The 53,837-nt window shown below is 65.2% G+C and carries 63 protein-coding genes (1 of these 63 running past the window's edge); 43 read left to right on the top strand and 20 right to left on the bottom strand.

Annotated elements, in window-relative coordinates:
• Together GVM20_RS03280 and GVM20_RS03275 are read left to right on the top strand one after the other, a co-directional pair.
• Nucleotides 1-737, top strand: the 3' portion of a protein-coding gene (locus GVM20_RS03280) for a cytochrome P450 (RefSeq protein ID WP_166545881.1). It extends 529 nt beyond the left edge of the window; 737 of the gene's 1,266 nt are visible here — the last part of the coding sequence; its start codon lies beyond the left edge, outside the window; it ends in the stop codon at nt 735-737.
• A 1-nt stretch (nt 738) separates the two neighbouring features.
• Nucleotides 739-2,076 (top strand): aromatic ring-hydroxylating oxygenase subunit alpha, encoded by a 1,338-nt coding sequence (locus GVM20_RS03275; protein ID WP_166545880.1) that lies wholly within the window; start codon nt 739-741, stop codon nt 2,074-2,076.
• 130 nt (nt 2,077-2,206) lie between these two features.
• On the opposite strand, the gene GVM20_RS03270 is transcribed toward GVM20_RS03275, so the two are convergent.
• Entirely contained in the window at nt 2,207-3,826 is a 1,620-nt protein-coding gene (locus GVM20_RS03270) for an FAD-dependent oxidoreductase (RefSeq protein WP_166545879.1), read from the bottom strand.
• A gap of 199 nt (nt 3,827-4,025) precedes the next feature.
• Here GVM20_RS03270 and GVM20_RS03265 point away from each other — a divergent pair, with 199 nt between their 5' ends.
• Nucleotides 4,026-4,802, top strand: a complete 777-nt coding sequence (locus tag GVM20_RS03265; RefSeq protein WP_166545878.1) for an SDR family NAD(P)-dependent oxidoreductase — start codon at nt 4,026-4,028, stop codon at nt 4,800-4,802.
• A gap of 118 nt (nt 4,803-4,920) precedes the next feature.
• Here the strand turns inward: GVM20_RS03265 and GVM20_RS03260 are convergent, their stop codons facing one another.
• Complete coding sequence (locus GVM20_RS03260; RefSeq protein WP_166545877.1) at nt 4,921-5,730, bottom strand: SDR family NAD(P)-dependent oxidoreductase; 810 nt, start codon at nt 5,728-5,730, stop codon at nt 4,921-4,923.
• A gap of 124 nt (nt 5,731-5,854) precedes the next feature.
• Here GVM20_RS03260 and GVM20_RS03255 point away from each other — a divergent pair, with 124 nt between their 5' ends.
• From GVM20_RS03255 to mobA, 3 genes are read left to right on the top strand one after another with little or no spacing between them, the layout of a single operon-like run.
• The gene (locus tag GVM20_RS03255) at nt 5,855-6,265 is read left to right on the top strand and encodes a nuclear transport factor 2 family protein (protein WP_166545876.1); all 411 of its coding nucleotides are present in this window, start codon (nt 5,855-5,857) and stop codon (nt 6,263-6,265) included.
• Between the two features lie 8 nt (nt 6,266-6,273).
• Complete coding sequence (locus GVM20_RS03250) at nt 6,274-6,615, top strand: putative quinol monooxygenase (RefSeq protein ID WP_166545875.1); 342 nt, start codon at nt 6,274-6,276, stop codon at nt 6,613-6,615.
• Between the two features lie 9 nt (nt 6,616-6,624).
• Nucleotides 6,625-7,134, top strand: a complete 510-nt coding sequence (mobA, locus tag GVM20_RS03245) for a molybdenum cofactor guanylyltransferase (protein ID WP_166545874.1) — start codon at nt 6,625-6,627, stop codon at nt 7,132-7,134.
• A 118-nt stretch (nt 7,135-7,252) separates the two neighbouring features.
• Here mobA and GVM20_RS03240 read toward each other — a convergent pair whose 3' ends face one another.
• Nucleotides 7,253-8,257: an NADP-dependent oxidoreductase gene (locus GVM20_RS03240; RefSeq protein WP_166545873.1), complete on the bottom strand. Its 1,005-nt coding sequence runs from the start codon at nt 8,255-8,257 to the stop codon at nt 7,253-7,255.
• A gap of 121 nt (nt 8,258-8,378) precedes the next feature.
• On the opposite strand from GVM20_RS03240, the gene GVM20_RS03235 reads away from it, so the two are divergent.
• The 12 genes from GVM20_RS03235 to GVM20_RS03180 all read left to right on the top strand — a co-directional run bounded on the left by GVM20_RS03235 (nt 8,379) and on the right by GVM20_RS03180 (nt 20,617).
• A complete protein-coding gene (locus GVM20_RS03235) occupies nt 8,379-10,517 on the top strand; it encodes a molybdopterin-containing oxidoreductase family protein (RefSeq protein WP_166545872.1) in 2,139 nt (712 codons plus the stop codon).
• Between the two features lie 115 nt (nt 10,518-10,632).
• Complete coding sequence (locus tag GVM20_RS03230) at nt 10,633-11,643, top strand: NADP-dependent oxidoreductase (RefSeq protein ID WP_166545871.1); 1,011 nt, start codon at nt 10,633-10,635, stop codon at nt 11,641-11,643.
• Entirely contained in the window at nt 11,643-12,419 is a 777-nt protein-coding gene (locus tag GVM20_RS03225; protein ID WP_166545870.1) for a ThuA domain-containing protein, read from the top strand. Before GVM20_RS03230 ends, GVM20_RS03225 begins: the two co-directional genes overlap by 1 nt.
• Nucleotides 12,416-12,793 carry a limonene-1,2-epoxide hydrolase family protein gene (locus GVM20_RS03220; RefSeq protein ID WP_166545869.1) on the top strand — a complete coding sequence of 126 codons (378 nt, stop codon included), beginning with the start codon at nt 12,416-12,418 and terminating at the stop codon, nt 12,791-12,793. The genes GVM20_RS03225 and GVM20_RS03220 overlap by 4 nt, the downstream gene beginning before the upstream one ends.
• Nucleotides 12,794-12,891: 98 nt before the next feature.
• Entirely contained in the window at nt 12,892-14,133 is a 1,242-nt protein-coding gene (locus GVM20_RS03215; RefSeq protein WP_166545868.1) for a cytochrome P450, read from the top strand.
• A 5-nt stretch (nt 14,134-14,138) separates the two neighbouring features.
• Nucleotides 14,139-15,221 carry an acyl-CoA dehydrogenase family protein gene (locus tag GVM20_RS03210; RefSeq protein WP_166545867.1) on the top strand — a complete coding sequence of 361 codons (1,083 nt, stop codon included), beginning with the start codon at nt 14,139-14,141 and terminating at the stop codon, nt 15,219-15,221.
• Between the two features lie 12 nt (nt 15,222-15,233).
• A complete protein-coding gene (locus GVM20_RS03205) occupies nt 15,234-15,659 on the top strand; it encodes a Zn-ribbon domain-containing OB-fold protein (protein WP_166545866.1) in 426 nt (141 codons plus the stop codon).
• Nucleotides 15,656-16,807, top strand: a complete 1,152-nt coding sequence (locus GVM20_RS03200) for a thiolase family protein (protein ID WP_166545865.1) — start codon at nt 15,656-15,658, stop codon at nt 16,805-16,807. The genes GVM20_RS03205 and GVM20_RS03200 overlap by 4 nt, the downstream gene beginning before the upstream one ends.
• The gene (locus GVM20_RS03195) at nt 16,804-17,574 is read left to right on the top strand and encodes an SDR family NAD(P)-dependent oxidoreductase (protein WP_166545864.1); all 771 of its coding nucleotides are present in this window, start codon (nt 16,804-16,806) and stop codon (nt 17,572-17,574) included. Before GVM20_RS03200 ends, GVM20_RS03195 begins: the two co-directional genes overlap by 4 nt.
• 2 nt (nt 17,575-17,576) lie before the next feature.
• Nucleotides 17,577-18,332: a ThuA domain-containing protein gene (locus GVM20_RS03190; protein ID WP_199799438.1), complete on the top strand. Its 756-nt coding sequence runs from the start codon at nt 17,577-17,579 to the stop codon at nt 18,330-18,332.
• A gap of 38 nt (nt 18,333-18,370) precedes the next feature.
• A complete protein-coding gene (locus GVM20_RS03185; RefSeq protein ID WP_166545863.1) occupies nt 18,371-19,579 on the top strand; it encodes an acyl-CoA dehydrogenase family protein in 1,209 nt (402 codons plus the stop codon).
• A 138-nt stretch (nt 19,580-19,717) separates the two neighbouring features.
• Nucleotides 19,718-20,617, top strand: a complete 900-nt coding sequence (locus GVM20_RS03180) for an SDR family oxidoreductase (protein WP_166545862.1) — start codon at nt 19,718-19,720, stop codon at nt 20,615-20,617.
• Between the two features lie 114 nt (nt 20,618-20,731).
• Here GVM20_RS03180 and kynU read toward each other — a convergent pair whose 3' ends face one another.
• From kynU to dksA, 6 genes are all read right to left on the bottom strand, one after another.
• Complete coding sequence (gene kynU, locus GVM20_RS03175; protein ID WP_166545861.1) at nt 20,732-21,955, bottom strand: kynureninase; 1,224 nt, start codon at nt 21,953-21,955, stop codon at nt 20,732-20,734.
• Nucleotides 21,952-22,743, bottom strand: coding sequence for a tryptophan 2,3-dioxygenase (locus tag GVM20_RS03170; protein WP_166545860.1), 792 nt, complete (start codon nt 22,741-22,743; stop codon nt 21,952-21,954). Before GVM20_RS03170 ends, kynU begins: the two co-directional genes overlap by 4 nt.
• 42 nt (nt 22,744-22,785) lie before the next feature.
• Nucleotides 22,786-23,214 (bottom strand): DUF4112 domain-containing protein, encoded by a 429-nt coding sequence (locus GVM20_RS03165; protein WP_234031823.1) that lies wholly within the window; start codon nt 23,212-23,214, stop codon nt 22,786-22,788.
• Nucleotides 23,215-23,219: 5 nt separating this feature from the next.
• Complete coding sequence (locus GVM20_RS03160) at nt 23,220-24,683, bottom strand: ABC transporter substrate-binding protein (protein ID WP_234031822.1); 1,464 nt, start codon at nt 24,681-24,683, stop codon at nt 23,220-23,222.
• Nucleotides 24,684-24,760: 77 nt separating this feature from the next.
• Nucleotides 24,761-25,138: a PilZ domain-containing protein gene (locus tag GVM20_RS03155; RefSeq protein WP_166545859.1), complete on the bottom strand. Its 378-nt coding sequence runs from the start codon at nt 25,136-25,138 to the stop codon at nt 24,761-24,763.
• 189 nt (nt 25,139-25,327) lie between these two features.
• A complete protein-coding gene (gene dksA, locus GVM20_RS03150) occupies nt 25,328-25,786 on the bottom strand; it encodes an RNA polymerase-binding protein DksA (protein WP_166545858.1) in 459 nt (152 codons plus the stop codon).
• A 275-nt stretch (nt 25,787-26,061) separates the two neighbouring features.
• Between dksA and GVM20_RS03145 the strand changes: the two genes are divergently transcribed.
• Entirely contained in the window at nt 26,062-26,406 is a 345-nt protein-coding gene (locus GVM20_RS03145; RefSeq protein ID WP_166545857.1) for an SEL1-like repeat protein, read from the top strand.
• A 6-nt stretch (nt 26,407-26,412) separates the two neighbouring features.
• Here GVM20_RS03145 and GVM20_RS03140 read toward each other — a convergent pair whose 3' ends face one another.
• Genes GVM20_RS03140 through GVM20_RS03120 form a run of 5 tightly spaced genes read right to left on the bottom strand, consistent with a single transcriptional unit; the run spans nt 26,413 to nt 29,591 of the window.
• Nucleotides 26,413-27,552: a GNAT family N-acetyltransferase gene (locus GVM20_RS03140; RefSeq protein WP_166545856.1), complete on the bottom strand. Its 1,140-nt coding sequence runs from the start codon at nt 27,550-27,552 to the stop codon at nt 26,413-26,415.
• Nucleotides 27,549-28,277: a glycerophosphodiester phosphodiesterase family protein gene (locus GVM20_RS03135; protein WP_166545855.1), complete on the bottom strand. Its 729-nt coding sequence runs from the start codon at nt 28,275-28,277 to the stop codon at nt 27,549-27,551. The genes GVM20_RS03140 and GVM20_RS03135 overlap by 4 nt, the downstream gene beginning before the upstream one ends.
• Nucleotides 28,274-28,732, bottom strand: a complete 459-nt coding sequence (locus GVM20_RS03130) for a RidA family protein (RefSeq protein WP_166545854.1) — start codon at nt 28,730-28,732, stop codon at nt 28,274-28,276. The genes GVM20_RS03135 and GVM20_RS03130 overlap by 4 nt, the downstream gene beginning before the upstream one ends.
• A complete protein-coding gene (locus GVM20_RS03125; protein ID WP_166545853.1) occupies nt 28,729-29,358 on the bottom strand; it encodes an HAD family hydrolase in 630 nt (209 codons plus the stop codon). The genes GVM20_RS03130 and GVM20_RS03125 overlap by 4 nt, the downstream gene beginning before the upstream one ends.
• Nucleotides 29,355-29,591, bottom strand: a complete 237-nt coding sequence (locus GVM20_RS03120; RefSeq protein ID WP_166545852.1) for a DUF3572 family protein — start codon at nt 29,589-29,591, stop codon at nt 29,355-29,357. The genes GVM20_RS03125 and GVM20_RS03120 overlap by 4 nt, the downstream gene beginning before the upstream one ends.
• Before the next feature lie 93 nt (nt 29,592-29,684).
• Between GVM20_RS03120 and GVM20_RS03115 the strand changes: the two genes are divergently transcribed.
• Entirely contained in the window at nt 29,685-30,047 is a 363-nt protein-coding gene (locus GVM20_RS03115; protein WP_166545851.1) for a response regulator, read from the top strand.
• A 3-nt stretch (nt 30,048-30,050) separates the two neighbouring features.
• Here the strand turns inward: GVM20_RS03115 and GVM20_RS03110 are convergent, their stop codons facing one another.
• The 3 genes from GVM20_RS03110 to GVM20_RS03100 are packed head-to-tail and all read right to left on the bottom strand — an operon-like array spanning nt 30,051 to nt 33,031.
• Nucleotides 30,051-30,848, bottom strand: coding sequence for a sugar phosphate isomerase/epimerase family protein (locus GVM20_RS03110; RefSeq protein WP_166545850.1), 798 nt, complete (start codon nt 30,846-30,848; stop codon nt 30,051-30,053).
• The gene (locus GVM20_RS03105; protein WP_166545849.1) at nt 30,845-31,597 is read right to left on the bottom strand and encodes an SDR family NAD(P)-dependent oxidoreductase; all 753 of its coding nucleotides are present in this window, start codon (nt 31,595-31,597) and stop codon (nt 30,845-30,847) included. The genes GVM20_RS03110 and GVM20_RS03105 overlap by 4 nt, the downstream gene beginning before the upstream one ends.
• Before the next feature lie 6 nt (nt 31,598-31,603).
• Nucleotides 31,604-33,031, bottom strand: a complete 1,428-nt coding sequence (locus tag GVM20_RS03100; RefSeq protein ID WP_166545848.1) for an aromatic ring-hydroxylating oxygenase subunit alpha — start codon at nt 33,029-33,031, stop codon at nt 31,604-31,606.
• Nucleotides 33,032-33,152: 121 nt separating this feature from the next.
• On the opposite strand from GVM20_RS03100, the gene GVM20_RS03095 reads away from it, so the two are divergent.
• Nucleotides 33,153-33,689 carry a VOC family protein gene (locus GVM20_RS03095; protein WP_166545847.1) on the top strand — a complete coding sequence of 179 codons (537 nt, stop codon included), beginning with the start codon at nt 33,153-33,155 and terminating at the stop codon, nt 33,687-33,689.
• Nucleotides 33,690-33,760: 71 nt separating this feature from the next.
• Here GVM20_RS03095 and GVM20_RS03090 read toward each other — a convergent pair whose 3' ends face one another.
• Nucleotides 33,761-34,570 (bottom strand): helix-turn-helix transcriptional regulator, encoded by an 810-nt coding sequence (locus tag GVM20_RS03090; protein WP_166545846.1) that lies wholly within the window; start codon nt 34,568-34,570, stop codon nt 33,761-33,763.
• Nucleotides 34,571-34,703: 133 nt separating this feature from the next.
• Here GVM20_RS03090 and GVM20_RS03085 point away from each other — a divergent pair, with 133 nt between their 5' ends.
• The gene (locus GVM20_RS03085; protein ID WP_166545845.1) at nt 34,704-36,323 is read left to right on the top strand and encodes an AMP-binding protein; all 1,620 of its coding nucleotides are present in this window, start codon (nt 34,704-34,706) and stop codon (nt 36,321-36,323) included.
• Between the two features lie 21 nt (nt 36,324-36,344).
• Here the strand turns inward: GVM20_RS03085 and GVM20_RS03080 are convergent, their stop codons facing one another.
• Complete coding sequence (locus GVM20_RS03080) at nt 36,345-36,623, bottom strand: hypothetical protein (RefSeq protein ID WP_166545844.1); 279 nt, start codon at nt 36,621-36,623, stop codon at nt 36,345-36,347.
• 74 nt (nt 36,624-36,697) lie between these two features.
• Complete coding sequence (locus GVM20_RS03075) at nt 36,698-37,225, bottom strand: Pycsar system effector family protein (RefSeq protein ID WP_166545843.1); 528 nt, start codon at nt 37,223-37,225, stop codon at nt 36,698-36,700.
• A 184-nt stretch (nt 37,226-37,409) separates the two neighbouring features.
• Between GVM20_RS03075 and GVM20_RS03070 the strand changes: the two genes are divergently transcribed.
• From GVM20_RS03070 to GVM20_RS02970, 21 genes are all read left to right on the top strand, one after another.
• Nucleotides 37,410-37,652, top strand: coding sequence for an acyl carrier protein (locus tag GVM20_RS03070; protein WP_166545842.1), 243 nt, complete (start codon nt 37,410-37,412; stop codon nt 37,650-37,652).
• Between the two features lie 2 nt (nt 37,653-37,654).
• Nucleotides 37,655-38,893 carry a serine palmitoyltransferase gene (spt, locus tag GVM20_RS03065; RefSeq protein ID WP_199799436.1) on the top strand — a complete coding sequence of 413 codons (1,239 nt, stop codon included), beginning with the start codon at nt 37,655-37,657 and terminating at the stop codon, nt 38,891-38,893.
• A gap of 150 nt (nt 38,894-39,043) precedes the next feature.
• The gene (locus GVM20_RS03060) at nt 39,044-39,520 is read left to right on the top strand and encodes a hypothetical protein (protein WP_166545841.1); all 477 of its coding nucleotides are present in this window, start codon (nt 39,044-39,046) and stop codon (nt 39,518-39,520) included.
• A complete protein-coding gene (locus tag GVM20_RS03055; RefSeq protein ID WP_166545840.1) occupies nt 39,517-40,857 on the top strand; it encodes a DNA-packaging protein in 1,341 nt (446 codons plus the stop codon). The genes GVM20_RS03060 and GVM20_RS03055 overlap by 4 nt, the downstream gene beginning before the upstream one ends.
• Before the next feature lie 14 nt (nt 40,858-40,871).
• Nucleotides 40,872-42,029 carry a phage portal protein gene (locus tag GVM20_RS03050; RefSeq protein WP_166545839.1) on the top strand — a complete coding sequence of 386 codons (1,158 nt, stop codon included), beginning with the start codon at nt 40,872-40,874 and terminating at the stop codon, nt 42,027-42,029.
• Nucleotides 42,026-42,331 carry a DUF6127 family protein gene (locus GVM20_RS03045; RefSeq protein ID WP_166545838.1) on the top strand — a complete coding sequence of 102 codons (306 nt, stop codon included), beginning with the start codon at nt 42,026-42,028 and terminating at the stop codon, nt 42,329-42,331. Before GVM20_RS03050 ends, GVM20_RS03045 begins: the two co-directional genes overlap by 4 nt.
• Entirely contained in the window at nt 42,328-42,735 is a 408-nt protein-coding gene (locus GVM20_RS03040) for an HK97 family phage prohead protease (RefSeq protein ID WP_353653095.1), read from the top strand. The genes GVM20_RS03045 and GVM20_RS03040 overlap by 4 nt, the downstream gene beginning before the upstream one ends.
• A gap of 79 nt (nt 42,736-42,814) precedes the next feature.
• Nucleotides 42,815-43,969, top strand: a complete 1,155-nt coding sequence (locus GVM20_RS03035) for a phage major capsid protein (protein WP_166545837.1) — start codon at nt 42,815-42,817, stop codon at nt 43,967-43,969.
• A gap of 149 nt (nt 43,970-44,118) precedes the next feature.
• Nucleotides 44,119-44,676, top strand: a complete 558-nt coding sequence (locus tag GVM20_RS03030; RefSeq protein WP_166545836.1) for a head-tail connector protein — start codon at nt 44,119-44,121, stop codon at nt 44,674-44,676.
• A complete protein-coding gene (locus GVM20_RS03025; RefSeq protein WP_166545835.1) occupies nt 44,673-44,843 on the top strand; it encodes a hypothetical protein in 171 nt (56 codons plus the stop codon). Before GVM20_RS03030 ends, GVM20_RS03025 begins: the two co-directional genes overlap by 4 nt.
• Nucleotides 44,833-45,222, top strand: coding sequence for a DUF3168 domain-containing protein (locus tag GVM20_RS03020; RefSeq protein ID WP_166545834.1), 390 nt, complete (start codon nt 44,833-44,835; stop codon nt 45,220-45,222). The genes GVM20_RS03025 and GVM20_RS03020 overlap by 11 nt, the downstream gene beginning before the upstream one ends.
• Nucleotides 45,223-45,234: 12 nt before the next feature.
• Entirely contained in the window at nt 45,235-45,642 is a 408-nt protein-coding gene (locus GVM20_RS03015) for a phage major tail protein, TP901-1 family (protein ID WP_166545833.1), read from the top strand.
• Nucleotides 45,639-45,953 (top strand): GTA-gp10 family protein, encoded by a 315-nt coding sequence (locus tag GVM20_RS03010; protein ID WP_166545832.1) that lies wholly within the window; start codon nt 45,639-45,641, stop codon nt 45,951-45,953. Before GVM20_RS03015 ends, GVM20_RS03010 begins: the two co-directional genes overlap by 4 nt.
• Nucleotides 45,950-46,150, top strand: a complete 201-nt coding sequence (locus tag GVM20_RS03005) for a phage tail assembly chaperone (RefSeq protein WP_166545831.1) — start codon at nt 45,950-45,952, stop codon at nt 46,148-46,150. The genes GVM20_RS03010 and GVM20_RS03005 overlap by 4 nt, the downstream gene beginning before the upstream one ends.
• A complete protein-coding gene (locus GVM20_RS03000) occupies nt 46,143-46,718 on the top strand; it encodes a tail tape measure protein (protein WP_166545830.1) in 576 nt (191 codons plus the stop codon). Before GVM20_RS03005 ends, GVM20_RS03000 begins: the two co-directional genes overlap by 8 nt.
• A gap of 15 nt (nt 46,719-46,733) precedes the next feature.
• Nucleotides 46,734-49,055, top strand: a complete 2,322-nt coding sequence (locus GVM20_RS02995; RefSeq protein ID WP_166545829.1) for a DUF2460 domain-containing protein — start codon at nt 46,734-46,736, stop codon at nt 49,053-49,055.
• Nucleotides 49,055-49,864 carry a phage/gene transfer agent baseplate hub protein gene (locus tag GVM20_RS02990; protein ID WP_166545828.1) on the top strand — a complete coding sequence of 270 codons (810 nt, stop codon included), beginning with the start codon at nt 49,055-49,057 and terminating at the stop codon, nt 49,862-49,864. Before GVM20_RS02995 ends, GVM20_RS02990 begins: the two co-directional genes overlap by 1 nt.
• A complete protein-coding gene (locus GVM20_RS02985; RefSeq protein WP_166545827.1) occupies nt 49,861-50,280 on the top strand; it encodes an NlpC/P60 family protein in 420 nt (139 codons plus the stop codon). The genes GVM20_RS02990 and GVM20_RS02985 overlap by 4 nt, the downstream gene beginning before the upstream one ends.
• A gap of 3 nt (nt 50,281-50,283) precedes the next feature.
• Nucleotides 50,284-52,467, top strand: a complete 2,184-nt coding sequence (locus GVM20_RS02980; RefSeq protein WP_166545826.1) for a GTA baseplate fiber-binding domain-containing protein — start codon at nt 50,284-50,286, stop codon at nt 52,465-52,467.
• A gap of 16 nt (nt 52,468-52,483) precedes the next feature.
• The gene (locus GVM20_RS02975) at nt 52,484-52,948 is read left to right on the top strand and encodes a DUF2793 domain-containing protein (protein ID WP_166545825.1); all 465 of its coding nucleotides are present in this window, start codon (nt 52,484-52,486) and stop codon (nt 52,946-52,948) included.
• A gap of 168 nt (nt 52,949-53,116) precedes the next feature.
• Nucleotides 53,117-53,837: outer membrane protein (locus GVM20_RS02970; RefSeq protein ID WP_166545824.1), on the top strand; the 721-nt coding region annotated here is incomplete at its 3' end.

Genomic DNA, 53,837 nt, shown 5'->3' with positions numbered 1-53,837 from the left:
ATGCCTTCTTCCACCGCATCTCGCTGATGCTGCCCGAGGACAAGCACCTCGAAATGGTCGACCGCGAGATCGAGGCGCAGCATTACTTCCAACCGATCTTCGAGCGCCTGCGCGAACACCCGGATGGCTCGCTCATCAGCGTGCTGGTTAACACCGTGATCGAAGGCTGGGGCCGCCCGCTGAACAACGAGGAGCTTCACGCCGAAATGATGGCGGACACCTTCGTCGGCGGCTCGGAAACCACCACCAATGCGCTCGCGGCAGGGATGAAGCTGCTAATCGAGAACAAGGATGTGTGGCACACACTCAAGTCCGATCCCGACAAATACATGCGCAATTTCGTCGAGGAGGTGCTGCGGCTGGAAAGTCCGGTGCAAAGCCTGATGCGCTTCACTCACAAGGACGTGGAACTGGACGGGGTAACGATCCCCGCAGGCTCGGTCGTCAACGTCCGCTACGGCGCGGCCAACCGGGACGAGCGCTTCTTCGAATGTCCCGAAAAGCTCGATCTCGACCGGCCCAAAGCCGGCGCACACATGGCCTTTGGCTCGGGCACGCACCACTGCCTCGGCGCCCCGCTCGCCCGGCGCGAACTCACCTGGGGGTTCCAGGCCGTGGTCGACCGGTTCGAGGACATGCACTTTGCCGAAGGGCTGAACGACTTCAGCTACCACCCGCACTTCCTGCTGCGTTCCCTCAAGCAGCTCCACATCACTTTTGAAGCGAAGGCACGCTGATATGGCCACTCTACTCCGCCCCGACACCGCGCCCCAACGGATCGACACCACCCCCCAGCCGATGCCCGCACTGTCGGCCAAGCCGATCGAGGGCAGCCGCTACTGGTCGCATGACTTCATGGCGCGGGAATGGGAGGGGATCTGGACCAAGACCTGGCTGATCGGCGGGCTTGCTGCCCAGGTCGCCAAGCCCGGCGACTTTTTCACCTATGACATCGGCCGCGAAAGCATCCTCGTCACCCACGGCGATGACGGGCAGATCCGCGCATTCTACAACGTCTGCCCGCACCGCGGGAAACGCCTCGTCATGGAGGAGGAGGGCCATTCCAAGCGGATCGCCTGCTCCTATCACGGCTGGCGCTTCACCCATGAAGGCGAGCTCAATTTCGTCCCCTGCCCGGAAGATTTCGCCGGCGGCACCCCATGCGGCAAGGTCAAGCTGGAGGAAGTGCGGTGCGAGATCTTCGCCAGCTTCGTCTGGGTCAATCTCGATCCCCACGCCAAACCGCTGGCTGACCACCTCGGCCCCGTGGCGCACCAGATCGAGGGCTACCGGATGGAGCAGATGCACCGCACCCACTGGGTCACGCTAGAAGGCGACTGGAACTGGAAGTGCGTGCAGGACAATTTCAACGAGAGCTACCACTTGCCCTTCGTCCACCCGCAGACCCGCTTCGTGATGGAGCAGAGCTACAAGGACTGCCAGTTCGATCTCTACGCGCCGGAGGGCCATGCGCGGATGTTCATGCCCGGATCACGCCCGGCGCGGAGCCTGCGTGGGCATACCGACACCGTGCTGGAAATGATGGCGCAGGAGCTGACCTATTGGGGCCTCGACCCTGAAGATTTCCGCGATGATCCGCTACGCACCCGCGAGGCGCTCCAGCAGGCCAAGCGTGAGCGCGGCGCGGACAAGGGTTATGACTTCAGCCACTTCCACGATGCGCAGCTGACCGATCATTTCCACTACACGATCTTCCCCAACATCAGCTTCAGCCTGAAACCCGACGGCTGCATCTGGCTGCGCGCCGACCCGCACCCGACCGATCCCGAGCGGTGCTATTTCGACATGTGGTATTTCACTTGGTTCCCCGAAGGCGCGGACCGGTATTATTCCTACTCGATGGGTGAGGAGGTCGACCGCACCATCCCTGTCCCGCACAAGCGCGGCAAGGTCGGCGAACTGAGCTGCGGTCCGGGCATCGATCAGGACGTGAGCATCTGGAGCGAGCAGCAGAAGGGCCTGCGCTCACGCGGCTACAAGGGCGGGCATCTGGCAGGACAGGAAGCGCGGGTGCGGTTCTTCCACGATACGATTGATCGCTGGCTGGGGGAGTAGGGCGCAACCTCGTCATTGCGAGCGTAGCGAAGCAATCCATGCCCTGACGATTGCGACACCGCACGTCTGCCGGATTTCTGGCTCACATCGGGCCATGGATTGCTTCGCCTTTGGCTCGCAATGACGAGATTTAGATATTCGCCAAAGCTGCCGTCCGCCCGGCGATATAGCCATAGGTCAGCGCCGGGCCGAGCGTCCCACCCGCGCCCGCATAAATCCCCCCCGTGGGGCACGCGATAGCATTGCCCGCGCCGAGCAGGCCGGGGATCGGCGCGCCGTCATGCCCGAGAATCCGCGCCTGCCCGTCCGTGCGCGGCCCGCCATTGGTGCCGAGCAACCCTGAGGCGATCTCCACCGCATAGAAGGGCGCTTCCCGGATCGCGCCCAAGGTGACAGCCGTGCCCTCGCGTGAGCGGTCGCCATAGAAGTGGTCATAGGCACTGGTGCCGCGCCCGAAATCGGGATCGTGGCCTTCATCGGCATGGACGTTGAAGCGCGCGACGGTTTCGGTCAGCGCCGCACCATCGACGCCAATCTGCGCCGCCAGCCCTTCGAGCGTATCGGCGCGCATCACCCAGTCGGGAATCGGCTGTCCCGGCTGGCGCGTGCCCAGCGGATAGCGCGCGGCATATTGCGCGTCGAAGATCAGGTAGGCGGGGAGGTTGGCGTAGTCATAACTGGTAGGATCGAACTGGTGGAACACGCCCCCCAAGGCCGAGTAATTCGCCGCCTCGTTGCAGAAACGTGTCGCCTTGCGGTTCACCATGATCGAATGCGGCACGGTGCGTTCGATCAGGATAATCTGCGCGCGCTGCTCACCGCTGGCCCACGGCGCGTCGGGGGTGACGAGCGTGGGCGCCCACCACGCGCTGGTCATATTGCCGAGCTTCGCGCCCGCCGCCATCGCCAGCTTCAACCCGTCGCCCTTGCCGGTCGGCGGGCTGGCGGGCGCGGTGACGGGGCCGCGCAGGAAGGTCTGACGCAAATCCTCGTCCCATTCGAACCCGCCAGTGGTGAGGATCACGCCGCGCCGCGCGGTCATGGCGAAGGGCCGGCCATCGCGGGTGCCTTCAATGCCGGTGATCCGGTCGCCGTCCCGCACCAGCCGCTTGGTTTCCACGCCCAGAATCGGTTCGATCCCGCGCGCAAGGCAGGCCTTGAGCAGCCGCGCCACCATCGCCTGCCCGAACCCGCATTGCCGTGCCGCCATACGCTGGCCCAGCACTTCCATGGGCGGCATCGCGGCCGCCCCGCCCAAGGGCGTCTCGCGCAGCATCAGCGGCTTGGGTTCCTCGATCGCGTAGATCTTTGCCGCCCATTCGCCGAGTTCCCTCAGCGCGAACAGATCATGGTCGAGCGCGCGCGAGCCTTCAGGTTTCGCGCCGGGGCGGTCGAGGTAATAGTCGGGATAGCCGGGCAGCACCGCGACCTTGAGCGCCTCGATCTCTTCCAGAAACGCCAGCGCCTCAGGCCCCTTGTCGACGAAGGCCTCCAGCGTTTCGTCGACCAGATCGCCGTGGTCGAGGCTGCGGAAATAGGCGAGCGCGTCCTCGCGGCTGTCGGCCATGCCCGCGTCGCGCATCCGCGGATTGTCGGCGACCCAGATCACCCCGCCCGAAATCGCCGAGGTCCCGCCGATACGGTCCGCCCGTTCAATCAGCGCGACGGACGCGCCCGCTTCATGGGCGGCAAGCGCCGCGGTCATGCCCGCCGCGCCGGTGCCGAGGATGATGACGTCGACGTGTTCCATGCGGGCGGTTAGACGCCCTGCGTGCGGCTTCCGGCAACCCGTCATTTTGGCAAGGTGCGCTTCGCTCGCTCCTCCCCTACTCGTCATTGCGAGGAGCCGCAGGCGACGCGGCAATCCATGACCCGTCCTTTGCGATTGCACGGTCGGTCGATGGATTGCTTCGCTACGCTCGCAATGACGAGGAAGGGCTGGAAAACATATGAAACTGGCAGGAAAAGTCGCCGCCATTACCGGCGGCACGGCGGGCATGGGGCGCGGGATCGCCGAGGCATTCCTGGCCGAGGGTGGGAAGGTTGCACTCTTCGCCCGTAATCCCGAAAAGGGCGCCAAGGTGCTGGAAGAACTCGGGGCCGGAGACAACGCCATCTTCATCGCGGGCGACGTGATGGAACAGGCCGATCTCGAAGGCTTCATCGACCAGACCATCGCGCATTTCGGCACAATCGACATTCTGGTGAACAACGCCGGCGGCGCTGGGGATCTGCAGCCGCTGGTGAACCTCTCCGACCACTCCTTTGACGAAGCGATGAAGTGGAACGTCTATTCGACCTTCTGGGCCACGCGCCGCGCGCTGCCGACCATGATCGCCAAGGGCGATGGGCGGGTCATCAACATCTCCTCGATGGAGGGCAAGCATGGCAAGCCGGTGCTGACGGCCTACTCCGCCGCCAAGCACGCGGTGAACGGCATGACCAAAAGCGTTGCCCGCGAGGTCGGCGTGAACGGAGTGACCGTCAACGCCATCTGCCCCGGCATCGTCATCACCGACATCATCAAGAACAACGGCCCCGCCACCGCCAAGGCGATGGGCATGGAGCTTGACGAAATGATCGCGATGTTCGCCGCCGACTCGGCGATCAAGCGGCCGAACACGGTTGAGGAAGTCGCCGCCGTGGCGGTGCTGCTGGCGAGCGCGGCCGGAGCCGGGATCACCGGCCAGCAGATCAGCGTCGACGGGGGCACCGCGCAGTATTGAGGCCGCGCGCGAAGAGTCGCACGCACCCCCCGTCATCCCGGGCTTGACCCGGGACCGCTTTCGGCAAGGGCCAAGCAGCGAGCGATCCCGGCTTTCGCCGGGATGACGGCGTCAGACTCTACCCCTGCAACTTCGCCATCGCCGCACCAACTGCTGCGGCGACATCGCCCGCCTGCGGATTGCCGCGCATGATGAGGCCGCCATTAGGCTGGATATTGGCCCCGGTGACATAGGCCTGATCGGTGCTGAGCCACAGGCAGGCATGGGCGACATCGTCCACGGTATTGAGCCGCCCCATCGGGTAGCGCGGCAGGAAGGCGTCGGTCAGCCCCGGCACCTGGAAGCTTTCATGCGTCATCGGGCTGTCGGTGAAGGCGGGCGAGACCGTGTTGGCCTTGATTCCCAAGTGCCCGTAATCATTGGCCACGCACTCGATCAGCGCCTCGGAGCCGCGCTTGGTGCCGATATAGGCGGCGTGATTGGTGATGATCGCCTTGGTGGTGGCCGAGGACAGGCTGATCAGCGATCCGCCGGTCGGCTGCTGCTGGCTCATCACCCGCACGAAGGCCTGCAGGAAGTGGTGAACGCCCTTGAACTGCAAGTCGACGATCTGGTCGAGCTGTTCGTCGGTGATTTCTTCAAGGCTGGCGAGCAGGCCCCAGCCGGTGGTGTTGATCGCGATATCGACCCGCCCGAAAGCCGCCACCGCCTTGTCGGCCATGGCGTTGACCTCGGGCTTCTTGGCGATGTCGCACAGCGCATATTCGCCGCCGATCTCCTTGGCGAGCGCGGCCAGCGGGGCTTCCTTGCGGCCCGCCACCATCACCTTCGCGCCTTCCTTGGCGAACAGGCGGGCGATGGTCTGGCCCATGTTGCCCTCCGACGCCGCCCCCAGCACCACTGCGGTCTTGCCCTCTAACTGTCCCATCACAAATCTCCTCTCGAAACGCCGAGTAACACGGGGAGCAATGCCGCGGCCCTTCCCAAAAGTGTCCATTGTTCAGCCAGCCCCCGCGGCGGATAGCGGCGCGACAATCGTGGGAGAGCGCGCTATGTTTACCGGACCGCTGGAGGATCGCGTGGCGATCGTCGAACTCAATGGCACCTATGCCGATGGCGTGGTGCGCTTCGATGCCGAGACCTGGGGGAGCGTGTGGGCGGATGATGCCGACTGGGATCTGATGGGCCACAAGACCAAGGGCAAGGACGCCATCGTCGGCTTCTGGAACGGCGCGATGGGCGGATTGCAGGCGGTCAGCTTTCAATGCGTGCCCTGCATGATCGAAGTGACCGGCAACACCGCGAAATCGCGGGTGCAGACGCAGGAAATCTTGAAGCCCAAGGATGCGCCCGCGCGCCATGTCGGCGGTCTCTACGAAGACGAACTCGCCAAAATCGACGGCCGCTGGGTGTTCACCAGCCGCACCTTCAAGATCATCGCCGAATTCGGCGCTCAGGGGTAATTCGGTACATGGCCAAGATTCTCATTTCCGCCCAGATCGACCTCGACCCCGCCCAGCGCGAGGAAGCGCTGCGCACCGCCCGCCCGCATATCGAAGCGGCGCTCGCCGAAAAGGGCTGCATCCATTACGACTGGAGCGCCTGTTCGATGAACCCCGCGCGCGTGAATGTGTTCGAGGAATGGGAGAGCGAAGAAGCGCTCGCCGCCCATTTCAAGGACCCGGCCTATACCGGAATGCGCGATCATATCGGTCAGTTCGGCATCACCGGCGCGGTGAGCGCCAAGTACCGCGTCGATGCGGAAGGCCCGGTCTATAATGCCGAGGGCAATGCGACCGAGGCGTTTGACTAAACTGCACCAGTGATTCTGGGCGCGATCCTCGCCGGCGGTCAGGCGCGGCGGTTCGGCAGCGACAAGGCGCAGGCGCTCTATCAGGGCGAGCGGCTGATCGACCGCGTGGCGGCTGCGCTGCTCGTGCAATGCGGCGGGTTGGTGGTCTGCGGGCGTGATGAGCCGGGTTTCCGCTGCATTCCCGATTGGCCCGAGGCTGGGCTTGGCCCCCTTGGCGGTTTGGCAGCGGCGTTGCGCCATGCGCGGGAACAGGGCTTCAGCCATGTCCTGTCCGCCGGGGTCGATGTGCCGGATTTGCCGCATGATCTGGCCATGAGCCTCGCAGGTGAAGGTGCGGCAATTGTGGAGAGCCAGCCGGTCGTCGGGCTGTGGCCGGTGGCCGACGTCCCGACGCTTGATGCCTTCCTGAGCGGCGGTGGGCGTTCGCTCTACCGGTTCGCCGATGCCATTGCCGCACGGCGGGTCGATCTTCCCACCGCGTTGATGAACGTCAACCGGCCGGAGGATTTGGCGGGGTGAATCCTCTGCTCGTCATTGCGAGGAGCCGAAGGCGACGCGGCAATCCATGAACGAACCAAGCCGCGCGCGGAAAGGTCAGGCCATGGATTGCTTCGCCTGCGGCTCGCAATGACGAGGCCTAAAGCTTCAGCATCTGCTTCCCGCGATTGAGGCCGGTGAACAACCGCTGCAAGGTCTGCGGCGCGTTTTCGAAGCCGTGCTGGATGTCTTCCTGATACTTCAGGCTGCCATCCTTGACGAAGCCTTCGAGCCGCTTGCGGATGCCGGGGAATTCGCTCGCCCAGTCAAGCACGATGAAGCCCGCCATGGTGCCGCGGCGGAAGACGAGGTTGAAGTAGTTTTCGGGGCCAGCGGGCAGCGAGCCGGTCTCGTAGCGGCTGATCCCGCCGCAGATCACCACGCGCGCATTGGTGGCGATGCAGGCGAGCATATCGTTGAGGATTTTCCCGCCGACATTGTCGTAGATCACGTCCACGCCGCGCGGGCACAGTTCCTTGATCTGGGCCTTCACATTGTCGGCCTTGTAGTCGATCGCGGCGTCATAGCCTGCCTCGCGCACCAGCCAGTCGCACTTGTCCTGACCCCCCGCGATGCCGACCACGCGGCACCCGGCGATCTTGGCGAGCTGGCCGACGATGCTCCCCGTCGCCCCCGCCGCGCCGGACACCAGCACGGTATCGCCGGCCACGGGCTTGCCGACCTTGAACAGCCCGCAATAGGCCGTCAGCCCCGTCGTCCCCAACACCGAGAGAACGGCAGTGGGTGAGATTTCGGTCTCGACCTTGGTCAGCTCCTTGCCATCGGTGACGAGGTATTCGGTCCAGCCGGTGGTGCCGAACACCATGTCGCCCACGGCGAACCTGCCGCCGTTGGATGCGACCACTTCGGCAATCCCGCTGCCGCGCATCACGTCGCCGATGTTCATGGGCGCAACGTAGTCCGCAATGTTCTCCATCCAGCCCTTCTGCGCCGGATCGAAGCCGAGGTAATGCAGCTTGAGCAGCATCTCGCCGGGGCCGGGATCGCCAAGCTCGGTGGTGACCAGCTTGAAGTCGTTTGCGATCTCGATACCCCGGCCGCGCGGGTGTCCGTTAAGCAGCCATTGGCGGGTGGTGGTCGGCATCAGGTATCTCCTCGTTTCCCTTGCCCTATTGCGGGGGCAAAGCGCCGGTCTCCACGGACAAAAGTGTCAGTCGAGTGGTTCGCCCCCTGTGGTAGTTTGCACAGATAAAGGGAGAACCACGATGGGCGTCGAGACTCACAAGACCTTCTGCCGCTTCTGCCACGCCAATTGCGCGATGGAGGTGGACGTTGCTGACGGGAAGGTGATCGAGGTGCGCGGCGATCCCGACGATCCGGCCTATGGCGGCTACACCTGCATGAAGGGGCGCGAGCTGCCGGATTCGCACAATTCGGAAAACCGCCTGCATTACAGCCTGGTGCGTAATGACGCGGGCGAATTCGTCTCGACCCCGATGCCGGAAGCGCTGGCCCATGTCGCGAGCGAGTTGCGCCGCATCATCGACCAGTATGGGCCGCATTCGGTGGCCGTGTTCATGGGATCGGGCGGCTTCCAGAACAGCGCCGCCATGTCCGCGTCCTTGAGCTTTGCGAACGCGGTAGGGAGCCGCAATTTCTACACCTCGGTGACGCTTGATCAGCCCGCCAAGGTGTTCACCACCGCGCGGTACGGCAAGTGGATGGCAGGGCCGAACACCTTCAGTGAAAGCGATGTGGCCTTCTTCATCGGCAACAACCCGATCGTCTCGCACTATTCGCCGGTCGGCGGCGTGCCGCCGTTCAGTCCCTCGCGCCGCATCCGTGACCAGCAGGCCAAGGGCCTCAAGCTGATCGTCGCCGACCCGCGCGAAAGCGATGTGGCGCGGCTGGCCGACATCTACCTGCCGGTGAAGCCGGGCGAGGACCCGGCGATGCTGGCGGGGATGCTCAATGTGATCATCAGCGAAGGACTGTACGATCGCAATTTCGTCGCCGCCCATGTCGACGGGTTTGACGAGCTGGCCGAAGCGGTGAAAGCCTTCCCGCCCGAGGTCGCCGCCGAACGCGCGGGGCTGGACAAGGATCAACTGGTCGCCGCCGCGCGAATGTTCGCCACCGGGTCGAAAGGCTGCGCCGTCACCGGCACCGGCCCCGAAATGGCGGGCAACGGGACGCTGACCGAATATCTGGTCGTCTGCCTCAACACCATCTGCGCGCGCTTCAAGCAGGAGGGTGAGAAGGCCGCGATCCCCGGCGTGTTCAGCCCCTACCAGAACGCCCGCCGCGCGCAGGTGGGGCCGCCCGTCCCGATGTTCGGCGCGGAAGGGATGCCGAAATCGCGCTTCCGGGGCTTGGGGCACTTGGGCTGGGAGATGCCCTGCAACGTGCTGGCTGACGAAATCCTGACCCCCGGCGAAGGCCAGGTGCGCGCGTTGATCTCGGTCGGCGGCAATCCGGTGGTCGGCTTCCCCGATCAGGCCAAGATGGTCCGCGCGCTCGATGACCTTGAGCTGTTTGTGCAGATCGACCCGTGGATGAGCGCCAGCGCCAAGCGCGCCGACGTCGTGCTCGCCCCCTCGCAATGCCTTGAACGTGAGGACATCACCAGCCTCAGCGAATGGTGGCATGAAGAACCCTATGCCCGCTACACCGAGGCGGTGGTCGCGGCTCCCGGCGACTGTATCGACGAATATGAGATGTTCTGGACGCTCGCCCATCACCTCGGCATCCAGATGATGCTCAACGGCGGCCCGCTGCCGATGGACCGCAAGCCGACCAAGCAGGAGTTCCTTGATCTCGCCGTCACCGGCTGCCTCGTGAAACCCAGCAAGGTGCGCGAGGATTGCGCTGCGAACGGCGGTGCGGCGGTGATCTATCCCGAGGTTCACCCCAAGGTCGAACCGGTCGACGAGGGCGAATTCCACCGCTTCGACCTGGCGGTGGGCGCAATGCCTTCCGAGATCGGGAAGTATGCCGAAAACCGCGCGGCGCGCGAAGGCTTTGATTACCGCTTGATCAGCCGCCGCTCCAAGACACGGTTCAATTCGATCGGCCACCCACTCAAGAAATTGCAGGCCAAGACCACCACCAACCCCGCCTATATCCACCCCGATGACATTGCGGCGCTGGGGCTGGAGGAAGGCGGGCTGGTCGCGATCACCTCGCCCCATGCGACGATCCACGGGGTCGTCAAGGCGAGCGACAAGGTGCGGCGCGGGATCATCTCGATGGCCCATGCCTACGGCGATGCTGATGCCACCAAGGAAGACGTGCGGGAACGCGGATCCTCCACCAACCGGCTGGTGAGCGAAGTGGTCGATTACGATCCGATCACCGGGCAGTCTCTGCAAAGCGCCATTCCGGTGAAGCTCGAACCGGCTTAGAATTCAAACCCTTGAATCCGTTCGGGCTGAGCGTGTCGAAGCCCCGTTCTTCCTTTTCGGAGAGAAGTGCGGCCCTTCGACAGGCTCAGGGCGAACGGAAATGGAGATTATCCGAATGCCCCAGAACCGCCGCTTCCTCCTCCAGCGCCGCCCTGACGGCACGCCCGTCAAAGAAGATTTCGAACTCATCACCGAGCCCACCCCTGCGCTGGAAGAGGGCCAGTTCCTGATCCGCAACCACTACGCCTCGCTCGATCCGGCGATGCGCGGGTGGATGGATGCGGAAGGCAATTACATGCCGCCGATCCCCCTGGGCGACCCGGTGCGGGCAAGCACCATCGGCGTGGTCGAGGAAAGCCGCGCGGAAGGCTTTGCACCTGGCCAGTGGGTCATGGGCCTCAATGCGCTGGAGGATTACTCGATCGGCACCGTCGGCGGGTTCACCCAGCCGATCGACCCGAGCCTTGTGCCGAGCGTCACCAATTACCTGTCGATCTTCGGCGCGGTGGGGATGACGGCCTATTTCGGCTTCCTCGAAGTATGCCAGCCCAAGGCCGGTGAGACCGTGCTGGTCAGCGGCGCGGCGGGCGCGGTGGGATCGCTGGTCGGCCAGCTCGCCAAGATCCACGGCTGCCGCGCGGTGGGCATCGCCGGCGGCCCGGCCAAGTGCGCGCGCCTCACCGAGAAATACGGGTTCGATGCCGCCATCGACTATCGCGGCAAGGATGAAGCCGCGCTCACCAAGGCGATTGCCGACGCCTGCCCGGACGGGGTCGATGTGATCTTCGAGAATGTCGGCGGGATCATCCTTGATGCGGGGCTGATGAACCTCAACCTGCATTCGCGGGTCGGGCTGTGCGGGCTCATCAGCGAATACAACACCGAGCCGCGCGGTATCCGCAACCTGTGGCAGCTGATCGTCAAGCGCGCGCATATCCGCGGGCTGTTGGTCGCCGACTACGTCCCCCGCTTCGCCGAGGGCGCGGCGCAGATGGGCGTCTGGGCCGCGCAGGGCAAGCTCACCATCGACGAGCATATCGACGAGGGGCTGGAGCACGCCTTTGACAGCTTCATGCGGCTGTTTGCGGGCACCAATGACGGCAAGATGATCCTCAAGATCGCCTGATGCGCTCTTTGCTGGTTCTGTCGGGGGGCCACCCCTACGAGGAAGGCCCCTTTGCCGAATTGCTGGCGGCGCTGGGTGATTGGGACATTACCCACCTGATCCACCCTGATGGCGGGGAGGCCGACGCGGCCGGGGCGATTGCCGCGGCCGACGGCCTGCTGTTCTATGACATGGCAGGCTACACCTTTGCCGATGGCACGGTGTCGATGCGCCCGCCCTCACCCGCCTACCGCGACGCGATCACCGCGCGGTTTGCGGCGGGCAGGGGCGCGGTCGCTTTGCACCACGCGCTGGCCGGGTGGGCCGAGTGGCCGGAATGGCATGAATGGCTTGGCGGCGGGTTCCTATACCAGCCGGGCGAATGGCAGGGCGAGGCGTGGCCCGATTCCGGCTATCGCCACGATGTCGCCTATGACGCCCATGTCGTCGCCGATCATCCCGTGACGCGCGGCTTGCCCGCCCGCTTTCCGGTGACCGACGAGGTCTATCTCTGCCCGATCGATGAAGGCGCCATCATCCCGCTCATGCGGGCCGAGGGGTTCGCCTTCACCGCGAGCAATTTCTACTCCGCCGCCAATGCCGTCGCAGGCGCGATGTTCAGCCGCGAGGGCTGGGACCACCCACCCGGCAGCAATTGCATCGCCTGGGAAAGCCGCACCTGCCCCGCCCCGCTCATCTACCTGCAATGCGGCGATGGCCCGGCGACCTACGCAAACCCGAACGTCCGGCAAATGCTGGCCCAAGCGCTCGACTACACCTCAGGAGGAACCGCATGACCCCCCAGCAAACCGTCGAGGCCTTCATCGGCCATTGGAATGCCTGCGACATCGACGCGATGCTGGGCCTGTGCGCGCCCGGGATCGTCTATCACAATATCCCGATGGAGCCGGTCAACGGCACCGCCGCGATGCGCGAAATGGTGGCCGGATTTCTCGCGGATATCGCCTCCTGCGACTGGCAGACCCATGCCATCGCCGCCAACGGCAACACCGTCCTGACCGAGCGCACGGACGCTTTCAACTTCAAGGACGGCCGCCGCGCCGCGGTTCGGGTGATGGGCACCTTTGAAGTGGACGCAAACGGCCTGATCACCCACTGGCGCGACTATTTCGATATGGCTGAATTTGTGCGAGAATTTGCCGCTAGATGATGTTCTCCGTGCAATCCTAACACAAACGCGCATCGCAAGGGGGGCGGGGTCATGGCTAGGCTTGCGCCATAATATCCAAGGGTCTGGAGCCGCCTCACATGAACAAGCCACAAGGCAACGTGTTTGCGCCTGAAACGCTGATCGATCCGTTCGACCATTACCGCGCCATGCACGAGGCCGGGGTTGCGATCGAGCTTCTCGAAGGCATGAACACCTACGTCGTCTACAGCTATGACCTGTGCAGCGAGGCGACCACCAAGCCGGAGATCTTCTCGAACGATTTCACCGCGCTGATGGGGCGTGAGGCGGATGAGGATATTCAGGCCATTCTGGCCGAAGGTTGGCCTGACCTGCCCACCCTGCTGACCGCCGATCACCCGGTTCACACCCGCAACCGGAAGCTGGTGAACCTCGCCTTCTCCGCCCCGCGTGTGAACGCCATCGAAGCGGATATGCGGCAGAAATCGATCGACCTGATCGAGGCCTTTGCCGACCGGGGGGAATGCGAATTCGTCGAGGAGTTCGGCGTGCCGCTGCCGGTCGCGATGATTGCCGGGCAGATCGGGCTTGATGATGATCCCAAGCGGGTCAAGCGTTGGTCCGATGCGGCGGTCGACCGGTTCAGCCAGATGGTCGATCACGACCGCAAACTGGAATGCGCGCGCAGCCTCGTCGAGTTCCAGCACTACATGAAGGGCCTGATCGATGATCGCCGCGCGAATGGCGGCAATGACCTGCTCACCGATCTGGTTGAAGCACGGATCGAGGGCGAAACCCCGCTGATTGACCCCGAGATCATGTCGCTGATGCAGCAATTCATGGTGGCGGGGAACGAGACCACCACCTCGACGCTGGCAGGCGGATTGCTCCAGTTGATCCGCAATCCCGATCAGATGGCCAAAGCCAAGGCCGCCGCTGGCGGGCGAGACCCCAAGGTCATCGGCAACCTCGTCGAAGAGGCGCTGCGCTATGAAACGCCGACGGCGGGGATGTGGCGCATCGTCAAGCAGGATACCGAGCTCGGCGGCATGGCGATCCCGGCGGGCAGCGTGGTGCAGCTGCGCTACGCTGCGGCCAACCGCGATCCGTCCCGGTTCCCCGATCCTGACCGCTTCGACATCGAGCGCACCAACGCCCGCACGCATCTGAGCTTCGGCAAGGGGCCGCATATGTGCGTGGGCAACATGCTCTCCCGCAAGGAAATGCTGGTCGCTTTCGACGAGCTGCTCGAACGGCTCGATAACTTCGCCGTCAAGGACGAGAGCGAAATCCGCATCCTCCCCAACATCCTGCTGCGCGGGGTGACCCACCTGCCGATCACGTTCACGCGGAAAGCCTGACGCCTATGAATTTCGACCTTTCCGAAGAACAGCAAATGTTCGTGACCTCGGTCGAGCGGTTTGCCGCGCCGATCGATGTCGAAGCCCGGCGCAGGCTGCGGCTCTCGCCCACCGGTTATGACCGATCGCGCTGGCAGCAATTGGCCGAGATGGGCCTGATCGCGCTCGCCGCGGGCGAGGATGCGGGCGGCATGGGCGGCTCGGCGGTGGATCTGGCGCTGGTGGCCGAAGCCATCGGCAAGGCCAATGCACCGGATCCCTTGTTGGAACATGGCATCCTGCCCGCCCTGCTGCTCGAACGCGGCGGCGCGACGGAGGCACTCGAAGGTGTGTTGGCGGGCGCAACCATCGCCACCCTCGCCTGGACGGAACGCGGACAGCGTTACAGCCTGAAGGCCAAGGGCATGAAGGCCGATGGCGCTGGGGGCAGCGTTACCCTCACCGGCGAAAAGACCATGGTGATGGGCGCGCTGATCGCCGACCTGTTCATCGTCACCGCCGACATGGGCGGGGAGACCGCCTGTTTCCTCGTGCCGAAGGATGCGCCGGGGCTGGAAGTGCGCGCCTATCGCCTGGCCGATGGCAGCATCGCAGGCGAGCTGAAACTGACCCGCACCCCTGCCGCCACGAAACTGGCGCTGGATGCCGAAGGGCTTGCTGCGGTCGCTGCCGAAATGCGGCTTTATGCGGCGGCTGAGATGGTTGGGCTGGGCCAGCGCCTGCTCGATGACACGCTGACTTACGTGAAGGAGCGCGAGCAGTTCGGTGTTGCCATCGGCAGCTTCCAGGCGCTCCAGCACCGGCTGGTCGATTGCTATGCCCGCGAAGAACAGGCGCGCTCGATGCTGCTGCGCGCGGCGCTGACCGACCGGGGCGATGCCGCCAAGTGGCAGCGCGCCGCCGCCGGGGCGAAAGCCTTCATCGGCGAAAACGTCGATGCCATCGCGCGGGAAGCGGTGCAGATGCACGGCGGGATGGGGATCACGGACGAATTGGCAATCGGCCATGCATTGAAGCGCGTGCTGGTGCTCGCCCGGTTGTTCGGTGACGTCGACACTGTGCTTGCCGAATATGCTTTGGCAGCCTGAGGGGGCTTGGACATGGGACAGAAGATCGACCCGAACCTCTGGAGCGACGGGCCGGAACCGCACCTGATGGGCGGCAAGTTGCCGTCTGGCGAAGTGGTGTTTCCGATGCCAGTCGGCGACGCGGCCGAGGGCGTGGAGCCCTACAAGCTATCACGCCGGGGCAAGCTGTGGTCGTGGACGAGCCAAGGCTTCCTGCCCAAGGAGCCCTATGAAGGCCCCGGCAGCGGTCCCGGCGAAGGCCCGCCCGATTTCCAGCCCTTCCTCTTGGGCTATGTCGAACTGCCCGGTGAGGTGATCGTCGAAAGCCGCATCGTCGATGCCAGACTGGAAGACCTGCATCTCGGCATGGAGCTCGAATTCTGCATCGTGCCGTTCAACATGACGCATGACACCTTCGCCTTCCGCCCGGTCGCCGCAATCGAGAGTAAAGCCGCATGAGCGAGAACGTGTATATCATCGGCGCCGGCATTCACCCCTTCGGGCGCACAGACGGTCGTTCAGGCCGCGAACAGGGGGTCCATGCGGTGCGCGAGGCGCTCGGCGATGCCGGGCTCGAATGGCCCGATATTGAATGCGCCTATGGCGGCAGCGCTGCGGCGGGCAATGCCGACATCATGGTCAACGAGCTGGGGCTGACCTCCCTCCCCTTCACCAACGTTGCCAATGGCTGCGCCACCGGGGGCAGCGCGCTCGCCGCCTCGCAGCAGGCGATTGCGAGCGGGATGTATGACCTCGCCCTCGCCGTCGGCTTCGACAAGCATCCGCGCGGCGCGTTCAACGCCAAACCTGCCGATTACGGCCTGCCCGAATGGTACGGCCAGACCGGCATGATGCTGACCACGCAGTTCTTCGCGCTCAAGATCCAGCGCTATATGCAATTGCACGGCATCAGCCGCACCACGCTGGGCCGGGTCGCGGAAAAGGCGTTCCGCAACGGCACGATCACGCCCCACGCATGGCGGCGCAGCCCGGTCGATCTCGACACGATCATGAACGCGCCGATGATCAACGACCCGCTGACCAAATACATGTTCTGCTCGCCCGCAGAAGGCGCAGTGGCGCTGATCCTCGCCAGCGAGAAGAAGATGAGGGAGCTTGGCGCGGATGGCGTCAAGATCCGCGCGGTTTCCGTGAAGACGCGCCCGCCCAACTCCTTCGAGGTGTTTCAGGCCGGCATCAGCATTGAGGAAGGCGGCAAGCCCACCGTCCTCGCGTCGAAGGCCGCGTTCGAGAAGGCCGGGGTCGGGCCCGAGGACATCTCGGTCGCCCAGCTTCAGGACACCGAAAGCGGAGCGGAAATCATGCACATGGCCGAAAACGGCTTCTGCAAGGATGGCGATCAGGAAGAGTGGCTTGCCAACGGCTGGACCGAGATTGGCGGCAAGCTGCCGGTCAACACCGATGGCGGCTGCCTTGCCTGCGGCGAGCCTGTCGGGGCTTCGGGTCTCCGGCAGATTTACGAAAACGTCGCCCAGCTGCGCCAGCGTGCCGGTGAGCGCCAAGTGCCGGGCAAGCCGCGCTTCGGTTACTCCCACGTCTACGGCGCACCCGGCCTGTCCGGCGTCGCCATTCTGGAACGCGAATGAGCCGTATGCGGGGCAAGGTCGCGCTGATTTCGGGCGGCGCGGAGGGGATCGGGGCTGCGGTCGCACGGCTGATTATCGCCGAGGGCGGCAGCGTGATGCTCGGCGATGTGCAGCTGGAAAAGGCGCAGGAACTCGCCGCCGAGCTGGGCGAGCGCGCGGCGGCCTGCCAGCTTGATGTGCGGGACTTGCACCAGTGGGAAGCCGCCGTCTCCGCCACGCGCGGCCATTTCGGCAAGCTCACCGTGCTGTGCAACATCGCCGGCATTTCCGAACCCGGCAACGTGCCCGATGGCGATCTCGACGTGTGGCACCGCACCATCGACATCAACCTCCACGGCCCGTTCTACGGGATGCGGGCTGCGATCCCGGCGATGGAAGCCAGCGGAGAACCCTGCGCCATCGTCAATATCGGCTCGATGATCGCGCTGCGCCCGGCGGCGTTCGTCGCCGCTTACTCAGCGTCGAAGACCGGCCTGCGCGGTCTCACCCAGTCAGTCGCGCTTGACCTCACCGCGCGCGGCTTGCCGATCCGCGTCAACATGGTCCACCCCGGCGCGATTCGCACGCCGATGTACAATCGCTACAAGTTTTCCGGCGCCGACACGCCCGAGAACATCGAAACCAATTTCGCCGCCACCCACCCGATGAACCGCATCGGCGAGCCCGAAGAGGTCGCCCGCGCGGTGGTCTTCCTCGCCAGCGATGATGCGAGTTTCACCACGGGCTGCGACTTCACCGTCGACGGCGGCGGGAGCATCAGGAGCTAATCATGGCACAGCAACCCGCCACCCGGATCGACGCGCATTTCATTGCCGCCGGCAAGTATCACGATATCGACTTCCCGCGGATCGAGATCCTCAAGCTGCTGGCCGAACACCCGCATATCCGCACCACGGTGGCCTGCGACTATTCGGGACTGGAGCGGCTCGACCAGTGCCGCTTCCTCATCACCTATACCTGCGACCTGATGCCCACGCCGGAACAGGCCGCGCAGATCAAGGCTTGGATGGAAAAGGGCGGCAAGTGGATGGCGCTCCACGGCACCAATTCGATCCTCGTCTTCACCGCCGAAGGTCTGGTCGATGCGCCGGATGATCGCCCGGATGTGATGGAAATGCTCGGCACGCAGTTCGTCGCGCATCCGCCCATCGGCAAATTCCCGGTTGAGGTGGTGAACCACGATCACGAGCTGACCAAGGGGATCGAAAACTTCGAAGTGGTGGACGAGCTGTATCTCTCCAAAACCACCGCGCCGATTGAAACCCTGATGCAGACCACCTTCGAAGGCGAGGCGACCGGCTTCACGCACAGCCAGTGGCCGTCCACCACCGTACCTATCCTTTATACGAGGGATATCGGCGCAGGGCAGATCGTTTACAACGCACTCGGCCACTGCCGCGGGCATTATGACCTGCCCGGCATGGCTGATTTCTACCCGCATAAGGAAATGTGCGCGTGGAATTACGATGTCTATTATGATTTGCTGCGGCGTACGATACTCTGGGCGATGCGCGACGGGGCCTGAGCGGCTGGACTGATTACGAGAAGTGGGACTCGACTGACATGGATATGGACTTCTCCCCCGAGGACATCGCCTTCCGCGAAGAGGTGCGTGCGTTTCTCAAGGACAACTTGCCCGCACGGCTGCGCGACGGGGCACGCCGCACGCCGGGGGTGTTCGTCGAGCCCGACATCGGGATGGAATGGCACCGCATCCTGTTCCGTCAGGGCTGGGTTGCGCCGCACTGGCCCAAGGAAGACGGCGGCACCGGCTGGACGCCCACCCAGAAATTCATCTTCGAAAAGGAATGCGCGCTGGCGGGCGCGCCGTCGCTGGCGATCCTCGGCCTGCGCCTGGTCGGCCCGGTGATCTGCGAATTTGGCACGCCCGAACAGAAGGCGCGGTTCCTCCCCGGCATCCTGTCGGGGGATGATTACTGGTGTCAGGGCTATTCCGAGCCGGGCAGCGGCTCCGACCTCGCCAGCCTGAAAACCGCCGCGAGGCTTGATGGCGATGAGTATGTCATCAACGGCTCGAAAATCTGGACCACCCACGCCCACCACGCCGACTGGATCTTTGCGCTGGTGCGCACTGATGCGACCGTGAAGAAGCAGGCCGGGATCAGCTTTCTGCTGGTGCCGATGGATCAGCCGGGGGTGTCGGTCACGCCGATCCACTCGATGTCGGGCGATCACGAGGTCAACGCGGTGTTCTTCACCGATGCCCGCACGCCGGCAGAAAACCGCATCGGCGAAGAGGGGCAAGGCTGGAGCATCGCCAAGTTCCTGCTGGAGAACGAGCGCGGCGGATCGTGCTATGCTCCGCGCTTGCTGCAATCGATCGAGCGGCTGGAAAACCTCGCGCAGACCCAGCCTTCGGGCGTCAATGGCGCGCTGGCGCATGATCCGCGCTTCCGCGACCGGCTGGCCCGCGTCAGGCTGGAGGCCGAGGCGCTGGAGATCACCGAACTGCGCATCCTCGCCGAACTCGCCAAGGGCCGCGCGCCGGGGCCGCAGACATCGCTGGTGAAGCTGCTCGGCTCGAACATCGGCCAGCAGGTCGATGTGCTGCGTCTGGAACTGCTCGGGCCAGATGCGCTGCAATTGCCCTTGGAACGCCCGCTTTACGGCAATGAAGCGCCCGAACCGGTCGGCAGCGAATATGCCCAGACCGCGATGGGCCGCTACCTCAACAACCGCGCTGCGACGATCTTCGGCGGCTCGGACGAGGTGCAGAAGAACATCATCGCCAAGACCGTGCTGGGGCTTTGAGACATCTCCTCCTCGTCATTGCGAGGAGTGAAACGACGAAGCAATCCATGAACCAATGCTCCCGATTGCGCGGTGCGGGCCATGGATTGCCGCGCCGCCTGCGGCGGCTCGCAATGACGAAGCATAAAGGACACTGACATGGACGCTTCAAAACTGATGTTCCGCGAAGGCCTGATGGCGGGCGAGCGCATCCTCGTCACCGGCGGGGGCACGGGCCTCGGGCGCGAGATGGCGGAGGCCTTCCTGAAGCTGGGGGCGACTGTCTACATCTGCGGCCGCCGCCAGAACAAGCTCGACGAAACTGCCGCCGAACTTACCGCTTTGCATGGCGGAAAGATCGTCGGCATGGCCTGCGACATCCGCGATGCCGATGCGATCCACGCGATGGTCGATGCGATCTGGGCTGATGGCGGGGCGCTCACCGGCGTGGTCAACAACGCGGCGGGCAACTTCATCAGCCGCACTGAAGACCTGTCGGTCAATGGGTTCAACGCCATTGCCGACATCGTGATGCGCGGCACGTTCTACGTCACCCTCGACATCGGCAAGCGCCTGATCGCGGAGAAGAAGAAGGCCAGCTTCCTCTCGATCCTCACCACCTGGGTGTGGTCGGGCAGCGCCTTCGTGGTGCCGTCTGCCATGTCCAAGACCGCCATCAACGCCATGACGCAAAGCCTTGCGACCGAATGGGGCCGCTATGGGCTGCGCTTCAATGCGATTGCCCCCGGCCTCTTCCCGACCAAGGGCATGAGCGCACGCCTCAATCCCGGCAGCAGCGGCGATAACAAGAAGAACGACCTCAACCCGATGGGCCGCGCGGGCGAGATGCACGAACTCGCCAATCTCGCGGTGTTCCTGATGGGGCCGGGCGCGGAATATGTGAATGGCCAGACGATCGCGATCGATGGCGCAGGCTTCCAGGCCAATGGCGGCACCTTCTACCCGATGCTCCACGCGCTGGGCGATGCCGAATGGGACCAGATGCGCGCGATGATCAAGGGGACGAACGAGAAGGACAAGGCTGACCGCGCTGTTTGATTGTGAAGGTGCCTCCGCGCCTTCATCCTCGGTGCTATTCCCTTCGCTTCGCTACGGGGCACCTGCGGCTCGCGCGCGTGCGCTCGCGGCCCTGCGGGCCGAGCGCAGTGCCGGTTAGGTCACCGCGCTACGCTGATTGAACTCGGGGCGCTGCCATTCGCCGCTCGCCAGCACCTCGGCCAGATGGCGCGCGGCGGCGGCGATGTCAGTGAAGCTGAGATAGGCGGGCGCAAAGCCCAGCCGCAGCACATCGGGCGCGCGGAAATCGCCGATCACGCCGCGCGCGATCAGCGCCTGACAGATGGCGTAGGCCTCGGCATGGCGGAACGAGAGCTGGCTGCCGCGCTCGGCGCTGCGGGGCGGGCTGACGAGGTCGATCTCCACCCCATGCGCCATCAGGCTTTCGAGGAAGAACTCGGACAGCGCCTGAGACTTGCCGTAGAGCCGGTCGACGCCAATCTCCGCGATCAGATCGACCCCCACCTCCAGCGCTGCCAACCCCAGCACCGGGGGTGTGCCGCATTGCAGCCGGTCGATGCCCGGTGCGCCCGCGTAATCATCGGTAAAGGCAAACGGTGCGGCGTGGCCAAACCAGCCGGTCAGCGGCTGCTGCAAGTCCGTCTGATGACGCTCGGCGACGAAGGCGAAAGCGGGCGCACCCGGCCCGCCGCACAGGTATTTGTAGCCGCAGCCGACCGCGAAATCCGCGCCCACCGCGTTCAGATCGACCGGCAGCGCGCCGGTGGAGTGCGACAGGTCCCACAGCACCAACGCGCCCGCCTCATGCGCGGCGCGGGTGAGGGCAGCCATGTCGAACAGCGCGCCGGTCTTGTAGTGCGCATGGGTGAGCATCAGCAGCGCCACATCGCCATCCAGCGCCTCCACAAGCCTGTCCCGCTCGGCCAACCGTCGCTCGGCAAGGCCCTGCGCCTCCAGCCCGGCGATCATGTAGAGATCGGTCGGGAAGTTGCCGGGTTCGGACAGCACCACCTTGCGTCCCGGACGCTTTGCGAGCGCCGCCGCAATCAGCTTGAACAGGTTCACGCTGGTGGAATCGCAGGCGATCACTTCATGCGGTGCGGCACCCACCAGCGGCGCGATCTTGGCGCCGATGCGGCTCGCCATGTCGAACCAGCCCGCGCTGTTCCATGACCGGATCAGCCCTTCGCCCCACTCGGCTTCCACCACCCGCGCCAGTGCCGCCGGGGTGGCCTTGGGCAATGCGCCCAGGGAATTGCCGTCGAGGTAGATCACGCCTTCAGGCAGGGTGAACCGCTCGCGATAGGACGCCAGCGGATCGGCAGCGTCGAATTCTGCGGCGCGGGCTTCCGGGGTCATATCGCCGTCCTGACGGTGAGCAATTCGGGGAAGAAAGCCTGCTTCAGCACGCCTTCGAGATAGGGCACGCCGGGGGTGCCGCCGGTGCCGCGCTTGAAGCCAATGATGCGCTCGACCGTTTTCAGATGCCCGAAGCGCCAGCGTTGGAAATGGTATTCCAGATCGACCAGCTTTTCAGCGAGTTCATACAGATCCCAATGCGGCTGCGGATCGCGGTAAATCTCAGCCCATGCGGCCTCGACACTGGGATTGGGGGCATAGGGCGCGGCAGGATCGCGCTCCAGTGCGGCGGCATCAATAGCAAAGCCGCGCCGCGCCAGCAGCCGGATCGCCGCGTCATAAAGGCTCGCCCGCCCCTGCTCCGCCTCCAGCCGCTCAGCCCAGTCGGCGTTGGACTTGTGGAGCCGCACATGCTTGCCGTCGCGCCCGCCGAGCATGAATTCCATCATCCGGTACTGCGCCGACTGGAACCCGCTCGACGCGCCGAGATGCGGGCGGATCGCGGAGTAATCATGCGGGGTCATGGTGCTGAGCACATCCCAGCTCTGGATCAATTGCTGCTGCGCCCGCGCCACCCGCGCCAGCATCTTGAACGCGGGGCGCAGGTTGTCCGCCTCGATACACTCACGCGCGGCGGTCAGTTCATGCAGGCACAGCTTGAGCCACAGCTCGCTCGCCTGATGGACGATGATGAACAGCAGCTCGTCATGCGCATCGGATGCGGGGTGCTGGGCAGCGAGGATGCGGCCAAGGTCGAGATAGCTCGCATAGGTAACGTCAGCGCTCATGGCTGCGCTCCTAGCGCGCCCGTTGCCCTGAGGGAACTCCCGCTAGATCCGCGCCTCGATCACCCGTGTTTCCGGGTGGTGCTTGTCGATGTGCTTGAGGATGATCCTGAGGTTCTTGGTGTTCGACCGGAACACAAGGTCCACCGCATCGCCCACCAGCGGGATTGCGCCAATCGCGGTGTCGAACAACACGTTCGCGCCCATCCGCGCCAGCTTCCACTTGGACAGGCCAAGATTGCGCGCTTCCCAGATGATATAGGCGCCCATCGCGGTGGTCACGATCTCGCCGAGCACCGGCACCAGACCGATCAGCGCATCCAGCCCGACCGGCATGTTGACGCCGGGGATGGTGAAACTGCGTTCGAGCAGCTTTTCCATCGCCACCACCCGCGCGCGCACCGATGCGGGATCGGTGCCGGTGGGCAGCGTGAAGGTCATCGGCTCGGGGCGGCGGGGCTGATCTATTGCCATGCCCCTTAGGTGGTGGGCTCTGACAGCGGGAACAAGGGGTGCATGCCCCACACGTTGGGCAGGTAATTGCGGATTGTGCCGCGCACCAGCGACCAGCGCACGGGCGCGCCGAGCGGGATGTAGACTTCGCGTTCGACGAGCGCCGCATGGGCTTCGATGAGCAACTGTTCGCGCGCAGCGGCATCACGCTCGGTCAAAGACTGGCGCACAAGCTCGTCGGCCTTGGGTGCGCAAAGGCCCGCATTGAGACCGCAGTTGAACTGGTTGAGATACCAGCGGGCCGAGGTGTAGCGCGCCAGCGTGTCGCGCAGCTCGAGGTCGGCGGCCTCGCCCTTGCCGGCCCGGCGCACGGTGACGCCAATCTCGCCCCAGGCCGATGCCAATTCCCGCAGCAGGAGATCGCCCCCCGGCCCAGACGGCAAGGCGATGCGCACGGTTGCTTCACGCCCGGGCCCGGCCCAAGCGCTGACCCGCGCAGCGGCCGCGCGGCGGCGCGCCTCAATCGAAGCCCCGTTCCAGCGATCTTCGGGATAGGGCGCGTCGGTGAAGATCTCTGCGGGCACCACCCAGCTGCTTTCGCGCCAGCCAGCCAGCCCGAAGCTGCGGATCAGCGCCGTCCGGTCAATCGCCATCGACAGGGCTTCGCGCCGGGCGGGATCGGCGAGGAACCCGGTCTCACGCCGCACCACCAGTCCCAGCAGGCCAAGCGCCGGATCAACCTGGATCGTCCCGCGCGAGAGCGGCCCGACTTCGGCCAGCGGAAAATCGACCAACGTGCCGCCAAGCACCAGATCAACATCACCGCCCGCAAACGCCGCCACGGCATCGCGCGCCGAAAGCGCCCGCACCTCGACCGGGCGGGCGATGTCTTCCCAATCCTCGCGCGCGGGCAGGCCGCGGGATTCGGGCGGAAGCGCCGTGAGCCGGGCGATGGCGGTACCCTCCTCACGCGACATCGCCATCGGCCCTGCCCCGCTGCCGCCCCGCACCAGCCCGAGTTCGGGCTGCGCCAGCAGGCGCAGGAAATCGGGCATGGGCGAGGAGAGCCGCACTTCGATCACCCGCCCGGTCATCGCCCGGATGTCGCGCACCTTGGCCAGATCGAGCCCCAGCGAAGTGCCGCGCAGCCGGACGAGCCCGGCGCGCAATTGTTCGCGGACATCAGCCGCGGTGATCTCGTCACCGCCCGGCCAGGTGCTGTCGCGCAGGCGGAAGATGTAGCTGAGGCCGTCCTCGGTCACGATCCAGCGTTCCGCGATGGCCGGGACCACCTGACCCACCGGATCAAGCGCGACCAGCCCTTCGCGAGTGGCAGCGCGCATGTGCTGCGCGGCTGGGGAAAGGCGCACGCCTTGTTCGAACGGGTCGTCGGGCGCGCCGATCACCGCGACTGTGACAGGGCCGCCACCACCAGCCGGGCCGCAGGACCATGTCGCCAAGGCGGCCATCAGAGGAAACCAGAATCGCATCGCAGTCTGCCTAGCAGGTTGCAACGCGGCGGTCAGCTTGTGGTGGAAGAGGCAGCCGGGCAAAGCCCGCACTGCGCTCAGATCTTGCGCAGCGTGCTCGGCGCGGGCGGCGGCGGGGCGCGGTGGCTCCACAGCGGCTTGACGATGGCGGCTTCGTGACCTTCGGTGGTCTGGAGCGGACGGCGCGCCTTCTGGGAATCGATTTCCTCATCGAATGCGACGCCGAAGCGGTTGTCCTGCACCCAGGCGACGGTGCCGTTCACCGCGCCGATATTGCGCAGCTCGACCACGACGCGGTGCCCGCGCTGAACGCGCAGCTGGCCTTCGCCCATCATCCCGCCATCCGAAAGATTGCGCACCCGTGCACGGTGGGTCTCCGCGCTTTGCTCGACCCGAATTTCGGCCAGCAAAAACAGGCTGTCGCGTGCGACACTGCGTGTCTCAACTCCTGTCATCTCAAGGATCGCCTCCTCAGCGGAATATCAATCAAGCAGATCAGATGACGCAGCCTAAGCCGGCACGCCACAATGCGCCACTGCTGGTGCGGCATTCACAGTTAACGCGAGGTAAATTTCTGCCCTAAGTACCGTAACTTGTGCGGACGCGTCCCAACGCGGCACAGGGTGCTGAAGGGAGATTACCGCTCAATCGTCGCGCGAGATCTTTTCGCGCCGCTCGTGCGCTTCCTGCGCCTCGACCGTCATGGTCGCGACCGGCCGGGCGATCAACCGGCGCAGACCGATTGGATCGCCGGTGACTTCGCAATAGCCATACTCGCCCGAGTCGATCCGACGCAGCGCGGAGTCGATCTTGGCGACCAGCTTGCGCTGACGGTCACGCGTGCGCAGTTCGATGCCCCAGTCGGTTTCGCTCGAGGCGCGGTCGGTGAGGTCGGCTTCGCGGATCGGGCCATCCTGCAAGGATTGCAGCGTTTGCCCGGCGGCGGAGTGGATGGAACGTTTCCATTCGAGCAGCAGCATCCGGAAATAGGCCTGCTGGCGGTCGTTCATGTATTCCTCGTCCTCGCTCGGGACGTAGTCCGGAGCCAGAAGGCGCTTGGCCTTTTCGAGGACATCGATGTCGTCAGACGCGGTGGTTGGCATCAAGCTCTCTCATCCCGTGAGCCGCTGGGAAGACCATCGCGTCCTGACACCTGAATTTTTTCATTGGCTCACTTGGTCCCAGCAAGCTGAAGCAATGCGCGCCCTATAGGCAAGGCCCCGAGACCGCACAAGCGGGTTTGGGAATGAAGTGGGGGCAAAAGCCGTGCCGCGACAAAGTGCAAGCGGCGTTAACTAATTTTTGACCATAACAGCCGCACTTCTGGTCTCACGGAAGGTCGCTTGGGGGCGATCTGGTGACTGACGGGGACCAAATCATGACAATCATCGCAATCAGCGCGAAGACTCCACGGAGTGACGAAGCGCAGCGGAAAGCAGACAATGCGAGCGAGACCATGCTGGGCGCATGGCTGGCTGCGGCGAGCCAGGGTCAAGTGGGGGCCTGCTTCGATCTGGGCGTGGCCTTCTCGACCGGCAGCAATGGCGCGACCTGCGATCTGATCGAGGCGCACAAGTGGTTCAATCTGGCCGCTGCACGCGGACATGAAGATGCCGCCCATTGCCGCGCCGACATCTCCGACGAGATGACCGCACGCGAAATCGCCGAAGCCCAGCGCCGCGCGCGCCAGTGGCTTGCCGAAGGTCGCCAGCGCGCTGCGTAAGGCGGGTTAGTCACCCTTCCTGAACGGCGTGCGACTGCCGAGGTAGAGCTGATCGCTCGCCACGCCTGCCCGCTCGCGTTTGAGGAAGTCGGCGACCGCGCTGCGGAAGCCGGGATCGGCGATCCAGTGGGCCGATAGTGTCTGCACCGGCTCATACCCGCGCGCCAACTTGTGTCCGCCTTGCGCGCCCGCCTCGACGCAGGCCAAGCCGCGCGCAATCGCGATATCGATCGCCTGGTAGTAGCACAGCTCGAAATGCAGGAAGCGCACCTCGCGGGTGCAGCCCCAATACCGCCCGTAAAGCGCATCGCGCCCGGCGAAGTTGAGCGCGCCGGCAATCGCTTCATCTCCGTCATAGGCGAGGATCAGAATGATCCGGTCGCCCATCCGCTGGCCCAGCAGGCTGAACGCCTCGCGGGTCAGGTAGGGCTGACCCCATTTGCGCGCGCCGGTGTCCTGATAGAAGATCCAGAACGCGTCCCAATGCGCCTCGGTGATCTCCTCGCCGGTGAAATGCCGGATCGTCAGGCCTTCCACTGCCGCTGCGCGTTCCTTGCGCAAATCCTTGCGTTTGCGCGATGAGAGGGCGGCGAGAAAGTCATCGAAGCTGGCATAGCCCCGGTTGAACCAGTGGAACTGGATATCCGCGCGCGGCAGCCAGCCCGCTTCCTCGAACAGCGGCAATTGTTCGGGCGTGATGAAAGTCGCGTGGGCCGAGGACATTGTGTTCTGGAGACACACCGCCTCCGCCCCCTTCAGCAGATGCGGGGCGAGGCTCGGATCGGACAGCAGCAAGCGCGGCCCGGTCGCCGGGGTAAAGGGCGCGGCGATCTGGAGTTTGGGGTAATAGCGCCCACCCGCCCGGTGCCATGCGTCCGCCCAGGCATGATCGAACACATATTCGCCCTGGCTGTGCCCCTTGGCATAGGACGGCATGGCGGCGAGCAGCCTGCCCGTATCATCCGTAATGGCAATCGGCGCAGGCTCCCACCCGGTGCCGGGGCCGACGCTGCCGGAATCCTCCATCGCGGTCAGGAATTCGTGGCTGACGAAGGGATTGTCGTTCCCACCCAGCGCGTTCCATTCCGCGCGGTCGAAGCTACCGACGGACGATGCAATGCGGACGGTGAGTTCAGCGTCGCTCACGCCAGCCCCGCCCCTTCGGCGATCAACGCATCAGCATGGACAAGGCCCGCCGCGCGCGTTTCGGGGGAATTGACGGTCCAAGTGAGCACGGGCAGTCCGCCCGCGCGCAGATCGGCCACCCAGCGGCTCGGCAGGGCGTTGATATGATAGGCGAGGAAATCGGGCTGCGCGATTCGCAGCGCCAGCTTGCGCCGCCAGGGTGTCTGCGTCTCGCCGCGCTCGTCCTCACGCATGACAAGTCCGGCGCAGATTTGCGGTGCGCGCTTGCGAAACCAGCGGGCTACGCGCGGATCGAAGCTCATGACCGCCACCGGCCCGGCATAGGATTCCAGCAGCCGGGCAACAGAGACACAGGTCCCGTCGACATCATGACCGCGCTTCGATTTGATCTCGATCAGCAGGGGCACGCGGCCCGCTATGACTGCGAGAAACGTCGCCAGCCGCACGGGATGCTGATCGGTGCCGAGCAGGCTCAGCGCTTCAAGCGCGTCAGCCGTGCGGCTGGCGACCATGCCGTCCGTGTAGGTGAGCCGGGCAAGCTCCCAATCGTGGAACACCATCGGCACATGGTCGGCCGACATCTGGATATCGCACTCGATCCCCAGCCTTGCCGCAATTGCGCCCTGCGCCGCCGCCAGCGCGTTCTCCGGCACGCCGTCCCCGTGCAGCCCGCGGTGGGCATATTCCCACGCGGTCAGCCATTCGGGAGCGCGCCTTGCTGTCATGCCTTGAGGGCGATAACCGCATCAACCTCAACCGCCGCGCCGCGCGGCAGAGCGGGAACGCCGACAGCTGCACGGGCGTGCTGCCCGGCGCCGCCGAACACCTGCTCCATCAGATCCGACGCGCCATTGGCGACTTCGGGCTGATCGGTGAAATCGGCGGTGCAATTGATGAAGGCACCCAGCTTGACGACCCGCTCGACCTGCTCAAGCAGGCCAGCCGCTTCCAGCTGGGCGATGATCATCAAGGCACAGGCACGCGCGGCGGCCTGACCATCGGCAACGCTGACATCGTCACCCAACCGGCCCTTGACCACCACCCCATCGACAAATGGCAGCTGGCCCGAAACATAGGCCATGCCGCCATGCACCACCACCGGCACATAGCTGGCAACAGGGGCTGCGGCTTTGGGCAAAGTGATGCCGAGTTCGGCAAGGCGTGCGCGGGTGGTTGTCATGTCGTTGTATCCTCCAGTCGATCCAGTAGCCACGGCAGGGCCTCGTCCCAGCGGTCAATCCGGGCTTCGGCGTGGCCTGATTTGTGCGCGCAATCAATCGCATGGGCAATCATCGGCTCACCGCACAGGTGCAACCGGGTGACATGGGGCGTGATCTCGGCGACCGAGGCATGGTGCTGCGCCAGATCGTCGATGAACAGCGCGCGGGTGGGCGCATATTCATCAATGATCGCCTTCAGCGCCGGACCTTTGGGGCCCTGATTGGTGAAGACGCGGGCGTTGATCCCGACCTTGGCGAGCTGCGCCGCGCGCGCATCGCGGTGGGCATCGACCAGATTGGTCAGGATCACGATATCGGCCTTTTCGGCGAGGGTGTTGATCCCCTCAACCGCGCCCGCGATCGGCTTTTGCGAGTCCATTTCGTTATCGAAGAAGCTGCGTAGCATCTTCCAGATATCGGGCGGAGCCAGCACTTCGCCGCTTGCCTGCCAGCGCAAAGCCTCAGCGAAATTGTGGCCCTCGAGGTTGAAGCTGACGCCCTGCGATGCCTCCAGCCAGTCCTTGAACGGGGCGACCATGTGCAGCAGCACTTCGTCGCAATCGGAGATGATGAGGGGGCGGGTCATGATTGCAAAGCGTCCTTGGCGGCGACCAGTTCCTCAGGTGTCACAGCCAGAGCTTCGGCCGCGCGGATCAGATCGGGTTCGTGATTGGCGAGAAATTCGAGTGCGGAGGCAAGGATCATCGGATCGCCCAGCCCTGTCCGCAGAGAATCGGGATCAAGCCCGGTCAATTCAAGGTAGCGCGCCGCCCGGTCCTCGCATTCCAGCACCCAGCCCAGCGCCGCCAGCGCCAGCATCTGCGGGTTAACTGGCTCGGATGGGGCGCGAGGTGGGATTGTCCTGTCCTTTAGGTAAAGGTAGTCTTACAGCGGGCGAATGCGGGGCGAGCAGTGACAAAGCGGATCATGGTTGTCGAGGATAATGACCTCAACAGGAAATTGTTCTGTGACGTCTTGCGCGCCAACGGCTTCGAGGTCGAGCCAGTGGCCGACGGCAATCTGGTGCTGCAAACCGCGCGCGATACTTCGCCCGATCTCATCATCATGGACATCCAGCTTGGCGGCATTTCCGGCGTCGATCTGATCGAAGCGGCCAAGCGTGATCGCAGGCTTGCGGGCATTCCGGTGCTGGCGGTGACAGCCTTTGCCGCGAAGGGCGACGAGGAGCGGATTCGTGCGGCGGGCGCGGAGGGCTATCTGTCCAAGCCAGTCTCGATCGGGCCCTTCATGAGCGCCGTCAACGCGCTGGTCTGAGCGTTACCCCCTCGCATCAAGCCATGCGCGGCTGGTGCGGGCGCATTCGCGGGCGCGTTCATTGAGATCGGGGAAGGAATCGCGCAGCGCGGCTGAGCGCTCCTCAATCGCCATGGGCAAGTGTTCGGGCAATGCATCGACCATCGCGCCAAGCGCCAGCCCGCCATGGCCCAGCGGCATCCTGCGGTTGATCGCATCATCGACAATCGCGTCGAAACTGGTGAGGTCCGGCCCCTCCGCAGGCGCATCACAGGGCTGGCAGTAGCTCAGCCATTCGCGCGGGATCGCTGCGAGGTCTTCGGCGGTTCCGCCCGAGCGCGACCAATGAAGCGTATCGACCAGCAGCCCCTTGGCCTCGCCCTCAACCGCTTCCAGCACGGCGCGGGCCATGTGGATCGTCTTCACCTCGGTAAAGATGCCGAATTCGAGATTGACGCGCACGCCGGTGCCTTTGGCCGCGTCAACCATCGCCTGAAACTTGGCGGTGGTGGCCGCCATGTCGGGGTCGCTGGAAACGCACAGGAGGTTTCTGGCACCGATTTCAGCGGCAATATGCACCAGTTCGGTCAGCCACGGATCGGGCGCTCCGGGCATGATCCAGGCGACCTCCAGATCGAGCAGGTCGACTCCCGCATCCTTCGCCTGTGCGCGGATCGCGCGGGTGGTGGCGGGGGTCCAGGTCTCGCGTTCGGCCCACATCCCGCCGAAGTCGAAATCGCTGGCGGCAGCGGCTTCGATCAGCTGCGCCGGGGTCGCTTCGGGCATGATCCCGGCGGCAAGCGAGATCAGGCGTTTCGTCACAGCGTCTGTCCGTCGTCGAGGACGAAGTTGGTGCCGGTGACAAACTCCGAAGCTTCGGAGCACAGGAACAGCATCATCGCATCAAGCCCCTCTTCGCCCATCAACCGGCGCTTGGGGAACTTCGCGATCTGCTTCTTGCCCGGTTCGGTATCGAACCACGCATCGTTGATCGCGGTGCGGATATAGCCGGGTGAGACGGTGTTGACGTTGATCCCGGCCCGCGCCCACTCGCGCGCCAAAGTCCGCCCCGCCTGCACAACGCCCGCCTTGCTGGCGGCATAGGCGACGAGGCCGGGGGATGGCTCGGTGGCGGTGATCGAGGCGATCATCACGATCCGGCCCTTGGTGACGCCGTGCGCCATCATCCGCTTGGCGCCTTCGCGCGCGGTCAGGATCGCACCCTTCAGGTTGATGGCGAGGGTTTGCTCGATCTCTTCTTCGGAGATGGTCGTCGCCATGCCTGCGCCGTCGACCCCGGCGTTGGCGATGACGGTATCGACCGGCCCGAACGCAGCCTCGGCTGCATCGAACCCGGCGATAATGTCTGCTTCGCGCGCTACGTCCATTTGCACAGCCGCGGCAGAAAGGCCGATTTCGTCCGCCAATGCCGCCAGCCGGTCCGCCCGCCGCGCGCCCAGCGCCACATTCGCGCCGCTCGCCGAAAGAATGCGCCCGAACCGGGTGCCCAGCCCCGAAGACGCGCCGGTGATGAGCGCGGTGCGCCCCGTGAGATCGAAGGAGAAGCTCATGGCCGCTTACTTAGCCGCAGGCAGTTCCCCGTTCACGTATTTCATCAGCGTCGTCTGGAAATGCCGCACGCGGCTGTCCTGATAGTGGCCGAGCTCCATCAGGCCGTCCTTCATGCTCTTCATGCCTTCCTGCACGTAAGGCAGGTTGGCCATATCCTGATCGAACACATTGGCGAGCTGCGGGCCCATGATGTCGTTGGCCCAAGCGAAGGGCTCGTCATCGGGGATATAGGTCGGCGCGACCGCGCGGGGGCGTTCCTGACCCTTGGGTGTGGGGAACAGCAGGCGGATTTCCATGATGCACCAGTCAGGCGTGTCGCCGGGGAGCCAGCGGTACACCAGCGTCGGCAGGAACCCGATCCACGGGGCGAAATTGGGGAAGATATTGTAGGTGAAGTTGTCGAGGATCTCTGTGTCCGAGGCGTCCGAATAATCATAGCCGTAGTTCTCGGCAAAGCCCTTGCGCCCGGCTTCGGCGAGGATCTTGCGCGCGCCCAGCGGATCGCTGGCGTCGTAGCCCTCAGCCGGTTCCTCGCTGGCGTTGAACCGCCGGTTGGTGCGCGCGTCCGCCCCGCCGGAGAACTCGTTCATCTTCTCCAGCACGTAATCGGAATTCTTGCCCTTCACATGCGGGCTGAGCACACCCGACGGCGTGATGGCGCGGTTGAAGTGATCGCCGATCAGATCGTAGCGCGTGTTCGCATCGCCGAGGAAGGCGAGCAGTTGCGGGTGGGTGGTGATCGAGTGCCAGGCTTCCATGAATGCCTCGGCGGTCGCCTTCCAGTTGGCCGGGATCTTCTTCTGCACCCACATGCCGGTGTAGCGATTGCCGAAATCATAGCGCTCGTAATGCGACGCCGCCGGGCCGAGCCAGGTCTTGAAATCGGGCAGGCTGTGGTTCTCGGTGAGCATGACAAAGCCCTGCCACAGCTCAACGCGGGCCTGGGGCAGGTCCATGTCCTTGCCTTCAAGATGCTTGAAGTCCCACGCGCAGGGGATTTCCTTCAGGCTCCCGTCATTGCGCCAGGTGAAGCCGTGGAACGGGCAGCGCAATTGCACCGAATTGCCGCTTTCCGTGCGCAGCTTGCGGCCGCGGTGGAGGCAGGCGTTGTAGAACGCCTTCACGCCGCCGTCCTTCTGGCGGATCAGCAGGAAGCTCTTGCCCGCGATGTCGAACACCACCGTGTCGCCCGGATCGGGCAGTTCATCCTCACGCGCGGCGAACAGCCACACGTTGGGCCACATCTTCTCGCGTTCCAGACGCGCGAAGTCCTCAGAGATATAGGGCGCAACCGACAGGGGCTCGTCCCCCATTTCGATGGTGGTTTCCTCGAACAGGTAATCGGGCGGACGCCGCGTATCGCCGTTGAGCATGTCGGTGTAGCTAATCCCCGGGCAGCGATCAGCGCGGGCAATATCCTTGATCTCGTTCATCGGCCTTCGATGTCCTTTCGGGGGGTGTCCCCGTCCTCATCCTCGCACTTTGTGCAGTGTTTCGTGAGGGGAATATCACACAGTCTCGGCAAGGGGTCACCCTAGCGGATTGGAGAGGAATATGGCTTTGCCGGGAAAGATCGCCGCGCTGGGCGACATCATGCAGCTGGCTTTCGTGCCCGAGGATTTTGATGCGGCGGTGGCGCACTGGACGCAGGTCATGGGCGTCGGCCCATTCTTCATCATTGAAGGCATCCATCTCGACGGGATGAAATATCGCGGGACACCGACCGATGCGGTGTTCGATCTGGCGCTGGCCTATTGGGGCGACCTTCAGATTGAACTGATCCGCCCGCGCGACGATCACCCCTCGATCTATCGCGGCGAATATGGCTCGACCGGCAACGGGCTGCACCACGTGTGCATTCTGGTCGACGACATCGCCGAGGCGCGGCGGGTTTGCGACGAAGCGGGCGCGGAAGTGGTGATCGAGGGCAATTTCGGCACCAGTCAGGTGATCTATGTTGATCCGGGCAGCGGTCCCGGCACGCTGGTCGAGATTCTCCAGCAGGCGAAGGACGGGCCGGACCTGTTCGGGATGATCAAGGCTGCGGGTGTGGGCTGGGATGGCAGCGAGCCGCTGCGTAAACTCGGCTGATCTTCTTCGTCATTGCGAGCGCAGCGAAGGAAACGACACCGAGAACGGGGGCGCGGAGGCGCCCCCGCCAATCAATCGCTCGCGCCCAAGTAACCCAGCTGACCCGCCTTGAAGATCGTCTGCGCCCGGTTCACGCTGTCCAGCTTCTCGCCCGCGCGGTGGATGTGGTAGCGGATCGTGGCGTGCGACCGGTTGAGGATCATGCTGATCTCCTTGTCGGTCTTGCCGATTGCGGCCCAGCGCAGGCATTCGACCTCACGCTTGGACAGCACGCAGTCCGACGGAATCCGCCGCTTGGTGCGGTTGGCCTGGACGTAACCCGCCACAAAGCACCGGGTGACCATCGCGAACAGCGCGCCATATTCGGCGAATTCAGCCGAGAGGTCTTCCTTCTCGCGTTCCATCGAAATGAAGCTGCTCGCCGAAATCTGGCCGAACGGCAGATGCACCGGCACCACAATCGCGGCTTTGCACAGGGAACGCTTTTCGAAATCGTTGAGGTCGATTTCTGCCAGATAGTGGTTGCGCCAGCGGGTGTTGAAGCCCTGCGCGTTGACCCAGAACGGCTCGCTTTCATAGCGGCAGGCGCGCGGCAGGGGTGAATGGAGAGCCAGACGGTGATCCTCCCACCAGCGCGCGCCATCATCCAGCCAGCGGAAGATATCGGCGTTGAGGATCGTGCCATCGGCATCGACCATCGGCTCCTTGGAGGAAATGTCATCGCACACTGCGATCTGCATCCCCCGCTCCTGCGCGATGCGGGCGAGGTTCAGCGCTGCATCGTGAATATCCTCGGGGCAGGTGATGGTGACAGAATCGAGCAGCCGTTCAAGCGACTCGCGGCCTTGCGGCGTGCGCAGTTCGACAACATTAGTAGCCATTATCAGGCCTTGCTCCTCTCATTGTTTTCTGATTCGGGACACTAGCGCAATTTTTCCGTTTGTCCTCTTTATTTACGTAGGGGAAACGGCCGGCCTGCGGGGCTAGCGAAAGTGACAGAGGAGAGTGCAGTTCATGGCTTTTGCGGGCGCGAATTTCGGATTGGTCCTGAAGGCTTTGGCAGCAGCCATCCCAGCCGATCGGCCCGCGCTGATCCACGGCGCGCGGGTAGTGAGTTGGGGCGATTTCGATGCCGTGACCGACCGGATCGCCGCCGGTCTGAGAGCGCGTGGATTGCAGCGCGGTGACATCGCCGGGCAGATGCTGCGCAACACGCCGGACTACATGCTCGCCTATTTCGGCTGCGTGAAAGCGGGGCTGGTGCCGGTCAATGTGAATTACCACTACAAGGCCCGCGAGCTGGCCGACATATTCTCCCGTTTCGGGTTGAAGGCGCTGTTTACCGAGAGTGACTTTGCCGATGCCGCTGCCGAAGCGATGCCCGGAGGCGCACTGACGATGGACGTCGGCGGCGATGCGTGGACCGAGCTATGCGCCAGCGACATCCCCGCAGACTTCGCGATCCACGATGATCCCGAAGCCCTGTTTCTGACCGCGACCGGCGGCACGACCGGAATGCCCAAAGCGGTGATGTGGCCGATGGATCAGGCCTGGGGCGCGTTCAATATCGGCGTATGGCAGCGCCCGCCGGGCACACCGCCGCTGGTGACGACGAGCCTGGATGAACAGGTGGCCGAAGCTGCCCGCATCGGCCCGGATCATCCGGCGAGCAATTCGCCGATGCTGCTGCTCTCGCCGCTGATGCACGGCGCAGGGCAGTTCACCGCGGTGATCCACTTGCTCAAGGGCGGCACGTTGGCGCTGCTGCCGGGGCCGAAGTTCGATGCCGATCTGGCTTTGGACGAGGTCAAGCGGATTGCCGCGCGCGGGATTTTCATCGTCGGCGATGCCTTCGCCATGCCGCTGGCCGACCGGCTGGATGCGCGCGGGGATGGCGGCGAGGTGCTGGCAAGCCTGCGCTCAATCACCTCGTCAGGCGCGGTATTCTCGCCTGCGGTGAAAGCCCGCCTGATCGCGCATCACCCGACACTGATGATCACTGACGCCTTGGGCTCTTCGGAAAGCTCGGGCACCGGCATCGTCATCACCACGGCCGCCGGATCGAGCGGCGGGGGCAAGTTCCAGCCGCTGCCGGGGCGTGAGACCAGGCTGTTTGACGAGAACTTGCAGGAAATCCCGCGCGGCACCGAAGGCGTCGGCATCGTCGCACGCACCGGCCCGCTGCCATTGGGCTATCTCGGCGAGGACGAGAAGAACCGCCAGACCTTCCCCGAGATCGGCGGCCAGCGCTGGCTGATGACCGGCGACCGCGCGCGCTGGGCAGCGGACGGCACGCTCGAATTCATCGGCCGCGACAACATGTGCATCAACACTGGCGGCGAGAAGGTCTTTCCCGAAGAGGTGGAGGCCGTGCTCCTCGAACACCCGCAGGTGCAGGACGTGCGCGTCGTCAGCCTGCCCGATGCGCGGTTCGGACGCAAAGTGGTGGCGGTGGTGCAGCCTGAAGGCGAAGCCGAGGGCCTGCGTGAGGCGCTGGATGCCCATGCCCGCGCCGGGCTGGCGGGCTACAAGATCCCGCGGCTTTACCTGCTGACCGATACTTCGCTCCGCCTCAACAACGGCAAGCCCGACTACAAAACCGCTCAGGCCCTTGCTGATGCGGCGGTGAGCTAGGGCCTCCATCGCAACAAAAAATCAGTATCCGCCGTTCTTGTCCGAGAAGCGCGTGGGTTCGACCCAATCGCGCCGTTTGATGCGCCGCCGATGGGCGATCAGGAATCCCCAAGGCACGCACAAAAACAGTCCGATTCCAAGGCTGGCCTGACGAACAGCAACAACGTCGAACCAAATCCAAGAGATGAACAGGAAGAGCCACAAGGGCACCCAAAGCAGCCACCTTATGTCGCTCCAGAAGAGGGAACCGACGGAGATTTGGCTATCGAGCCAGAACAGGAAGTGTTCGCGCAGTTTCATGGCCACCTCCTTTCGTCAGGCACCAATATTGGCGATTTAAAACAAGGTATCAATGGTTTGCTTACAGTCCGACGTCATCCAAACCGCGTCGCATATTCCACCGCAAATGTGATCGCTGTCAGGGTGAGCCCGATCATGAAGCTTGTGTAGGCATAGGCGAGGTATTTGTACTTCTTGCGCTGGAGCACCTGCCCATTCTGGTAGATGTCATGCAGCATCGCGCGGAACACGGTTTCGTCAGTGCGCAGATCATCAAGCACGCTGTCGGTCCATTCGGCTTCGTCCATATGGGTGAAATAGCCGAAGAACAGCTTGTTCGGAGTGCCATGGCTGTTCTTCGCCTGATCCGGGCCGCTGACCGAGGGCAGCACGGCGAACACCGCGCACATGGCCGAGACAAAAGCGAACAGCGCCAGCACGCCCAACGACCACGGCACATCGCCGCCCCGCGCCTGTCCCACGGCGATGGTGAAGACCAGGAACGTCGCGCCCATCAGGATCGAAGCCTTGGCGTCGGCCATCTGGCTCAGCATCATGTTGATTTGCTGGGTGGTGCGCACCAGATGGATCGCGTGGTTCGAAAATCCCGTGGGCGATGGCACGGAAGGCGATGCTTTGACCGGTTCAGCCTGCGGTAAATCTTCGGCCATCATATCCCCCCGGACAGGCCGCCCTGCCCCTTGCGGCGCGGCGAAAACTTGACAAGCTGCATCAACCGCCGCTTTGCAGCCGTATTACTGGGTGATAGCCCCTCCGACAACCGACGCACAGAAAGCATAGCTGCCCATGACCCCCGCCGAAGTCGAAGATCGTATTCGCACGCTGATCGAACCCTTCAACAAAAAGGGCGTCACGATCGAGGACTCGACCACCTTTGCTGGCGATCTCGAATTTGACAGCCTCACCGTGATGGATTTCGTCGCCGAGATCGAAGACGAATTCGACGTGATCATCTCGATGAACCAGCAGGCCGAGATCGAAAACTGGGGTCAGCTCGTCGCGGCCGTCCACAAGTTGCAGGATAGCTGATAATGGCGACCGCTATGACCGAGACCCTTGGCGCCGCCGAACCTGTCGACCTGCTGTCGAAGTTCGATCCGATCATCCAGACCCGGGAGACCTTGCTGGCCGCCGGGGTGGAAGATCCGTTCAATCTGGTGATGGAAGAGGTGCTCTCGCCCACCCGCGCGATCTGCAACGGGCGCGATACGATCCTGCTCGGCACCTACAACTACATGGGGATGACCTTCGATCCCGACGTGATTGCGGCGGGCAAGCAGGCGATGGAGGATTTCGGCGCGGGGACGACCGGCAGCCGCGTGCTCAATGGCACCTTCCGCGATCACCGCGATGTCGAAGCGGCCTTGCGCGAATTTTACGCGATGGATCACGCGATGGTCTTCTCGACCGGGTACCAGGCGAACCTCGGGATCATCTCGACGCTGGCGGGCAAGGGCGATTACATCATCCTCGACATCGATAGCCACGCTTCGATCTGGGATGGCTGCGCGATGGGCAATGCCGAAGTGGTGCCGTTCAAGCACAATGACGTCGAAGCGCTGGAAAAGCGCCTCAAGCGTATCCCCGAAGGCGCGGGCAAGCTGGTGGTGCTCGAAGGCGTCTATTCGATGATGGGCGATGTCGCCCCGCTCAAGGAGATGGTCCGCGTCTCCAAGGAAAACGGCGCGATGGTGCTGGTCGACGAGGCGCACTCGATGGGCTTCATCGGCGAACATGGCCGCGGCGTCGCCGAGGAACAGGGCGTGCTGGACGATGTCGATTTCATCATCGGCACCTTCTCCAAGAGCGTGGGCACGGTCGGCGGGTTCTGCGTGTCCAACCACCCGAAGTTCGAAGTGCTGCGGCTGGTATGCCGTCCTTATGTCTTCACCGCCGCCCTGCCGCCCTCGGTGATGGCCAGCTCGGCGACCTCGATCCGCAAGCTGATGCACGGCGGCAACAAGCGCGCGCATCTGTGGGAGAACAGCCGCACGCTGCACGGCGGGCTTCGTGCACTCGGCTTCAAGCTCGGCACCGAAACCCCGCAAAGCGCGATCATCGCGGTGATCATGCCTGATCTCGAAAAGGGCGCGATGATGTGGGAGGCGCTGTTGAAAGAGGGTCTCTACGTCAACCTCGCCCGGCCCCCGGCAACGCCTGCAGGGATGACCCTGCTGCGCTGCTCGCTATGTGCAGAGCATACCGCCGATCAGGTGCAAACCATCCTCGGCATGTTCGAACGGGCCGGCAAGACGATCGGGATCATCTAACCCCGCTAGCGAACCATATTGGTTATTTCTCTTGACATCGTGACGCTATCTGGTTAGAAATAGGCATAGTCGAGAAATAGCGATTCGCCACAAGGCGGCCTTCCCAGCGGAAGTGCCGCCTTTTTGGTGTTCGCGGCGGGAGACACCCCCATGGCCAGAAGTCCCGGCAAGCGTATCGCCATCCGCCCGTCTCTCAAGCTTGGCGAAGGCGATCGCATCAACAACAACTGGCGTCGCCTGTTTCTCGACCACCTCGCCGAAACGTCGAACGTGACCTTGTCCGCCCGGAAGGCCGGAATCAGCATCAGCCGTGCCTACAAGGTGCGCCGCGAAGAGGCCGAATTCGCCCGCCAGTGGCTGGTGGCGCTGGCCGAAGGCTATCTGCATCTCGAAATGGAAGTGGTCCGGCGCCTGCGCGAAGGCGACGCGAAGACCATCGATGACGGAAAGTTCGACTTTGCCAATGCGATCCGCCTGCTCACCGCGCACCGTGACAATGCCGCGCGCGGGGCCAGCCAGGTGCGCGATGTCAGTGCCGAGGAAGTCCGCGCCTCGATCGACCGCAAGATCGAGGACATTCGGCGACGCATGGCGCGCCAGGATGCAGTCAAAGGAAAATCCGGATGAGCGAGCCGTTCGAATGGATGATCCACAAGGACAACAAGAAGGGCCCCAGAGCTCGCCGCGAACTCAGCGAGAAGCTCGACCAGACTGAACGGAACGCCTTCAAATATCTGTGGAATTACGTTGCCCGGCCCGAGCAATTGCCGCCCGAAGGCGACTGGCGGGTGTGGATGATCATGGCCGGGCGCGGCTTCGGCAAGACCCGCTCGGGCGCTGAATGGGTGCGGATGATCGCCGATGCCAATCCCGATGCCCGCATCGCGCTGGTCTCATCCTCGCTGGCCGAGGCGCGCGCGGTGATGGTCGAGGGTGAAAGCGGGTTGCTGGCGATCTACCGCCCGAATCACCGCCCGCTCTTCGAGCCGTCTCTGCATCGCATCCGGTTCCGCAGCGGAGCGCAGGCGCAATTGTTCTCGGCCGCCGAGCCCGACAGCTTGCGCGGTCCGCAGCACAGCCACGCTTGGTGTGACGAGATCGGCAAGTGGCCGCTGGCGCACGACCGGGCGACGCGGTGCTGGGAGAACCTGCTGCTCGGCCTTCGCCTGGGTCAGAACCCGCGCATCACCGTCACCACGACGCCGCGCGCCGTGCCTCTGGTGCAGCGTCTGGTGAAGCAAGCCGCTGAGACGGGCGAGGTCGTTATCAGCCGCGGCACGACGGACGACAATATCGGCCGCCTGCCCGACCGCTTTATCGACGCGATCACCAGCGAATTCGGCGGAACGCAGTTGGCCCGGCAGGAGATCGACGGCGAGTTGCTGGAAGATGTCGAAGGCGCGTTGTGGACCCGCTGGCTGCTCGAACAGGCCCGCGAACAGGGCCCGGTGCCGGAAGCCGTGCGGATCGTGGTCGCGGTCGACCCACCCGCCAGCACGCGCGGCGACGAATGCGGGATCATCGTCGCTGCACTCGGGCAAGACGGGATCGCGCGGGTGCTGGCCGATTGCTCGGTGAGCGGCGCGGCTCCGGCCGAATGGGCTGAGCGGGTGGCCGATAGCGCACGCGAATGGAACGCCGACCGCGTGGTGGCCGAAGCCAATCAGGGCGGCGCGATGGTCGAAAGCGTGCTGCGCGCCGCCGATCAGGCGCTGCCGGTCAAGCTGGTGCACGCGAGCCGCGGCAAGGTCGCCCGGGCCGAGCCGGTCGCGGCGCTCTATGCTGCCGGGCGCGTGCGGCATGTGGGCGTGTTCGCGCGGCTGGAGGACCAGCTGTGCGGCTTGCTGGTGGGCGGCACCTACGCCGGCCCCGGCAACAGCCCCGACCGCGCCGATGCCGCCGTCTGGGCGCTCACCGAATTGCTGCTGGGGCGCCAGCTTCGCCCCAGCGTGCGGCAGATCTAACCGAAGGAACTGCGATGGCTTTGCTCGACACTATCCTCTCCGCCTTCAAGGGCGGGGAGCGTACCCGCGTGCCGCTGGCGCATGGCGCCATGCAGGGCTGGCCGCCGACGTTCGATCCCGGTCCGGGGCTGCGCGGCTATGATTATGCCAAGGCCATCACCGAGGGGTTCCTGGCCAATCCGATTGCCCAGCGTTCCGTGCGGCTGCTGGCCGAGGGGGTCGGACAGGCACCGCTGCAATGCTCCGACCCGCGTCTGGCTGCGCTGGTGACGGCGACCAGCGCGGGCCAATCGCTGATCGAAACGTTGGCGGCCAACCTGCTGCTGCATGGCAATGGCTATGTTCAGATTCTCAAGGATGCGAGCGGCACGCCGGTCGAGCTGTTCGCGTTGCGCCCGGATCGGGTCAAGGTGGTGCTTGATCACAATGGCTGGCCGTGCGGCTATGATTACATCGTCGGCGGCCACACCAGCCGCCTGCCGATCGAGGATGAGGACGGGTGGCCCGGCGTGATCGCGATCCGCACGATGCACCCGCTTGACGATCACCGTGGCGCAGGCGCGCTTCAGGCGGCGTGGCAGGCGGTGCTGATCCACAATGCGGCGACCGTCTGGAACCGTGCGCTCCTGGAGAATGCGGCGCGGCCTTCGGGGGCGCTGGTTTACGACTCGGGCGACGGCGCGGCGCTGACGCTCGAACAGTTCGACCGGCTGAAGCGCGAGCTCGACGTGGCCTTTTCGGGCGCGGTCAATGCAGGTCGCCCGATGCTGCTCGACGGCGGGCTCAAGTGGCAGAGCATGGCGTTGACGCCTGCGGACATGGACTTTGCGACACTCAAGAGCGCGGCGGCGCGTGATATCGCGCTGGCGTTTGGCGTGCCGCCGATGCTGCTCGGCCTGCCGGGTGACAACACCTACGCCAATTACCGCGAGGCGAGCCGCGCGCTGTGGCGGCTGACCCTGCTGCCACTCGCCGAAAAGCTGTTTGCCGCCCTGCGCGAAGGCCTCGCCCTGTGGTTCCCGGACGCCGAGCTCAGGATCGATCTCGACCGGGTACCAGCCCTTTCGGAAGACCGTGAGCGCCTGTGGTCGCAGGTCGCGGACGCCGATTTCCTGAACCGCGCTGAAAAGCGCCAGATGCTGGGCCTGCCGCCTGAGGAGACTGCCCCATGAGCCGAGAAGACATCCTCGCCAGCCTGATGGCGCAGGCGCGCGAAGAAGGGGCCGAAGTGGTCACCTTGCGCGCCATCATCGAGGAGACGAGCGTGCTCGCCACTGACCGTGCACTGGAACGGCTCGGGCTTGGCGATGCGGGCGCTGAGGGTGATCTTGTCGAACTGCGCGAGCTGCTGCGGGCGTGGCGCGATGCCAAGACCAGCGCGTGGAAGGCACTGGTGGACTGGATCGTGCGCGGCGCGCTCGCCGTGCTGCTGATCGGGATCGCCGTGCGGTTCGGCATGTGGGACCGGCTGTGAGCGCGTCCGCCCCGCTGCGCTTTGCCGGCTACGCCGCCCTGTTCGACATTGCCGATGCCGGGCGCGACACGATCCGGCGCGGCGCCTTTGCCCGCACACTCGCGGCGCGTGAGCAGCCGCTGCCGCTTTTCTGGCAACACCGACCAGATCAGCCGATTGGCGTGATCGAACAGGCTGCCGAGGATGATCGCGGCCTGCGCGTTATCGCCCGGATCGACCGGCCCGATAGCCGCGCGGCGCATCTGCTGGCGGCGGGCCACGTCAACGGCCTCAGCTTCGGCTTCCGCACCCGCGCAGCGCGGCAATCGGCGGCGGGGCGCGAATTGCTGGAGATCGACCTGTTCGAGGTCAGTCTTGTGACCAACCCGCTCCACCATCTGGCGCGGGTCCATCTGGTCGCCTGAGCGCGCCGGCCCCAACCCCCTTTCCACCGGCCGCCTCTGGGGCGGCCTTTTTTCTGCCCAACCGAAAGGCCCCTGCCCCATGGACAATACCCCCACCCCGACGACCGCGACCGACCCGCTGGACGCCAGCTTCGACCTCTTGGCGCGGCAGGATCAGGCCGAAGCCGATATCACCGCGCTGCGCGGCGATGTTGACGAGGTGAAGTCGCGGCTCGACAAGGTTGCCCGCGCGGCCAGCCGTCCCGCGATGGGCGGCGCGGCCCCCGCCGCCGACGCGCCCGAGCTCAAGAGCTTCGTCGATGGCTATCTGCGGCGCGGGCGCGAGACCGAATTGAAGTCGGTCACTGGAGTCGTCGCGGCGGATGGCGGCTTTGCCGTCCCGCGCCAGATCGATGCGCTGATCGCAGATGTGCTCACCAGCATCAGCCCGATCCGCGCCATCGCGCAGGTGGTTCAGACCGGGACGGCAGGCTATCGCAAGCTGATCACCACCAGCGGCACGGCCTCAGGCTGGGTCAGCGAAGCTGCCGCGCGGCCTGAGACCGGGACGCCCAAATTCGCGGAAATCGCCCCGCCGATGGGTGATCTCTACGCCAATCCGGCAGCCAGCCAGGCGATGCTCGACGACGCCGGGTTCGACATTGAAACCTGGCTCGCCAGCGAGATCGCGGTCGAGTTCGCGCGCGCCGAAGGCACGGCCTTCGTCAAGGGCACGGGCACCAATCAGCCTGAAGGCTTCCTCACCGCCGCCAAAGCCATCACCCCCGATGCCACGCGCGCCTTCGGCACGCTGCAATATGTCGGCTCGGGCAACGCCACTGGGCTCGGCACGACGCCCGACACCAAGCTGATCGATCTGGTCCATCTGCTCAAGGCCGGTTACCGCCAGGGCGCAGTCTTCGTCATGAACTCGGCGACCTTGGCGTCGATTCGCAAGCTCAAGACGGTGGATGGCGCATTTCTCTGGCAGCCGGGTCTGGTCGAAGGCCAGCCCGACCGCTTGCTCGGCTACCCGGTGGTCGAGGCCGAGGATATGCCTGATGTCGCCGCCGGAACCTTCCCGATTGCCTTCGGTAACTTCCGCTCCGGCTATCTGATCTCGGAGCGCGGTGCCACGCAGGTGCTGCGCGATCCCTTCACCAACAAGCCCTTCGTGCACTTCTACGCGACCAAGCGGATCGGCGGGAAGGTGCTCGATTCGAACGCGATCAAGCTGCTGAAGATCGAGCTCTAGGCCCAGCGCCAGACCTCCTCCCCCGTCGGGCTGCGTGTCCCCTTCGCGGCCGCCGGGCTCTCGCGCCCGCATCGCCTCAGGCCGTTCCCCCGCCTGACACCAGCGATGCGGGCGCATTTCGTGTGAACCACATACTGGGAGACACCGCGATGCAGCGGATAATCGTGCAGCCCCCGGTGCCGGGCGAGGCTGCGCTGGCGGAGCTCAAGCACTGGCTCGGGATCAGCCGCCCCAATGACGACGAGACGCTTGGGCAACTGCTCCATGCCAGCCTGACCATCTGCGAAGCCTTCACCGGCAAGACGCCGCTTCAGCAAACAGTCGAGGAAATCATTCCGCTGGCGGGGGGATGGCAGGAGCTGGTCTCCCGCCCGGTTCGCGAGGTGACCGGCGCGGAGCTCATAAAAGCGGACGACACCCGCGAGGTGATCGCCGCGCTGACGGACGCGCTGGAATGGCGCATCGCAGGCTCGGCCTGCATCCAGCTGCAACGCCCGTTGGAAGGCCAAGGTCTGGCGCTGCAACTTGTGGTCGGGATCGCCGAGGACTGGAGCGGACTGCCCGCCCCCTTGCGGCATGGCATCATCCGCCTCGCCGCCCATCACTTCCGCCACCGCGAAGGCCACGGCGAAACCAGCGCCAGCGCCGTCCCGCCTGCCAGCGTCACGGCCCTGTGGCGGCCTTGGCGCGAGGTGCGGTTCGGATGATCCGCGCCTCGGCCCGAGCGGACCGGCTGGTGCAGCGCCTGCGCGCCCGCGCCGCGCGGATCGCCGCGCTCCGTGCCGCGAAGCGGCGACCGGCAGCGCGCTCGGACTGGCATTCGGCCGCCGCGCTGTGGCCCGATCTGTTGGGAGACCCCCGCGATGGAAAATGACCTGCGCGCCGCGCTGATCGCGTGGCTGGCCGCCGATCCGGCCTTGGCAGCGATCAACGCGATCGAGGAAGAGGCCCCCCTCTCCGCCACCCCGCCGTGGCTTGGCATTGCTGCCAGCGCCTCGATCGACTGGGGCACCAAGGACCGCGCAGGCCGCGAGGTGCGCGTGGCGCTCGAACTTGAAAGCCACACCGATCTGACGGCGGGCGATGCCGGTCTGCTCAGTGCGATTGAGCAGCGCGTGCTCGACTTGCCGCCGTTCCAGCCGGGCTTCGAACTCGCCTCGATCCGCTTCCTGCGCTCGCGCAGCGAGGCCCGCGCCGACAACCGCCGCGCCGCCCTGCTCGAATACCGCTTCCGCCTGTTCGCCCCGCTTTAGGAGTAAGCCATTATGCCCGCACAATCCGGCGCCGCCTTCCTGCTCAAGATCGCCGACGGCGCCTCGCCTCCGGCCTATCAGACCATCGCTGGCCTGCGCACGACGCAGATGTCGATCAATGGCGACACCGTGGTCGTCACCCACAAGCAATCAGGCGGCTGGCGCGACCTGCTGTCAGGCGCGGGCACCCGCTCGGTCTCGGTCAGCGCGGCGGGGATTTTCCTCGGCAGCACCGCCGAAAGCACTGTGCGTGCCCATGCGCTGGCCGGAACGCTCGACCAATACGAATTGTCGTTCGAAGACGGCGAGAAGTTGAGAGGCCGGTTTCTGGTGCAGCGGCTGGATTATGCCGGGGATTTCAATGGGGAGCGCAGCTACACGCTCCAGCTTGAAAGCTCCGGGCCGGTGGTGGCGGCATGACCGCCGCCGCCAATCCCTTGCGCGGCGAATGCGCGCTGTCCGTGGCCGGTGTGAACTATGTGCTGCGACCCAGCTTCGAAAACCTGGTGCTGGCCGAAGCTGAACTGGGTTCGCTGTTCGCACTGGTGGAACGGGCGGCAGGCGGCGCGCTGACCCTGACCGAGATGACCGCGCTGCTGTGGCACTGCCTGCCTGCCGAGGGCCGACCCGAGCGGGTCGCGGTCGGCATGGCGGTGCTGGCGATGGGGCTGGTCGGGGCTACCGCCCCGGTGCGGGCGGTGCTCGCCCAGGTGCTTCAGGGCGAGGCATGACCCACAGTTTCGGTGGCGCGTCCGCCCGCTGGTGCGCGCTCGCCGCACGCCTGCTCGGCTGGCGGCCGGGCGAATTCTGGGGCGCCACCCCGGCCGAACTGGCGATGGCGCTCGCCGCCCCCGAAGATCCGAACACCCCGTCCCCGCCGAGCCGCGAGGCAATCGCCCGCATGATGGAGCGCGACGCCGATGACTGACAATTTCGAAGAACTGGTGATCGATGTGCGCGCCAGCACCGATGGCTTTGCCAGCGATGTCGAAGCGATGCGCCGCACGCTCGATGGTTCGCTGCTCGACGGGTTCAGCCGTGCGGGCAATGTGCTGGAGCGGGGTCTGCTCGGCGCGCTACGGCGCGGGAGCCTGGGGTTCGACGATCTGAAACGCGTGGCCTTCAGCGCGCTCGCCGAGATCGCCGGTTATGCGCTCCAATCGGGGATCGGCAGTCTGTTCGGCGGCACTGGCGGCGGAGGCGGGGGTCTGGGCAATCTGCTCGGCCAATCGATCGGCGCGCTGTTCGGGCTGCCGGGCCGAGCCACAGGCGGACCGGTGGCGCCGGGACGGGCCTATCTCGTCGGTGAGCGCGGACCGGAGGTGTTCGTGCCCACCGCCGCCGGCCGCGTCGAGACCGGCATGGTCGCGCCCGGCCGCGATGTTCGCGTGGCGATCCAGGTCGCCGTCCCGCGCGGCCAGGCCGCACCCACCGCGATGCAGCGCTCCTCCCGCCAGATCGCAAGCGCCGTGCGCCGCGCGCTGCAACAGGCCTGAGCAAGGGGATTTCCCATGGCATTCTGGCTCGCCCGCGAACGCCGCGCGCAGGAAAGCACCTTCATCCAGCGCTTCGATCCGCGCTTCTGGACTGTCAACTTTCCCCGGCCCGCGATGGCCTCGGTGGTGACGACCGGGCCGGATTCATTGCGGGTCGACCTCGAACTGCATCATGCAGGCGAGCTGGTCGGGCTGATCTGGGAGAGCGCCGACACGCTCGATCACCCGCTGCTCGCCTACCAGACCGACCGCGATTATGCGCGCACGACGCTGCGCTTTCGCTGGCAATCGGATGGCGTGATCGCGCTCGATCAACCCAATGGGCCAACGCTGACGATCGAGGGACGCGATGCTGCGGGGCTGCCGCGCACCTGGTACATCCGGCTGTGGAACTATGCGCAAGGCACGCCGACGGATGCGCGGATCAGCCTGCCGTTTTCCGCGCTGGAAAGCGGTTATGGTCTGCCGGGCGAGCCGATCCACCCCAGCGATATCGACCGCATGTTCATCTCGCTGGTGGCACCCGGCTTCGTCTGGGGTAGCACCGCGCCCCTGCCCGCGCGGTTCGATGGATCGGTCACCATGTCCGAAATCGCCGCCGACGGCGCGCGGGCCATGCTGGAACTGGGCGATGTGCTCGTCCCCCCGCACGGCGAGCGGATGGCGACGGCTTATGACGATGCCTACAACCAGACCCCGGCACGGCTGCTGCGGACGGTGACCGGGCTCGGCTACCGCGGCGATATCGTCCACTATGTCGGGATGAGCCACTTTATGCGGCTCGCGCGCCAATCGGATGGCGGATTGCTTGTGTCGGCGCCGGGCGAATTGTGCGAGCCTGCCGTGGTGTGGCACCGCAACCTGTTCGCGCTGGCGCAGGCAGGCGGCTTCGAGGTCATTGCCTCGCTCTCCTACGAGCTGTTTGACGCCTATTGCCCGGAAAGCTGGAAGCAACGCACCGCCAGCGGCGCTCCGGCGCTGACCGGGTGGATGCCGCCTTCGACCTTGCTGTCACCCGCCAATCCGCAGGCCATGGGCTGGCTGGGGGACGTGGCCCGCATCTTTGTCGCCCTGCTCCAGGACGCGGAGTTGCCCGTCCGCTTCCAGATCGGGGAGCCGTGGTGGTGGGTGACGCCCGCTCGGCAAATCTGCCTTTATGACGATGCGGCCAAGGCGGCTTTCGGAGGCAATCCGCCGGTCATCGGCAATATCGCCGCGCCGCTCGATGCGGCGGCAACATCGCTGCTTGATGCGGCGGGCGCGCTGCTCGCGCAGTCGACCGCCGCGCTGACCGCCGTCGTGCGCGCCGCGGCGCAAGGGCCGTCCGAGGTCCTGCTGCTCGCCTTCACGCCGACGATCCTCGATCCCGCCACACCCGAGCTTTACCGGGCCAATCTCCCGACCGGCTGGGCGGCCCCGGCCTTCGACCGGTTGCAGCTGGAAGATTACGACTGGCTCACCGCCGGCGCCGATGCCGCCCGGCGGGCAGCCTATGCCTTGGTCGATACGCGGCTCGGCTATCCGCTCACCGATCAGGATTATCTCGCCGGTTTCGTGCTCGATCCTGCCGATGCGGACGTGATGTGGGCGCGCATCGACAGCGGGCTGGGCGAAGCCGCCGCGCGCGGCATCACCCGGCGCTACGTCTGGGCGCTGCCGCAGGTCAATCGCGACGGCTACACCCGCCTCGCCCCTCCGCCGGAGCAAGCCATGGATCCCTTCGACAACGTGCTTTACCCCTTCGCGCTGGGGCGCAGTGCCTCGGTCGCGCCCGAGTTTTCGACCTCGATCGCAATCACCGCCTCGGGGCATGAGCGGCGCAATTCGCTGTGGTCGGACGCACGGCTGCATTTCGATGTCGGCCCTGGCATCCGTTCGGAAGAGGAATTGTCCGAACTGATCGCCTTCTTCCGCGCCCGCCGCGGCCCGGCGCGGGGGTTCCGGATCATGGACCCGTTTGACAACAGCTCGAACGGGATGACGGGCGTGCCGACGATGCTCGATCAGCTGCTCGGCATTGCCGATGGCGTGCGCGCCGATTTCCAGCTGGTGAAGTCCTATGGCGGGGCCGAGCCGCAGGTGCGCCCGATCACCCGCCCGCGCGCTGAAACGCTGGTGGTGAGCGTCGGCGGCGCGGCCAGCACCGCCTGGACGCTGGGCGAGAAGGGCACCTTGCGCTTCCTCACCGCTCCGCCCGCAGGGGCCGAAGTGCGCGCTGGCTTCCGATTCGATGTGCCGGTGCGATTCGCCGAAGACCGGCTCGATGTTGCAGCGGTGAACTTTGCCGCCGGGGAAGCGCCCTCGGTCCCGCTGATCGAAATCCGCGAGTCCGCCTGATGCGCGTGTTCTTTGACCGCGAGCTCGACACGGTGGCGACCTTCTGGCGTATCTATCGCCGCGACGGAGCGGCGCTGGCCTTCACCAGCCATGACCGCGACCTCAGTTTCGGCGGCATCCGGCATCTTGCTGCTCCCGGCATGATTCCGGCCGCGATCCGGCTGACCTCCGAACTCGCCAATGACAGCGCCGAGGTGCAGGGCGTGCTCAACCACGATTCGATTCGCGCGGACGAACTGGCCGCCGGGCTGTTCGATGAAGCCGCGATCGCCATCGGCGCGGTCGACTGGATCAGCCTTGATCACCACACGCTCTATACCGGGCAGATCGGGCGGATCGAGGACGACAACACGCAGTTTTCGGCTGAGCTGCGGTCCACCAAGAGCCTGCTCGAACAGGATCTCGTCCCCCGCACCAGCCCCACCTGCCGCGCCGAGTTCTGCGGGCGCGGGTGCGGGCTTTCGGCGGTGCGGTTTACCGCGGTGCAGCCGGTGGCCGCGATTGATCTCGAATCCAACCGGGTGCGGTTTGTTGGCCTTGATGGCGAGTCCCATATCGATGGCCGGCTGCGCTTCATGGCCGGACCGCAGACCGGGGTGGCCTTCGGGATTATTGATGCCGCGGAGGACTGGCTGGTGCTCGACCGGCCGCTGGTGGCCGGCACCCCGCTCGGCACACGGGCGGAATTGCGCGAGGGCTGCGACCATATCATCGCCACCTGCGCCGCGCGGTTCGGCAATGCCGCGAACTTCCGCGGAGAACCCTTCCTGCCGGGCAACGATCTGCTCGCCCGCTACGGTCAGCGATGACTGCGCCCGGCGACGCGCTGGCCGAGGCGGCGCGGGCATTGATTGGCTGTCCATTCCGGCTCCACGGCCGCGATCCGGCGACTGGGCTCGATTGCGTCGGACTGGTCTCGGCCGCGCTCGCGGCAAGCGGTGTGCGCCCGGTGGTGCCGAGCGGCTATGGCCTGCGCAATCTCGATATCGCCCAGTGGTTGCCGCTCGCACGCAAGTCGGGACTGGTGCCCGCACCCGGCGCCATTGGCGCAGGCGAGGTGCTGCTGATCGCGCTCCCGCATTGCCAGCACCACCTCGTGATCGCCGCTGATGCAGTGACTGTCATCCATGCCCACGCCGGGCTGCGGCGCGTGGTGCTCCAGCCGTTCGATCCCGCCTGGCAGGTGGCTGCCAAGTGGCGGTTCGCACCTCAGAGGGAAGGCTAGTTCATGGCGACGATAGTTCTGACAGCGCTGGGCACGGCGATTGGCGGCCCGATCGGTGCATCCCTCGGCGCGTTGATCGGCCAGCAGATCGATTCGCGTATCTTTGCCCCCGGCGGGCGCGAGGGGCCGCGCCTGCGCGATCTGGCGATCAGCACCTCCAGCTATGGCCAGCCGATCCCGCGCCAGTTCGGACGGATGCGGGTGCCCGGTACGGTGATCTGGTCAACCGATCTGGTGGAAAGCAAACGCAAGCAGAAGGGCCGCAAGGGCCAGCCTTCGACCACGGTCTATTCTTATACCGCCTCCTTTGCCGTGGCGCTGTCGAGCACGCCGATTGACCGGGTCGGGCGGATCTGGGCCGATGGCAACCTGCTGCGCGGCGCGCAGGATGATCTCAAGGTTGGCGGCACTTTACGTGTCTATCGCGGCTTCGGCGATGATCCGGTCGACCCGCTGATCGCCGCAGCCAAGGGCCCTGCCGCACCTGCTTTCCGTGACTGCGCCTATGTCGTGTTCGAGAATCTCGAACTGGGCGATTACGGCAACCGCATCCCCGCGCTCAGCTTCGAAATCTTTGCCGATGGCGGGGATGCAAGCGTGTCGCTGGCGCAGCTGGTGCCGGACGCGAAAGACCCCGCCACCCCCGCACCCTTGGCCCATGCACGCGGGTTTGCCGATGAGGGCGGGCCGCTGGCATCGACGCTCGCGGCGGTTGATCAGGTGATCCCGTTGGTCTGCATGTCAGGCAGCGAGGGCCTCACCATCGCCGTTCGCGACTCGGCAGGGGAGGGTATCGTGACCCTGCCCGGCCAACTCGCGACAGATGACCGGCAGCAAGACGAAGCATCGCACAAGCAGCGCGCCGGCGTGCCCGAACGCTCCCCTGCGGCCTTGCGCTATTACGACGAGGATCGCGACTATCAGACCGGGGTGCAGCGCGCATCCGGCGCCCGTCAGGCGGGCCGCGAACTGATGATCGACCTGCCCGCAACCCTGACCGCCAGCGGCGCGCGCAGTCTCGCCAATGACAGCGCCAATCGCTCGCGATGGCAGCACGAGACCGTCAGCTGGCGAATCGGTGAACTCGACCCGCGGATCACACCAGGTCGCGTCGTGCGTCTGCCAGACATGCCCGGCCACTGGCTGCTGCGCAGCTGGGAATGGCTGGATCGCGGCATCGCGCTTGAGCTGGAGCGACTCGCCCCCGCAGGCGGTGCCGCGCGCCAGAGCGACCCGGGGGAGAGCCTGTCGCCGACCGATCTGGTCATTCCGCCGACCCAGCTTGCAGCCTTCGAGGTCCCACCTGATGCCAGCAGCAACCCGGCCACCCCGCTGATCTTTGCAGCGGCTTCAGCTGCAAACAGCGCCTGGCGGGGCGCAGCCCTGTTCGCCGTTCAGGGCACCGCGCTGGTCGATCTCGGCACCACGGGAACGCAGCGCGCGGTGATGGGCGCGCTCGGCGCACCGTTGGAGCCGTCCTCGGCGCTTGTGTTTGAACCCGCAGCGACGGCGGTGATTGATCTGGTCGCAGGCGATCTCGAACTGGCGGACACCGACCTTGCGGGCCTTGCCGCCGGTGCCAACCGCGTCCTGATCGGCGGTGAGCTGGTGCAATTCCTGCGCGCGGAGCCTGTCGGCGAAGATCGCTGGCGGCTCACCGGGCTGCTGCGCGGGCGAGGCGGTACCGAGCCGGAGGCTGCCCGCGGCCACCCCGCACAAACACGGGTCATCGCGATCGACGACACTCTGGTCCCGCTTGATCCGCAACTGGTCCCGCCCCTTGCAACCTCGCGTATTGCCGCAATCGGGACGGGCGATACCGAAACCATCATCGCCCCGCTCGCCAATGCAGGCCTGTCGCGCCGACCGCCGTGCCCCGTCCATCCGCGTCTGTGCATCGAAGCCGATCAGGCCAGCCTCTTCAGCTGGACCCGGCGCGGGCGAGGACAATGGCGGTGGGAGGACAGCGTCGAAGTGCCGCTGGTTGAGGAGCGTGAGGCCTATCTCGTCGGTTACGGCCCGGTCGATGCTCCACATGCCGCCTGGCAGCGCGACGCCGCCTGGCTGCGCCTGACTTTGGCGGAGCGGACGGCGCTGATTGCCGCACACGGTCCGGCGCCGCTTTGGGTCAGGCAGGTCGGGACGTTCGATCGTTCACTGCCGCTGCTGCTCGCTTCATTGTCCTGAACACCGGGAGATTTGCATGTCCGATCCGATCGCCCTTGCCAGCACCTCGCCCACCATTGGCCTGCCCCTTTTGATCCCGGGTCAGGCTCAGAAGGAGTTTTTCGTCAACCAGGCCCTATGCCTGCTCGACGCCTTGCACCCGCGAACTGTCACTGCCTCTCAGCCCGCTCCGCCGCAAAGCCCGACTGAAGGCGACTGTTTCCGAGTCACCGCCCCGGCGGCAGGCGCGTGGGCCGGATATACGGGCACGCTTGCGGTCCGGATTGGCGGGGATTGGCACTTCGTCGCGCCGCGCGAAGGCATGCAGGTGTTCGACCTGTCGGCGGGCCACGCCATCGTCTACCGGTCGGAGTGGGAAAGCGCCGCCGCTCCTGCCGAGCCTGCCGGCGGCACCATTATCGACACCCAAGCCCGCGCCGCGATCACATCCCTGATACAGGCCTTGTTGGCAGTGGGCATACTTGCGACTGAAGCGCCCTAAACACACAGATTGGCGGAATCAGGCCTGTTTTGCGATTGCATTTTTGTCCACAGGCATGTCTTCGCGACATTCTTGCAACACCAATAGGCCATTGATTGCTTGCCTCATGCAAGGGGAAAAGATAGAGACGGCCGGTGCCTCAAGTCCAATACAAAGGGGAATTTTAGAATGCGCAAACTCGTCATTGGGATGGCGATGGCTTCGACCGCGCTGACCACACCTGCCATGGCCCGTGAAGGCCAGTGGTACATTCAGGGTGATGGCGGCGTGATGCTCGTCGAAGACCAGAGCCTCGATGTTAACGGTGTCGCCGACAACGCGGTTGCCAACTATGACACGGGTTACGATTTCGGCGGTATCGTCGGCTACGATTTCGGTGCGTTCCGCCTCGAAGCTGAAGCCAGCTATCGCGCTGCTGACCTCGATGACGTGCAGGCCGGCAACCAGGGTCTCGTGCTTGTCCCGCAGACGGCCGGTTCCAGCACCTTCAGCGGCACCCGTCTCGCAGCTGGCGAAGTCAACGCGCTGAGCTTCATGCTGAACGGCCTGTTCGACTTCGGCTCCGATGATGGCATTCAAGCCTTCGCTGGCGGTGGTGTCGGTGTGGCTCGCGTCGACATGGAAGGCCGCGTCAATCAGCAAGGCCCGGGCGTGTGGAACGATTCGGACACCGGCTTCGCATGGCAGCTGCTGGCAGGCGTTCGCGCTCCCCTGAGCGATTCGTGGGACGTCGGTCTGAAGTATCGCTACTTCAATGTTCCTGACGTGGGTCTCGTCGACCCGATTGGCCGTTCGCTTGAAACCAAGCTGAGCAGCCATTCGATCCTCGGCTCGATCACCTACAACTTCGGTGGCGAAGCTCCGCCGCCGCCGCCGCCGGTTGTGGCTC

It is taken from the genome of Porphyrobacter sp. SLTP, from assembly GCF_009905735.1.
Lineage (GTDB): Bacteria > Pseudomonadota > Alphaproteobacteria > Sphingomonadales > Sphingomonadaceae > Erythrobacter.
Note: the sequence above shows the minus strand (reverse complement) of the source record. Positions and strands in the feature narration are given on the sequence as shown.

Excerpts from the sequence above, each read along its gene's own strand:
- GVM20_RS03195 (WP_166545864.1), top strand. The coding sequence starts at position 16,804 with ATGAGCCGTATGCGGGGCAAGGTCGCGCTGATTTCGGGCGGCGCGGAG.
- GVM20_RS03210 (WP_166545867.1), top strand. The coding sequence starts at position 14,139 with ATGAATTTCGACCTTTCCGAAGAACAGCAAATGTTCGTGACCTCGGTC.
- GVM20_RS03260 (WP_166545877.1), bottom strand. The coding sequence starts at position 5,730 with ATGGGACAGTTAGAGGGCAAGACCGCAGTGGTGCTGGGGGCGGCGTCG.
- GVM20_RS03020 (WP_166545834.1), top strand. The coding sequence starts at position 44,833 with ATGGAAAATGACCTGCGCGCCGCGCTGATCGCGTGGCTGGCCGCCGAT.
- GVM20_RS03235 (WP_166545872.1), top strand. The coding sequence starts at position 8,379 with ATGGGCGTCGAGACTCACAAGACCTTCTGCCGCTTCTGCCACGCCAAT.
- GVM20_RS03025 (WP_166545835.1), top strand. The coding sequence starts at position 44,673 with ATGATCCGCGCCTCGGCCCGAGCGGACCGGCTGGTGCAGCGCCTGCGC.
- GVM20_RS03165 (WP_234031823.1), bottom strand. The coding sequence starts at position 23,214 with ATGGCAATAGATCAGCCCCGCCGCCCCGAGCCGATGACCTTCACGCTG.
- dksA (WP_166545858.1), bottom strand. The coding sequence starts at position 25,786 with ATGCCAACCACCGCGTCTGACGACATCGATGTCCTCGAAAAGGCCAAG.
- GVM20_RS03220 (WP_166545869.1), top strand. The coding sequence starts at position 12,416 with ATGACCCCCCAGCAAACCGTCGAGGCCTTCATCGGCCATTGGAATGCC.
- GVM20_RS02985 (WP_166545827.1), top strand. The coding sequence starts at position 49,861 with ATGACTGCGCCCGGCGACGCGCTGGCCGAGGCGGCGCGGGCATTGATT.
- GVM20_RS03155 (WP_166545859.1), bottom strand. The coding sequence starts at position 25,138 with ATGACAGGAGTTGAGACACGCAGTGTCGCACGCGACAGCCTGTTTTTG.
- GVM20_RS02980 (WP_166545826.1), top strand. The coding sequence starts at position 50,284 with ATGGCGACGATAGTTCTGACAGCGCTGGGCACGGCGATTGGCGGCCCG.
- GVM20_RS03160 (WP_234031822.1), bottom strand. The coding sequence starts at position 24,683 with ATGCGATTCTGGTTTCCTCTGATGGCCGCCTTGGCGACATGGTCCTGC.
- GVM20_RS03170 (WP_166545860.1), bottom strand. The coding sequence starts at position 22,743 with ATGAGCGCTGACGTTACCTATGCGAGCTATCTCGACCTTGGCCGCATC.
- GVM20_RS03230 (WP_166545871.1), top strand. The coding sequence starts at position 10,633 with ATGCCCCAGAACCGCCGCTTCCTCCTCCAGCGCCGCCCTGACGGCACG.
- GVM20_RS03080 (WP_166545844.1), bottom strand. The coding sequence starts at position 36,623 with ATGAAACTGCGCGAACACTTCCTGTTCTGGCTCGATAGCCAAATCTCC.
- GVM20_RS02990 (WP_166545828.1), top strand. The coding sequence starts at position 49,055 with ATGCGCGTGTTCTTTGACCGCGAGCTCGACACGGTGGCGACCTTCTGG.
- GVM20_RS03060 (WP_166545841.1), top strand. The coding sequence starts at position 39,044 with ATGGCCAGAAGTCCCGGCAAGCGTATCGCCATCCGCCCGTCTCTCAAG.
- GVM20_RS02995 (WP_166545829.1), top strand. The coding sequence starts at position 46,734 with ATGGCATTCTGGCTCGCCCGCGAACGCCGCGCGCAGGAAAGCACCTTC.
- GVM20_RS03215 (WP_166545868.1), top strand. The coding sequence starts at position 12,892 with ATGAACAAGCCACAAGGCAACGTGTTTGCGCCTGAAACGCTGATCGAT.
- GVM20_RS03050 (WP_166545839.1), top strand. The coding sequence starts at position 40,872 with ATGGCTTTGCTCGACACTATCCTCTCCGCCTTCAAGGGCGGGGAGCGT.
- GVM20_RS03255 (WP_166545876.1), top strand. The coding sequence starts at position 5,855 with ATGTTTACCGGACCGCTGGAGGATCGCGTGGCGATCGTCGAACTCAAT.
- GVM20_RS03055 (WP_166545840.1), top strand. The coding sequence starts at position 39,517 with ATGAGCGAGCCGTTCGAATGGATGATCCACAAGGACAACAAGAAGGGC.
- GVM20_RS03045 (WP_166545838.1), top strand. The coding sequence starts at position 42,026 with ATGAGCCGAGAAGACATCCTCGCCAGCCTGATGGCGCAGGCGCGCGAA.
- GVM20_RS02975 (WP_166545825.1), top strand. The coding sequence starts at position 52,484 with ATGTCCGATCCGATCGCCCTTGCCAGCACCTCGCCCACCATTGGCCTG.
- GVM20_RS03095 (WP_166545847.1), top strand. The coding sequence starts at position 33,153 with ATGGCTTTGCCGGGAAAGATCGCCGCGCTGGGCGACATCATGCAGCTG.
- spt (WP_199799436.1), top strand. The coding sequence starts at position 37,655 with ATGGCGACCGCTATGACCGAGACCCTTGGCGCCGCCGAACCTGTCGAC.
- GVM20_RS03240 (WP_166545873.1), bottom strand. The coding sequence starts at position 8,257 with ATGCCGACCACCACCCGCCAATGGCTGCTTAACGGACACCCGCGCGGC.
- GVM20_RS03015 (WP_166545833.1), top strand. The coding sequence starts at position 45,235 with ATGCCCGCACAATCCGGCGCCGCCTTCCTGCTCAAGATCGCCGACGGC.
- GVM20_RS03135 (WP_166545855.1), bottom strand. The coding sequence starts at position 28,277 with ATGACAGCAAGGCGCGCTCCCGAATGGCTGACCGCGTGGGAATATGCC.
- GVM20_RS03090 (WP_166545846.1), bottom strand. The coding sequence starts at position 34,570 with ATGGCTACTAATGTTGTCGAACTGCGCACGCCGCAAGGCCGCGAGTCG.
- GVM20_RS03180 (WP_166545862.1), top strand. The coding sequence starts at position 19,718 with ATGGACGCTTCAAAACTGATGTTCCGCGAAGGCCTGATGGCGGGCGAG.
- GVM20_RS03270 (WP_166545879.1), bottom strand. The coding sequence starts at position 3,826 with ATGGAACACGTCGACGTCATCATCCTCGGCACCGGCGCGGCGGGCATG.
- GVM20_RS03205 (WP_166545866.1), top strand. The coding sequence starts at position 15,234 with ATGGGACAGAAGATCGACCCGAACCTCTGGAGCGACGGGCCGGAACCG.
- kynU (WP_166545861.1), bottom strand. The coding sequence starts at position 21,955 with ATGACCCCGGAAGCCCGCGCCGCAGAATTCGACGCTGCCGATCCGCTG.
- GVM20_RS03250 (WP_166545875.1), top strand. The coding sequence starts at position 6,274 with ATGGCCAAGATTCTCATTTCCGCCCAGATCGACCTCGACCCCGCCCAG.
- GVM20_RS03085 (WP_166545845.1), top strand. The coding sequence starts at position 34,704 with ATGGCTTTTGCGGGCGCGAATTTCGGATTGGTCCTGAAGGCTTTGGCA.
- GVM20_RS03190 (WP_199799438.1), top strand. The coding sequence starts at position 17,577 with ATGGCACAGCAACCCGCCACCCGGATCGACGCGCATTTCATTGCCGCC.
- GVM20_RS03275 (WP_166545880.1), top strand. The coding sequence starts at position 739 with ATGGCCACTCTACTCCGCCCCGACACCGCGCCCCAACGGATCGACACC.
- GVM20_RS03005 (WP_166545831.1), top strand. The coding sequence starts at position 45,950 with ATGACCCACAGTTTCGGTGGCGCGTCCGCCCGCTGGTGCGCGCTCGCC.
- GVM20_RS03130 (WP_166545854.1), bottom strand. The coding sequence starts at position 28,732 with ATGACAACCACCCGCGCACGCCTTGCCGAACTCGGCATCACTTTGCCC.
- GVM20_RS03225 (WP_166545870.1), top strand. The coding sequence starts at position 11,643 with ATGCGCTCTTTGCTGGTTCTGTCGGGGGGCCACCCCTACGAGGAAGGC.
- GVM20_RS03100 (WP_166545848.1), bottom strand. The coding sequence starts at position 33,031 with ATGAACGAGATCAAGGATATTGCCCGCGCTGATCGCTGCCCGGGGATT.
- GVM20_RS03185 (WP_166545863.1), top strand. The coding sequence starts at position 18,371 with ATGGATATGGACTTCTCCCCCGAGGACATCGCCTTCCGCGAAGAGGTG.
- GVM20_RS03105 (WP_166545849.1), bottom strand. The coding sequence starts at position 31,597 with ATGAGCTTCTCCTTCGATCTCACGGGGCGCACCGCGCTCATCACCGGC.
- GVM20_RS03035 (WP_166545837.1), top strand. The coding sequence starts at position 42,815 with ATGGACAATACCCCCACCCCGACGACCGCGACCGACCCGCTGGACGCC.
- GVM20_RS03200 (WP_166545865.1), top strand. The coding sequence starts at position 15,656 with ATGAGCGAGAACGTGTATATCATCGGCGCCGGCATTCACCCCTTCGGG.
- GVM20_RS03030 (WP_166545836.1), top strand. The coding sequence starts at position 44,119 with ATGCAGCGGATAATCGTGCAGCCCCCGGTGCCGGGCGAGGCTGCGCTG.
- GVM20_RS03010 (WP_166545832.1), top strand. The coding sequence starts at position 45,639 with ATGACCGCCGCCGCCAATCCCTTGCGCGGCGAATGCGCGCTGTCCGTG.
- GVM20_RS03070 (WP_166545842.1), top strand. The coding sequence starts at position 37,410 with ATGACCCCCGCCGAAGTCGAAGATCGTATTCGCACGCTGATCGAACCC.
- GVM20_RS03265 (WP_166545878.1), top strand. The coding sequence starts at position 4,026 with ATGAAACTGGCAGGAAAAGTCGCCGCCATTACCGGCGGCACGGCGGGC.
- GVM20_RS03000 (WP_166545830.1), top strand. The coding sequence starts at position 46,143 with ATGACTGACAATTTCGAAGAACTGGTGATCGATGTGCGCGCCAGCACC.
- GVM20_RS03120 (WP_166545852.1), bottom strand. The coding sequence starts at position 29,591 with ATGCTGGCGCTGGCGGCGCTGGGCTGGGTGCTGGAATGCGAGGACCGG.
- GVM20_RS03125 (WP_166545853.1), bottom strand. The coding sequence starts at position 29,358 with ATGACCCGCCCCCTCATCATCTCCGATTGCGACGAAGTGCTGCTGCAC.
- GVM20_RS03145 (WP_166545857.1), top strand. The coding sequence starts at position 26,062 with ATGACAATCATCGCAATCAGCGCGAAGACTCCACGGAGTGACGAAGCG.